Below are 57,671 nucleotides of genomic sequence, written 5' to 3'. Positions count from 1 at the left end.
AATGTTTCCCACTTTAATCCCGATAGATATCGGGAGAATCGAGAAGCGTTTTAAACTTCTCGATACGTTTTGACTTATCAAGATATGCTTTGAATACAACATTATTAAGTCAAAACACTCGAAGTGACGTTGAGAAGTATGTTAAAACTTCTCAATACAATTTTGGCAATCTACATTTTAGTATTGTTCCTACTCGTTTTGCCAATCCCGATTGCTATCGGGACGAAGTGACGAACGTGGATCGGGAAACCAATTTTAATAAACTAAAATTTCTTTTTTGCTAGATTGGGAAGTAAATCGTACTCTCCATTTATCAAAGCCTCCTTTTTTGCTTTAGACCATTTTTTTATTTGTTTCTCTTTTTCAATAGCAAAATTTATGTCTGTAAACTCTCCATAGAATACCAATTCAATTGGTCGTCGTGCAAAAGTGTAACAGTTACGGTAAAAACCTGTTTGATGCTGAAATACTCTTTGTTCTAGTTTACTAGTTACACCTGTATAATAAGTTCCGTCGGAGCATTTGAGAATATAAACATATGATACCTTCATTTTGCTAAAATAATATATTTTCCATTAGTAGAATGTTTAGTACTTTAAAAACTTCTCGATACAATTTTGGCGATACACATTTTTGTAATGTTCAAGATTATTGCGCCAAAATCACTCGAAGTGACGGCGTGTTACGAGAAGCGTTACCCCGCCGTCACTTCAAGTGGTTTTTAAACTTCTCGATACAATTTTGGCAATGTACTTTTACGTATTGTTCATATTCTTATCGCCAATCCCGATAGCTATCGGGACGAAGTGACGAGGTGGATCGGGAAGCGAAAGTTTGAAGTGACAAAAACTCGCCGTCACTTCGAGTGGTTTTTAAAGTTTATAATAATTACGAATTAATACAATGCTTCCAACTTTAAAAATTGTATCGAGAAGCGTGTTAAACTTCTCGATACAATTTTGGCAATGTACTTTCCTTTATTATTCGAGTTTGTCACGCCAAAATCACTCGAAGTGACGTCGTGGTTTGAGAAGCGTGTTAAAACTTCTCGATACATTTTGACTTATCATAATTTACTTTTAATTAAATATTACTAGGTCAAAACACTCAAAGTGACGATGTGCACAGACAAAAGATTTTAACTTGATTGAACTAAATATCCAATCAATAAATGTAAATTCATATCCTAATTCACATAAAAATTAATTATTAAAATAGTAACGAATTTAATAATTACAAAGCTCTCAGAAACAATTATTTAAAAGTCATCTATAAAAATAATGTCGTTTTTTAGGAATTTAAATCGTTTTTCAACAACAGAACTATTTTTAAAGGTAGTAATTTAGAATTATATTCTAACAAAGTAAATCATTTTAGCAAAGATGCAGTGCTAAAATTAAGCATTGTTAGTTATAAAATCGCAGTAGTTTTTAAATAGTTGTTTTTAAGTTTGTAAACCGCCCCAACTATTTGGGGTGGTTTTTTGATTATTCTTATTTTAGGATTTAACCTAAAAAGATTATATTTAAACCTGCAATTTGTATTACAAATATGTTATGAAAAATATTACAGTAGCTATTTTTATATTCTTAACTCATACTATCGTTTTTTCACAAAACGAAAGACAAATTGATAGTCTATTGGTAGAGTTAGGTAACCATCAAAGTTTTGTAGCCCAAATTAATACTTTAAATAATATATGTTTGGAGTATGATAAAAACAATGTAACAAAATTGGCGTTATACAACCAAAAAATTTTAGAATTGGCCCGAAAACACAATTATGAAATAGGCTTTGGTTTATATTATTTGAATTTTTCTGGTATAAATTTATATAATGAAAGGTATAATGTAGCATTGGAGTTTTCGAAAAAGGCAGCGGCTATTTTTATTAAAAATAAGGATATTAACAATTATCTTATTGCGGTTAAAGAAATTTCTAAAGATTATATTGCGCTTAGTGATAATCAAAAAAGCAAGTTAATAATCAATCAAAATTTAAAACTAGCTTTAAACCACAAAAACAATGATATTATAGTAGATTTTTACAGATTACTTGGCGATATTTATGGTTACCAAGATTCTATTGCGAAATCATTAATTTATTATAAAAAAGTACTTCCTTTCCTATCAGAAGATAAGTCGCTTGCAAAAAGTCATTTTTTTCAAAAAGTGTCAGACCAATACACTAATTTAAATCAAAATGACAAAGCAATCACCTATATAGACCTTTCCATCGAAAATAGGGAAACAAATTATCAATTTTTGGTACAAGCAAAAAAAGCTTTAATACTTAATAGATTGTCAAGGCACAATCGCGCTTTAGGCTTAAGTTTAGAAAATTATAAATCTATTCTAAAATACAAAATGACATCAGAATGGCAGTATAATTTAATTTTGTACAACATTGCAAATGCCTACTACAACTTAAAAAAATATAAATTGGCAATACAGTATATTGATAAAGTAATTGATTCAAAAAATACCATTCCAGAATATAAAATTGAATGTTTTGTCATATTGAGTAATATTTATTTTCAAGTAAACAAAAAAAAGGAAGCACGTTTTTATAGTGAAAAAGCTTTGATTTTTCATGATTCGCTTTATAAAAAATTTGAGAATTTTGAATTATATTCCAATATATCAAAAATAGAAGAAGATGCTGGAAATTTTGAAAAGGCACTTTATTTTTATCAAAAACAAGTAAATTACACCAGCAAAAAAAACGCCCAAATAAACAATGAAAACAACTTACTGCTCCAAACCGATTTTGATGTTACCTTAAAAGATTATAATATAAAAACATTGGAGGAGCAAAAAAAAATTAAAACTATTGAAAATAAAAAGCAAAAAGAACTTATAACCTTTATTGGAATTTTGCTATCAATTGCTTTGGTATCTGTATTTTTTTATGTAAAAACAAACAAGACAATTAAAAATAAAAACAAAGTAATTGAGAACGAAAAAATACGAACCCAGAAATCGCTTGTAGAAAAAGAAATATTGCTAAAAGAAATTCACCATAGGGTAAAAAACAACATGCAAATGGTTATAAGTTTACTAAAAATTCAATCGCTAGATGCAAAAGAACTTACCGTTGAAGATTTTATAAGCGTAAGCGAAGCGAGAATTAACTCGATGGTTTTGGTACACGAAAACTTGTATCAAAGTCAAAATTTAAGCAAAGTTGATTTTAAAGAATATATGAATAATTTAATAACATCCATTATAAGTTCTTACCAAGGTTTTAAAAAAATAGAATTGCGAATTGATGTAAATGAAATTTATTTTGATGTGCAAACCGCCATACCTATTGGTTTAATAATAAATGAATTGGTCAATAATGCTTACAAACACGCTTTTAAAAACAGAGAAAAAGGATTAATTTTAATTCAATTAGTTCAAAATGATGACAAATATATGCTTATGGTTTGTGATGATGGATTGGGAATAACAGACCATCAAATAAACGATAAAGGACTAGGGCTAGAACTAGTTAAACTTTTGGTTTCGCAAATAAAAGGCGTTTCACAAATAGATAATTCTAATGGCACACGATTTACAATGCAATTTCAAAATGTAATACTATAAAATTATGAAAACAAAAATAATAGTAGTTGAGGATGAATTGTTAATAGCATTACATATTAAAAAGGTACTGGAAAAACATGATTACGAAGTAGCTATAGATATAACTTCTGTTGAAGATGCTATATTACATATTGAAAAAACTCCTCCAGATCTCGTTCTTATAGATATTAATTTGAATAAAAAAAAAGAAGGTACCGAACTAGGTAACTATTTGCTGGAAAAAGATAGCATTCCCTACATATATATTACCTCTTACTCGGATAAAAGCACATTGGAAAAAGTGAATATGACCAGACCCAAAGGTTTTATCGTGAAACCATTTAAAGAGGAAGATTTGTTGGCCACCATTTCGGTAGTATTAAACAATTATTATCATAAAAAAATTGATACCAATCGTGTAAATGCGCCCGATAAAGATCCTATTCCTTTTAAAGTGAAAGAAATTGTGAATTATATAAATACCCATTTAGAGAAAAAACTAGATATAGATGAGTTAACCAAACTAACCAAGTGGAAAAAAGATCATTTTACCAGACTTTTTTCAAAATATTTGGGCGTTACACCTTATCAATATGTGCTTTCAAGAAAAATTGAAAAATCAAAAACAATGTTGTCAAATACTTTAATTCCTATTAATGAAATTGCTTATGAACTGGGTTTTGACAGCCACAGCAACTTTTATCATATTTTTAAAAAACTAGCAGACGATACGCCAGAAAATTATAGAAAAAGAAACCAAGTTTAAATCACTAAAATTCGCTCGATTGTCCAGTACAAAGCTACGCAACCAATGATAGTCGATATTGGATAAACAATGTTTTCCTTATACCAAATTTTACCAGAAAACCATTTGGCAATTAAAAAATAAGCCAGCAAGATTATCGTTATTTGACCAATTTCTACACCTAGATTAAACGATAAAAGCGACGAGAAAAATTGGTTTTTAGGAATTCCAATTTCTGATAATGCAGTGGCAAAACCAAAACCGTGAATTAATCCGAAACCAAAAATAATTAGTAATCGCCAAGAATTTACTTTCTGACTTACAATATTTTCTATAGCTGTATAAAGTATCGAAATAGCAATTAATGGCTCTACATAATTTGAGTTTGGAATTAGCAATCCAGCAGCTGCAAATCCCAAAGACAAACTATGTGCCACCGTAAAAACAGAACATTGGATAACAACCGATTTTAATTTAGAACTCAAGAAAAAAACACTCAAAATAAACAATATATGGTCGAAACCAAGCGGAATAACATGGGTAAAACCAAGCTGTAAATATTTTATAATATTTTCCAAAAACGCTAATCTATTGTTTGATTAATTTAATTTTGAACGCTGTTTCGCCATTAATTTCAAGGAAATAAATCCCTTTTATTAAATCTGAAAAATCCTGTTTTTCAATGTTTCTTCCAGAAAATAACTCTTGACCAACTTCATTGTATAATCTATAAACTTCATTTCCAGTTGCATTTTCTATATTTATTCTAGATGAAAACGGATTCGGAAAAACTTTGAGTTTGGGTTTAAAATCAAACTTATTTACAGCCAAAATTACTGGATTTCCTTTTACACAAATTACATAATTGGTATTTGTTTTTGGTGTATATGTTGTTATTCCAAATGCAGTATTCCAATACCAAGAACTGGTAACTTGATTGGGTAATGTAGTTGAACTCCAATAGTTTTTTATGCCAATTGCACCAAAAAAAGTTTGATTAACAGATGGATTTATTAAACTCTCATCGTTCAAAGATTGCAGTTCTTTAATATTTGGCAAACGCCAATCTGTGGCATTAGCAAAAGATAAACCTTCGGCATATCCAATAGCATTTTCCCAAGTTAAAAGATTTGCATTTGGTACTTTTTGCCAAGTTAATTGAGTCAAATTATCTGTAATTGTGCCATTATTATTATCTGTAAAATGATTTGCAATTACAGTTGGAGTTACAATATCTCTGACCGCGCGTGCATGGTATTTAAAAGTCCCACCTGCACTTATGGTTTCAGAAATTGGTTTGTTGCCAATGCCGCCGCCAGCATTGGTTACCCAAACTCTGGTTGTGGAGTTGAGTTCGAAAGTATTGGTCCACCAGTATCCAGCATTTGTATTGGTAAAATAAGTGGTGTTTAGCGCAGGATTACTATTTTGAAGATTCAAAATACTAAAACTTTCTCTTGGTGTTGGCAACCGCCAATCAGAATAACCGCCCAGAACCAAATTATTAGCATAAGTTATGGCATTTGGGTGTGTCATTTCTCCGCCATCAACTTGTTGCCACATTAAGTTGGTAACATTATCAGTTATGGTGCCGTTCGCATTATTTGTAAACAATGGAATATTAATATTATAATCATTGTCTTGACCAAAAGTTGCGGTATAACTTGTATTTTGTCCAGTATCTGGAAGCAAATTCATTGTTTTGGTTACACTTTGAGCAAATGAAAATGTGGTTATTAATAGAAAATATATATTTTTCATCCTATTCAACAATTAATTTTTTAGAAATTTCAAATTCAGATGCACAAATTTTCATAATATATATTCCAGACGCAAAATTTTGCAAGTCAATAGTTTGCATCAATCTATCTGAACTGAAAACCAGTTCACCAAGCAAATTATATATCTCAGTTTTCTGAATTTGATTTTGAATTGTTGCATCAATATCTAAATGAATTTCATTTTTTGCTGGATTTGGATATAATTTAATTTTACTTTCAATAAATTCATTTTTATTGGTTGTTAAGTTTGATAATACCTTTTTTCTAACAATTACTTCGTTGTCTAAAATCACATTTGTACTCCAAATAAACTCCGCATCATTCGAGGAATCATCAAAAATGTTAGTAAAATTTGTGTAAGATGGTTTATTGTTCACACCAATTACTGCATTGGAGTAGGTTGTTGCAATTGGCCAAGAAGAATCGTCGAAATTTGCAGCTGTCCAGCTGGCAGGTCTTGCCCAATGCAAACCATAATAGTTTGTTCCAGCATTGCTATCCACTGTACTGCAATTTGCAGAAAGTCGAGAAGTTCCGCTTTCTGATGGGCAAGTCAAGTTCATAATTGGAGCAGTATAAAATGTTTGGGCTTTCCAACTTGCATCTGTTTTGGCAATAATGTTGTTGCTTGCATCTTTAAAAACACCAACTATTCCGCCATCGCCACAATGATAACTAAATCCACCATTGGTTTCAGCACCAACACCCATTCTTTCTTCCCAATCCACCAAAAGCATAGCTATAGTAAACGGTCTGTTTACTTTGAATCTCACTATACTCGAATTAAATTCGGTAAATGGTACTTTATCTTTCCCAACGGCAATACCGTTTATGTACATTTCAAAATAATTATCGGCAAAAATATAAGCGGTTATTACTTCGCCGGTAGCATCGATTGTTACAATATCAGATCCGTTCAATGCTGATAATGCAGCCGTTGATGTTGCATAATTATTCCCATTGCAAGCATTATGTAAATCGGATGCAAAAGGAAAACTAGCATTAGTATAATTGGTCACTGCTGGAACTGTCCATGTTGTATTGTCTGTTGCTGTAATCGTTGCAACTTTAGAGACTCTACTTCCTACAGAACAAGTGCTATACAAATTTGCGGTTGTAATATTGGTTGCCAATCCTTGCGTAACAGATGCAGTTCCTGTATATTGTGCAAAACTATAAGTTGTGAACAATAAAAAAAGTATTATTTTTTTCATAACTATTCTATTTAAAAAAATGGGCAACTTTTGAAGGCTGCCCATTTTAATTTATAAATTTATTTTACTAATAATTTTTTAGTTACAACCGAATTCGAAAACTGAATTTTTACAAAATAGGTTCCTTTAGATAGATTTTTAATATCTAAACTAGACTCAAATTTTGTGGTTTTGGTTATTAAACTTCCTTTTATATCATAAATAGAAATCGCTTGAACTTCAGATTCTAGAAGGTTATTTCCTAGATTAATTTTAAGAATATCAGTCGCTGGATTAGGATATAATTTGATGTTTTGTTCAATAGCAATAAATTTTTCAGCGCCCAAATTTGGAACTGTACATTGTGCTGGACCAGTATAATTTGTAGATGTTGTTCCTGTTGGTGTCACATATTGAAAAGTGTATGCTCCAGCTGCTGTTGCCGTATAATTGGTGGCATAGCCAGCAGTTCCATTTAGCGTGTAAGCTGTATTATATCCATTGCTCGTATTAGCAACACATGAAGTAATTAAAGCACCTCCCAATGGACCCCAATTTTCGGTTCTAACTGGACTTCCTTGTGGTTGAGGGATAATTTGCAATGAAGCATCTTCAGTAACTGCTCCAACCATTTTTCCAATCATATAGGGCGCTGCAGGCGTTCCATGATAATGGTATACTCCATTGGAACCATTGTGTCCGTGGTTGGTGTCAAGTGTTGCCATTGCTGATCCGTCTGGCTCTAAACTTCCGTATACTGCGTAACCGTCAAGTCCAAATGCAATTGGTAAGTTTGATGTTGTTTGTCCTAAAGTAATTAAATGCAAAGGCGCAGTGTGATAATGATAATCGTCGCCACGACCACAATGTCCACCATAGTTGTCAAGTTGACCAGTCAAAAATGCATCTGCTCCAGTATTTGTATATGGATTAAAAATTGGAACGCCATTTGTTGCCATTGCAATGGCTCCTTTGGTGAAATGAGATGCCGAAACGGCAACTGGAGTTGTTGCTAGAACTGGATTTAAAGGAATAGTCCAATGACTGGTGTTGATATAACATTTAGAAATTGGAACTTGTTGTTGCCAACCATTGCTTGCAATTCCGACCATCATGGTGTGATTTGGAATTCCAGTTGAATTGACATAAAAAAAGTTTGCGTCGTAATTTGTACTTACCGTCGATGTGAATGGTGCAAAAGCAGCTGTCATAAATGCTGGATCAGTTGTGGAAAAAACTTTTTTACCGAAACCATACAAAGTCACAATTACGCCGCAAAACATGATTGGAACCAAATATTTTAGTTTTTTCCTATCAGAATATCTGAATAGTATCGATGTTGTAATCAATAAAAATAAAGCAATTAAACCTAATTTATAGCTTAATTTAAAATTGTTCTCCTCGATATTTTGACCAACGACATTAGTGTTAATTGCTTTAACAGTCGCTTCTTTTTGATTTGCAAAAACTTGGTCTGCTTTTGCAAATGAGCTTATAGGAAAATGCAATAAGTTGTTGTCTGCATCTTCAATATAAATTTCTCCATTTTTAATCATTGCAAAAGAGCCATCGATGAATTTATTTTCTTTTTCGATAAACCAATGTTTCAAAACTTGATTTTCGTAATTGATTGTGTGTGCAAAAATTGTATTGCAACATAGAAATAATAGTAATAGTTTTAAATTTTTCATAGTTTTGGGGTTTTATTTTTATATTTTTTGGGGTTGATTGTCGGGTCTAAAATAATCTCGAATTTCGAGTATTAAATCTCGAAATTTTTCTTGTTGTTCTGGTTTACAAACTGCTTTTAATTCTTTGGCTTGTTCAAATCGTAGCATTTCCATTTTATATTCGTTGTCCGAAATTCTCTTGGCAAATATTTCTATTTTAGCATTGTCTGTTTCTATATTAAACATCTCAATATTCATGGCATCTTTATCATCTCTAATAATTTTTTTTAAAACTGACTGTTTTTCGAAATTTCGTTTTCTAATTTCATCAAATTGTAAAACTTGTTTTTCTGATAAATCCAATTCTTTTTCTAAAATATTTGAAACATTTCTATAAGCTTCATTTTTTGGAAAAAGTAGAGGTTCGTGTTTTTGTTTTACTTCTTTCCAAATAAAAAATCCAATTGAAAATACATTTAGAACAACAAGAACAACTATAGTTCTAATTAATAATTTTTGTTGTGTGAAAATATCCATGCAATATTAATTTTGAGGAATTAATAATTCGTTTGAAATTGTTTCCAAATTAAAACCTCTATTTTCATTAACTTCTAACTTATCATTTGTAACTGTATTCCAGATGTAGGCAATATTTAAGGTTACCAAAATGAGCATTAATGTATTAATTTTTATTATGGTATTTGATTTCGACAATCTGGTAGCATGTAGTTTTTTTTGAAAAACCAAATCCCAACTTTCTGAAGGCGAAATATTTTCTAAAGCGTCAAACTCTTCCAAAATTTTATTTATGTGTTGTGATTTCATATTTGGATATTTTAAGTTTAGACGATTATTTAATTTATATCTGGCAGTTTTATTTAATTATTTTTTTAGAATGTGTTCTAAGTCGGCTGTAATTTTCTTTTTAGCTCTGTAAATAAGACTTTCGACAGCAATAGTTGTGGTTTTCATAATTTCAGAAATTTCGAGATTGTTAAAACCATCTATTTTGCTTAACGTAAATGCAATTCTTTGGTTTTCAGGTAATTTATTTAAGGCTTTATTAATTTGAGCCATATTGTCTGATGCAATTAAGTCTTCATCTGGCATTTTTCCACCAGAAATCCAGTGGGCAACATCGTCTAAATGGAGTGTTTGTGCAATTGAGGAAATTCGTTTTTTTCGATTTCGTTTTTTAATTTCGTCAAGACTTTTGGAAACTGCAATTCTAAAAATCCAAGTAGATAGTTTAGAATCGCCACGAAATGATTTAATAGATTGAAAAATTTCTATAAAAACTTCCTGAGAAACATCTTCAGCATCATTTTTATTTAGTAAAAAACGATAGCAAGTATTGATGACTCTATTTTTGTATAGAATGACCAATTCGTTGAAAACTTCGTTATCGTTGGATTTTAATTTTTTAATCAATGTTTAACTTTATTTCTATAAAGCTAAACATTTTATGATTTATATTGTAAGGAAGTTGCTGTTTTTTAATTAATGGCAACCACAATCGTTGCTACCACAATTTTTTTTAGATTTTTTAGCACCAAAAAATTTGTAATATAGAAAATAAACCGCTGCAGATAGTATTAAAAATGCTATGATTTCTTGTATTTCCATGGTTTTATTTGATAAAAATTTTATGATGCAATTCTTTCAAGAGCAATATAATTTATAAATTCTCCATTTTGATTAAACATAGGTTTTGCTTCAATTTCACACCAATATGTTTCTCCATTTTTTTTATAGTTCAAAATTACTTCTTTAAATGGTTTTAAATTATCTATCGCTTTTCTAATAGAAAGTACAGTTCGTTTGGAAGTTTTTAAACCTTGGAACATAGTTGGAGATTTCCCCAACATTTCTTGAGGTTGGTAACCATTCATTTTTGAAATGTTTTCTGAAGCAAATATAATTTTGAAATTTTTATCAGTAATAACCAATTGTCTTTTTTCTGATTTTGAAAGTTTCAAATAGTCAGTTGTTGTATTCCAAAATTGGTTGATATTTTTATATTGAATTTCCTCGGAGTAAAACTCTTTACTAAATCCCCATGAAACCAAAGGAAGAGAAAGAATATTTAATTTTTCTTGATATTTTGCCCAAGCATTGTCATATTCCTTTAACATTTTTCTTTATTTTAAAAATTGATACGCCAATAGTGCAACAATGTATGCAAATCCGCTCATAAAAACCAGTTGAATTAATGGCCATTTCCATGAGTTGGTTTCCTTTTTTGTAATAGCTAGTGTACTAGCACATTGCATTGCAAAGGCATAGAACAAAAGTAGTGAAATTCCCGTTGGAAAATCAAAAATTTTATTTCCAGTTTTTGGATGTACTTCAGATTGCATTTTATTTTTTATAGTATCTTGATTTTCTGTGTTTCCAACACTATATATGGTAGCCAAAGTGCCTACAAAAACTTCACGAGCTGCAAACGAACTTAATACTGCAATACCAATTTTCCAATCATAACCCAAAGGTGAAATTGCTGGTTCAATGGCTTTTCCCATAATTCCTATAAAAGAATTTTCAAGTTTGTAAGCAGCTATTTTATTATTTAAATCATTTTTAGATATATTTTGATTTTCTGATTTAGAAAGTAAAATTTGTTCTGCATTTTTGAATTTTTCACCTGGACCATATGATGCTAAAAACCAAAGAATTACAGAAATAGCCAAAATCATTTTTCCTGCTCCAAATACGAATGCTTTTGTTTTTTCGATCACATTTATAGCCACATTTTTAAACATAGGCAATTTGTAATTGGGCATTTCAATTACAAAATACGACTTAGATTTAAAATTCAAAATTTTATTCAAAATAGAAGCAGAAAGCAAAGCTGTAGCAAAACCTATTAAATACAGAAGCATTAATGTTAATCCTTGCAAATTAAAAACACCAAAAAGTCTTTTATTTGGTATCACTAATGAAATTATAATAGCATAAACTGGCAATCTTGCTGAACAAGTTGTAAAAGGTGTTACCAAAATGGTTATCAATCTTTCTTTCCAATTTTCAATATTTCGAGTAGCCATAATAGCTGGAATAGCACAGGCGGTTCCAGATATGAGTGGCACTACACTTTTGCCAGATAATCCAAATTTTCGCATAGATTTATCCATTAAAAAAACGACACGACTCATATAGCCGCTTTCTTCAAGAATGGAAATAAATAGGAATAATAAAGCAATTTGTGGAATAAAAATAACAATTCCACCCAATCCAGGAACAATACCTTGAACTATCAAATTTGTTAAAACTCCTGGTGGCAATATGCCTTCTAACCATGAACCCAAGGATACAAAAGTAGTGTCAATAAAATCCATAGGAACGCTAGACCAATCAAAAATAGATTGAAAAATGAGCATCAAAACAAGAAAGAAAATCACATATCCGTACACTTTGTGCATCAAAATTCTGTCCAAACGGCTTCGCAAACCTTTTGCATTTGCAATATCAATAGTTTGACCAACTTTTAAAACATCGTTTATAAACTGATATCTTTTGATGGTTTCTTTTTGCTGTAATTTTTTTAATTCTTGTTTAGATTTTGTAAAAGATGGATTGGGCAATTCTTTTCTATTCAAATTGACAAAATTCACATCTTGTGTAATAACCAACCATAATTTGTACAAAGATTGGTTAGGAAAAGCCCTACGTAAATTTCCAAAATAAACATCATCAATATTTGAAGCGTTTAAACAAGGTTCTGTTGTGATATTTTTATAATTGATGATTAGATTTTTTAAATCTTCAATTCCTTGATTTTTTCTTGAACTTATAAGTGCAATTTTGGTTTTTAGGTGATTTTCTAAATAAGGTATGTCTAATGTAATTCCTTTGTAAGCCATTCTGTCTGACATATTTATGACTAGAATTGTCGGAATTTCTAAATCCTTTATTTGAGTGAAAAGTAGAAGATTTCGTTTTAAATTTTCGACTTCTGTCACCACAATAGCAACATCTGGAAAATCTTTGTCATTTTTATTTAAAAGTAATTCGATAACTACATTTTCATCCAATGAAGTGGCGTTTAAACTATATGTTCCGGGCAAATCAAGAATGGTAGCTTTTAAATTGGAAGATAATTTGCAAACACCTTGTTTTTTTTCTACAGTGATTCCAGGATAATTTCCAACCTGCTGGTTCAAACCCGTAAGTTGATTAAAAACTGAAGTTTTTCCAGTATTAGGATTTCCGATTAAAGCAATATTTATATTTCCAACTTTCATAATATATTGCTTTATCTAATTATTTCAACTTCAATAACAGAAGCAGTTTCCTGACGAATAGCCAAATGACAATCGTTTATATTCAAATACAAAGGATCTCCGAACGGCGCAATTTGGACTACTTCGACAATATTTCCAGGCAGACAGCCCATTTCCAATAATTTCAGTGGAATATTATTGATATCGAAATCTTTAATAATTGCTTTTTGACCTTTGGTAAGATTGGAGATTGTAAAACTCAAGTTTATTTAGATTGAATTAATTTAAGCAAAATTAATCCTTTTTATTGGATTCACATAAAAAAAGTATGTCTTCCAATAGTTTTTCAACTTCTTTTCTTTTTGTACCATCATAAAAACCACGAACACGTTTTTTTTGGTCTATCAAAACAAAGTTTTCTGTATGAACCATATCGTATATTTCTGATGGATTTCCAGTTTTGACAGCCAAATAAGACTTTCTAGCAATAAAATAAATATCTTTTTTATTTCCAGTAACCAGATTCCATTTTGAATCAATTACGCCTTTTTTTAAAGCATATTTTTTTAAAACGGTAACATTGTCAATATCTGGTGTGACAGAATGAGAGAGCAACATTACTTTTGGATTATTTTTTATTTGTTCCTGTAACCAAACCATATTATCAGTCATTATAGGACAAATAGAGCCACAAGTTGTAAAAAAGAAATCTGCAACATAAATTTTGTCTTGATAATCTTTTTGAGTTATAATTTTACCATTTTGATTGGTAAAGGCAAAATCTGGTATAAAATGTTTATTGGCAATATATTGAACCGTAGAGTCTACCAGCTCTGGATTAACCATCGATGGTGTAAAGATAGTTAAGGATTTTGCTGGTTTAAGTGCAAAATAAAACAAACAAATAATAACTATTGATAAAACAAATAAAACAATTAATAACGTTTTAAATTTTCGTAAAAATGTAAACATAATTTTTTTTACAAAAGTAATCAATTGGAAACTTTCGGTTTTACAAATAATACAAAAAGGAATGTTAAAAAAAACAAAATTTAACAAAAACTTATTATTTTTGAGGAAACTATATAGAATCATGAAAAAATTATATTTTTTAGCAATTATTTTGTTTACAATTTGCGGTTATTCACAATTCAATCCAAATGCACCATGGAATCAAGAAAGCAAAATTTCTCAAAAAGGTAAAGAGCAATCTTTTGCTCAGCTTGTCACTTCTTTTAATGATTATTGGGAAAATAATAATCCAAATATAAAAGGATCTGGTTACAAGCCATTTAAGCGTTGGGAATACCATTGGCAGAATCAACTTGACAGTAAAGGTTACATAATTTCTCCTGAAGAAACTAGAAGTGCTTTTCAACAGAAAATGAAAGCCAAATCTACTATTGCGAACCGTTCATCATTATCATTGCCAGTAAGTAATTGGACATCCGTAGGTCCATTTTCTAATGCTACTACACAAAATAGTGCGAAAACAAGAGCTAGAGGAAGGGTAAATATAATTGTAGGAGATCCTTCTAATGTAAATACACTTTATTTTGGTACGCCTGCAGGTGGTATATGGAAATCGACAAATAGTGGAACATCTTGGATTCCTTTAGGAGATAATTTACCACAAATTGGTGTTTCGGGTATTGCTGTAGATTATTCAAATTCAAACACAATTTACATTGCAACTGGAGATAAAGATGCTAATGATACTTATTCTATTGGAGTTTTAAAATCAACTGATGGCGGTATTAATTGGTCGCCAACTGGTTTAACTTTCAGTAATACTTTTAGTTCCGCAGGAGATTTGTTAATACACCCAACCAACAATCAAATTTTATGGTGCGCTACAAGTGCAGGTCTATTCAGAACTATTGATGCAGGAAACACATGGTCTATTATTCAAACTGGAGATTTTTCTCAAGGTTCTATAAGACTTAAACCAGGAACTTCTTCTACTATATATGCTACATCACAGAATGCATTCTACACATCAACAGATTCTGGAGCTAGTTTTACTCAGATTACATCTGGGGGAACAGGACTGCCAACAACCTCAAGTAGAATGCTGATAGATGTATCTCCCGCAAATCCAGATTATGTATATGTCATGTCTGCTAAAACGGAAACAGGTTTAGGATTTCAAGGCATTTATAAATCTACAGACAGCGGTGTTAGCTTTGCAAGAAATTCTACAGTCAATCCTGTCCCAACAAATATATTTCAAAGTACACAGTCTTGGTATGATTTAGCTTTTGCGGTATCACCTACAAATAGTAACTCATTGTTTTCAGGATGCCTCAATGTATGGAAATCGACAGATGGGGGTGTTTTGAATGCAAATTGGAAGGTGCTAAATTCCTGGAGTACTTATAATGCTGCTTTTACACATGCGGATATTCATTTTTTAGGTTACATAAATGGTAAGTTATACTGCGGTAGCGATGGTGGGGCTTATGTATCTGAAGATAACGGTATAACATTTAGTGATATAACAGGATCTGCAGCAATTACTCAATTCTATAAAATTTCAGTTTCTAAACAAAGTGCTTCAAAAATTGCGGGAGGTACTCAAGACAATGGCGGGTATGCTTTTAACAATAATGCATGGCAAGGATATCATGGCGGCGACGGTATGGATTGTGCTGTGAACCCTACAAATAGCAATCAATATTTCGGTTTTTTGTATTATGGTCAAAATCTTTATGTAAGTGACAATGCAGGAAATTCGATATCCAATAGTGTTTCTGCTCCTGTAGCAGAATCAAGTGGAGATAACCCCGCGGATAGCGGTGGAAACTGGGTGACTCCAATGGCAATGAACAATGCCGGAGAACTTTTCTCAGGATTTAAAAAATTGTATAAACTAAATCAAACTTCAACAACTTGGAACTGGGTTGCTCAAAGTTTATCAACTGTTGGCAATGGTGATATAGATGAAATTGCTATTGATCCTAGCAACGATAATAATATGTATGTATCTAATCGATTCGAACTTTATAAAAGTACTGACAAGGGTGTAAATTTTACACTTGTTTATAATGCTTCCACTAACATTACATCCATAAATGTTAATTTCTCAAATAGTAATACGATTTACATAACTACAGCAGGATCTTCTGGAGATGTTATGAAGTCTATTGATGGTGGACTTTCATTTTTATCAATAAAAGATGGAATTCCAAATATCCCGAAAAATGTTATAAGACACCAAGGAAGAAATTCATTAAATCCATTATATGTAGGCACTAGTTTGGGTGTTTTTTATAGGGATGATTCTATGAGCCAGTTCGAACCATTTGATAATAATTTGCCAAACGTTGCTGTAAGAGATTTAGAAATAAATATTTATGATAATGTAATTACCGCTGGAACATATGGTAGAGGTATTTGGCAATCTCCTATACAGTATGAAGCTCCCGCAAATGAATTAAAATTTGTAAGCATTCAAAATCCAACTCTAAATCTTAACTGCAATTCTTCTTCAATAACACCAGAAATAACTGTTAAAAATTTAGGAGTAAACCCAGTTACATCTGTAAATATAAATTATGATTATAACGGAGTTCCACAAGATTATATTTGGACAGGCAATATTCTTTCAAATAATTCTCAAATTATAAATTTACCATCAATTTCGCCTTCTAGAGGTGCTTATAATTTGAATGTAAATTCAACTATTTCTGCCGATACCTATTTAGATAATAATCAAGGATCTGTTCCATTTTATGTAAATGATGCTGGGGTTGTAGGTGTAATTAATACATTTGAAACACCTTCATCAAGTTTACTTACTGCAAATGAAGCCTCATCAATTAGCCTATGGAAAAGAGGAATTAATACAAACGGGGTGCTAGCAACAACTAGCAGCGCCTACACAACAAACTTTTCTGGAAATTATCCTGACAATGTAAAATCTTATATTTATTCACAGTGCTATAATTTGAGTAACGCAGTCAATCCACAAATTAAGTTTGATTTGGCATTTGATTTAGAGCCAAATTGGGATATTGTTTATGTTGAGTATTCTACAAATATGGGAGCCACATGGACAGTGCTTGGTACTCAAGGTCCTAATTGGTATAATAGCAACAGAACAAATGCTTCTTCAGGAGCTGCAAATGACTGCCAAAACTGCCCTGGAGCACAATGGACGGGAACCAATACAGCTTTAACTAATTATTCTTACTCTTTAAATACCTTAGTTGGACAATCTAATGTTATTTTTAGAATAGTTTTTCATTCTGATGAATCAGCAAATCAGTTAGGTGTAGTTGTAGATAACTTCGGAATTGACGGAACGCTAGGAACTGATAATTTTGAATTAAAAAATATTGCTATTTATCCAAATCCATCTGCTGGAATATTCAATATTTCGACAGGAAGTAAAGCCATCGATTTGGTGGAAGTTTATGATGTAACAGGCAAAATAATCGTTATACAAAAAAACTTTACCCAAGCCAATACACAATCAAGTTTAGACTTACGTAATATTTCAGACGGTATATATTTTGTTAAAATATCTTCAGAAAATCAAAATACTGTTAAACGAATAATTAAAAATTAATATTATGAATATTCAAAAAAAGCATATTCTTTTTTTAGCTTCTGTTACATTATTAAGCTACGGAAAAGCCGAAGCCCAAACGGGATCAGAAAATAAAAAACCTGGGATTAATTTGGGTTTAATGGATAAGTCTGTAAAACCTGGAGACGATTTTTTCAGATATGTAAACGGAACTTGGGTTGATAAAACCGAAATTCCTGCCGATAAAACCCGTTGGGGAAGTTTTGATGAGTTGCGACAAAATACAGATAAAGATGCCCTTGCAATTTTAAAAGAAGCAGCAGCAAACAAAAATCTAGATCCAAAATCTGACCAAGCCAAAGCTGTCAATGTGTATCAAACTTACATGGATACTATTTCGAGAAATAAACTGGGTATTAAACCAATAAAACCTTATTTGACTAAAATTAATGCGGTTAAAACTATTCAAGATCTAAATAAATTAGTAATCGAAATGGAACCGCAAGGCGGCATTGGTTTTTACGGAATTGGTGTTGGAGCAGACTCAAAAAACAGCAACAAGAATACTGCAAATATAGGGTTGGGAAGTTTGGGTTTGCCAGATAGAGATTATTATGTTTCCGATGATAAAGATTCGAAAGAAAAACGAGAAAAATATGTGCTACATGTAGCGAAAATGTTAACCTTCATAGGGGAGAATAAAATCGAAGCCAAGCAAAATGCAGAAAAAATATTGGCCTTGGAAATTGCTATGGCAAAACCAAGATTGGACAGAGTGGAACGTCGCGATCGTAGAAAAACCTACAATCCAATGACTGTAGCTGATCTTCAAAAATTAACGCCTTCCGTAAATTGGACAAATTATATTCAAGGTGTAGGTATTTCAAAAATAGATACTATTATTGTATCCCAACCAAAATATATGGTGGCACTGGAAGAAATTTATAAAAATACCAATATAAACGATTTGAAAGCCTACATGCGTTGGACACTATTAAACAAATCAACTGGTGTATTAACCTCAGAAATTGAAACAGCCAGCTGGGAATTTTATAGCAAAACCCTTCAAGGTGCTATCAAACAAAGACCTCGTGAAGAACGGGCTTTGCAAGTGGTAAATGGAACGGTAGGTGAAGCTTTGGGAAAATTGTATGTAGAGAAAAAATTTCCTGCGGAAGCCAAAGTAAAAGCAAAATTAATGATTGACAATATTTTTATTGCCTTCGAAAATAGAATCAACAAATTGCCTTGGATGACGCCAGCCACAAGAAAAGGAGCCATCGAAAAACTGAAAAAATCGACTGTAAAAATTGGCTATCCAGACAAATGGAAAGATTATTCTAAATTAGAAGTCAAATCTTTAGCAACTGGAGGTACTTATTTTGAGAATATGAAAAATGTATCTCGTTGGGGTTTTGCAGAAAACATTGCAGATTTGCAAAAACCAGTAGATAAAACAGAATGGGGCATGTCGCCACAAACAGTAAATGCATATTTTAATCCATCGTACAATGAAATAGTTTTTCCAGCAGCCATTTTGCAACCACCATTCTATGATTATAAAGCAGACGAAGCCGTAAATTATGGTGGTATTGGAGCTGTTATTGGTCACGAAATTTCTCATGGATTCGATGATTCTGGTGCTAGATACAACGCAGATGGAAATCTAGTGGATTGGTGGACAGAAGACGATTTAAAACAATTTACAGGATTGGGTGGCGCACTTGCAGCACAATACAGCGCTTTGCAACCCTTGCCAGGCACATTTGTAGACGGAAAATTTACATTAGGCGAAAACATTGGTGATTTGGGCGGTATCAATGCAGCTTACGATGGTTTGCAAATTTTCTTAAAACAAAATGGCAATCCTGGACTTATTGATGGTTACACACCAGAACAAAGATTGTTTATTTCTTGGGCAACCATTTGGAGAGCAAAAATGAGAGACGAAGCCATAAAAAATCAAGTGAAAACAGACCCACACTCGCCAGCTATGTATCGGGCTTATGTTCCTTTGACCAATGTAGACGCTTTCTATAAAGCTTTCGACATCAAAGAAGGAGACAAATTGTTTGTAAAACCAGACGATAGAGTAAAAATTTGGTAGGATTAAAAATTGCAATAAAAAACCATTTGTGAAAGCAGATGGTTTTTTTGTATTTTGCATTCATAAACAATTAAAATCATAAAAAATCATGATAAAAAAAATTACCATTGCTCTTGTATTTTTAGTATTTCAATTTTCGTTTTCCCAAAACACTTTAACTGAAACCAATAAACTAGCCGCAACCTCCAAAGTCTGGGGATTTTTAAAATATTACCATCCAAAAGTAGCCAATGGCGAAAAAAATTGGGATCAGCAACTTTTTGATGTTCTTCCTAAAATTGAACATGCAAAAACCAAAGAAGAAATTTCATTGGTTCTGGAAAATTGGATAGATTCTTTAGGCGAAGTAAAAAAAATTGAACCGATTATTATATCTGACACTATAAAACATTTCGACAAAAATTTCGATTTATCTTGGATTGATAAAAATAAAATGTTTTCGAAAAAACTTTTAAAAAAATTAAAGTTTATTGAAAATAATAGATTTCAAGGCGAACAATATTATATTAAAATTGATAGTGAAAAAGGGAATGCATTAGAAATTATTAATGAAATTAAATACTCAGAGTTTAAATGGGATAATAGAAATTCACGTATTTTGACCCTATTTCGATATTGGAATTTAGTTGAATACTTTTTTCCATACAAATATATGACAGATCAAAATTGGAATGCTACACTAATTGAAATGCTACCAAGATTTATCAATACAGCGTCTGAACTTGATTTTCATCTTACAATAAAAGAACTTGTCGTAAAACTTGACGATTCACATGCTTCTTTTGGTACAAACAAATTATTTGAACGATTTGGAGACAAATTTATTCCTGCGAATATTAAAATCATTGAAGAAAAAGTGGTTATTACCAGTTTACAAAATGACTCATTAGCCAAAATAAGTGACTTAAGAGTTAACGATGTTATAACTAAAGTAGCAGGTAAAACAATAAAACAAATTATAAAAGAGAATCAAAAATATGTTGAAGGATCTAACCAATTTGCAAAGTTCAAAAATTTTTATTGGGCTATTTTCAATGGTAATAATGATTCTGTAGAAATAGAATTTATTAGAGATGGAAAAACAGCAACAAAAACAATAAAACGTTATTTGTACCAAGATTTAAAAATTAAATTTGAAGAAAAAGAAAAGTTTAAACTCTTAGAAAATAATATTGGATATGTTGACATGGGTTTTATTGAAGTAGATGATATTGCTACAATGATGAATAAGTTTAAAGATACTAAAGCTATAATATTTGATATCAGAAATTATCCTAACGAAACGCTATATGCAATTTCGGAATATTTAAATCCAGAGCCAAAAGAATATATCAAGTTTATATATCCTGATTTAAGTTATCCTAGTAAATATATTTGGACAGAAAGCGACAAATGCGGCAAAAAAAATAATGAATATTACAAAGGGAAAGTCATTATACTCATTGATGAAAATACTATGAGCCAAGCAGAACAAACAGCTATGTGTTTTCAAGTGGCTCCACAAGCTACAATAATAGGTAGTCAAACTGCTGGAGCCGACGGGAATAAATTTAAATTTGAAATAATCAAAGGATTTAGAACTTCATTTACTGGAATAGGAGTTTTTTATCCAAACAAGAAAGAGACACAACGAATCGGAATTATTCCTAATATTAAAGTAAAACCTACTATACTAGGGATAACACAAGGCAAAGATAAAGTTTTAGACAGAGCCATAAAATTTATAGAAACTGGGAAATAGTTAATATAATGAAAAATAAAAACATCAATTAATCTTAACTTTAAAAATTGAAAATGAAGAAAATATTTTTTTTGCTATTTATAATATCCATCCAAACAGGGTTTTGTCAAGTAAAAATTTCTGAAACCGATAAACTTTCTGCAACCTGCAAAGTTTGGGGCTTTTTAAAATATTACCATCCAAAAGTAGCCAATGGCGAAAAAAATTGGGATCAGCAACTGTTTGATGTTCTTCCCAAAATTGAACAAGCCAAAACCAAAGAAGAATTTTCATTAATTTTAGAAAATTGGATAGATTCTCTTGGAGAAATTCAAAAAATAGAGCCAATTATTCAACCCAAAGGAATTGAATATTTCGACAAAAATTTCGATTTGTCTTGGATTGATAAAAATAAAATGTTTTCAACAAAACTTTCCAAAAAATTAAAATTTATTGAGAATAATAGATTTCAAGGCGAACAATATTATGTGAGCCTACTTAATGCTGAAAACATTTTTGTAAAAAACGAAGATTTTTCAACATATGACTACAATAATAAATATGCTAGAATTTTAAGTTTATTTACGTATTGGAATATAATAGAGTATTATTTTCCATATAAGTATATTATGGATCAAAAATGGGATAATACTTTGGAGCAAATGTTGCCTCTTTTTATAGAAGCTAAAAATTTAGATGATTTTTATATAACAATGCAGAAATTAACAGTTAGGCTTAATGACTCTCATGCTGTTTTTTATAAATATGCTAGAAAAAAGCATTATTTACCTATTGTTTGTAAAATTATTGATGAAAAAATGATTGTTACAGAAATTTTAGATGATAATTTCGCAAAAACAGGTGAGGTAAAAATTGGAGATATAATTACTAAAATAAATGACAAAACTATTAAGCAAATTGTTTTTGAAAATAGAGAATTAATATCGGCTTCAAATGAAGTATCATATTTACACAACATAATTGAACCAGTTCTGTCTGGGTATTATGACAATATTAAATTGGAGTTTTTATCAGAAGGAAAAAATATCAAAAAAACAATTAATTGGGTAGATTATAACTCAAATAGATACGTCTTGAAAAATGAAACCAAACGAGAAATTAAAAAAGAAAAATTTAAAATTTTAGAAAACAATATTGGTTATGTAAATATGGGAGAAATCACGGTTAAAAATATTCCTGAAATGATTGAAAAATTAAAATTGACCAAAGCAATTGTTTTTGATATGAGAAATTATCCAAATGCAACTTGGGAAGAAATCTCTAAATTTTTAAATGCTAAAGAGAAAGTATTTGCAATTTATACAAAACCAGATTTGACATATCCAGGAAGATTCAAATGGAGCGAACCGCATCCTACCGGGTCGGAAAATAAAGATAACTATAAAGGCAAAGTTGTAATATTACTAAATGAAGAATCTGTAAGTCAATCAGAATGGACAGCCATGTGTTTTCAAACGGCTGGCAATACAACAATTATTGGTAGTCAAACCGCTGGTGCAGATGGAAATGTAAGCGATGTTGATTTCATTAAAAGCTTCTATTCTAGATTTTCTGGAATTGGGGTTTATTATCCTGACAAACGTGAAACCCAACGCATAGGTATCATTCCAGACATAGAAGTAAAACCAACTATTTTAGGCATCCAACAAGGAAAGGATGAGGTTTTGGACAGAGCCATAAAATTTATTGAAACTGGAAAATAATTGATTATGCGAATCAAGGGTTAAAAAAAAGCATAAAAAAGAAAGAAATATCTTTTAAATTATACACATAATTGGTATAATTTTCATAATTCATTATTGGAATTATATCAAAATGCTTTAACAAAAAACACGCTCAAAATGAAGCGTGTTTAAATCTATTTGTTATTCAAAAAATAAAAAATAATTGTAGAATGAAATTTATCATTCTTTATCAATTAGTTTTTCTAACCTAAGTTCGCAATTCTCATGTGTTTTTTATTTAACAATAAAAGCCTTTTTTTTAAGGAACAATATTTTTATTATTGGTTTTTAATGCAATATTTTGGTAATCAAATTTCCCATTAGTAATTTATTTATCCTAAACTTTACATTTTCATCAACCAATTCCGCATTGAAACTTCATTGTTAATAATACCTCTCAATTCAGAAATGGCAACTCGATCTTGTTTCATGGAATCTCTATGTCGAATAGTTACTGTTTGATCTTCGAGTGTTTGATGATCTACTGTAATACAAAAGGGCGTACCGAGAGCATCTTGTCTTCTATAACGGCGACCCACAGCATCTTTTTCATCGTATGCCACATTGAAATCCCATTTTAAATCTTCAATAATTTTGCGTGCTACATCTGGCAAACCATCTTTTTTGACCAATGGTAAAACGGCTGCTTTTGTTGGTGCTAGAACGCTAGGCAATTGCAAAACGGTTCTAATAGAGCCATCTTCCAAAGTTTCTTCTTTTAATGAATTAGAGAAAACTGCCAAAAACATTCTGTCCAATCCAACAGAAGTTTCTACAACATAAGGCGTGTAGTTTAAGTTGGTTTCCGTATCAAAATATTGCAATTTTTTGCCTGAATGTTTTTCGTGGGCTTTTAAATCAAAATCGGTACGAGAATGTATTCCTTCCAATTCTTTAAAACCAAATGGAAAATTAAACTCAATATCTGTAGCAGCATTTGCGTAGTGTGCTAATTTTTCGTGGTCATGAAATCGATAATTTTGTTTTCCTAAACCAAGAGACAAATGCCAGTTTAAACGGGTGGTTTTCCAATACTCGTAATACTGCATTTCTTCGCCTGGTTTCACAAAAAATTGCATTTCCATTTGTTCAAATTCGCGCATTCTGAATATAAATTGTCTTGCTACAATTTCATTTCTAAAGGCTTTTCCGGTTTGGGCAATTCCAAAAGGAATTTTCATTCTGCCCGATTTTTGTACATTTAAAAAATTTACAAAAATACCTTGGGCGGTTTCAGGACGTAAATACAAGTCCATGGCTGTATCGGCAGAAGCACCTATTTTTGTGCCAAACATTAAATTAAATTGCTTTACTTCCGTCCAATTTCTAGAGCCTGTTTCTGGATCTGCTATTTCAAGTTCTTCAATTAGTGCTTTTACATCGGCTAGATTTTCGGTTTCTAATGATCTTGCCATTCTTTCTAGAATAGATTTTTTCTTTGAAAGATATTCTACAACTCTAGCATTTGTAGTTATAAATTCTTGTTCATTAAATGCGTCTCCAAAACGTTCTTTTGCTTTATCAATTTCTTTTTGGGCTTTTTGATTTAATTTTTCGGCGTAATCCTCAATTAAAACATCGGCTCTGTATCGTTTTTTGGAATCTTTATTATCAATTAATGGGTCATTGAAAGCATCAACGTGTCCTGAAGCTTTCCAAGTAGTGGGATGCATTAAAATTGCAGCATCAATTCCAACTATATTTTCGTGCATCTGAACCATTGATTTCCACCAATAATCTCTTATATTTTTTTTGAGTTCTGCGCCGTTTTGTGCATAATCATAAACTGCACTTAAACCATCGTATATTTCGCTAGATTGGAAAATAAATCCATATTCTTTTGCGTGCGAAATCACGCTTTTAAATAAATCTTCTTGTTTTGCCATGGTGCAAAAATAGGAAAATGGAATTAAATGTGATGAAGAAAATTAAAATAATTATTTTAAAGAAAATACAGTATTTCCTATAATATTGGTACCCGAATAAATATTAATTTCATAATCACCTTTTACAATATCCGTTTTATTAGGATCAACAAAAACACATACATCTAATTCGTCATTGTCATAATAAATATTAGTTTTTGCACTGTAATACAACGATTTATCACCAATTTCTAAATATTCTCCATTCTTACAAACCACCTTGTTTTTAGGATTGATGATTTGAATGAAAATATCTTTTCCGCCCTTTAAAGTGGCTCTGTTTTCTAGCAATGTGAAACAAACTTTTATTTGTTCTGTTGCCATAAAACGTTTTGTCTCAATGATATTATTTGAGACAATTTTAATTCCGTTTGCATACACATTTGTGGCAGTTAAATTTTTTGAAACAGATATAATGTTTTCATTATAATCATTTTGTTTCTGCAAAGAAGAATTTTTAGCTATTAAAAAGCTGAGCTGATTCGAAATATTTTTATTTTCTTCAATTTGTATCTCAAGAATTTTTTTGAGAGAATCAATTTTTCTAATGTAATTTTCTACAATAATATTGGATGTTTTTTTGTTGTTGAAATTTGTTGTTTTTTTGGAATTCAAATTCTTAATTAAAACTTCTTCTTTAATCTGAGAATTTATAGACACAATAAGATTCTTATTTTTTATAATTTCTTTGTCATATCGATACAAAATTTCTTTTAACTCATTCACATAAGTGTTTTTGTCCAATAAGTTTGTGTCTTTTAATTTTTGATTGTGGTTTTCGCTATCGTAGTATTTTACTGCAAAAACTATTGATGCAGACAAAAAAACTATCGATGTAAGCTTAATCACAGCTAGTGAAGTTCTTACGGTCATATTTGGGGGAATATTAAATTTTTATTAAATTTATAGTTTTTATTTGGAATACGAAAAATATAATCGATAAAATGCTTAAAAAACTGTTAAAAATATTTTTTCCTCAAATTTGTTCAAGTTGTTCTTACATTATTTTAGAAAATGAAAATTTTATTTGTACACATTGCAGACATAATTTGCCACTTACCAATTTTCATTTATTGCAAGAAAATGAAGGTTTTAAAAAATTCTATGGAAGGCTTAATTTGAACCATGTTTCATCTATGTTGTTTTATAATAAAAAAGGTATTGTTCAAAAATTGATACACAATTTAAAATACAAAAACCATCAAGAAATAGGTACTATTTTAGGAAATTGGTATGTAGAAGATTTAAAAGAAATTGAAAGTTTGAAAAATATTGATTTTATAATTCCTGTTCCTCTTCATAATAAAAGACTCAAAGAACGCGGTTACAATCAAGTTAGTTCGTTTTGCGAAGCTATTGCAATGGGATTGGATAAAAAAATAGAGAAATCTATATTGTTTAGAGATGAATATAATATGTCGCAATCTAAAAAAAATTTAGTAAACAGAAATTTAATAAGTCATACAACATTTAATGCAAATTATTTGGAAATGCACCATAACAAACACTTTTTGCTCATTGATGATGTTCTGACCACTGGCGCAACACTAGAAGCATGCGGAAGCGAAATTTTAAAAATACCTGGTTCCAAATTGAGTATTGTGACCATTGCAATGTCTATGTCTTAAAAATAAATAAAAATTAAAGGTTAAACTATTTTAAAACATTTGTTTCGATAAAATATAGTCGTTATTTTGCAATTGTTAAAAAGCATTTATGAAAAAATTTAAAGTACTTTTTTTAATTTTATTTACAATATCTATTCTTTTTAGTTGTGCAAAAAGAGGTACAATTACTGGCGGCGATAAAGATATTTTACCTCCAAAAATTACTTCAAGTTCACCTAAAAATTTCACTACAAATTTTGATAAAAAAATTATTAAAATAAATTTTGACGAATACATTAAAGTAAAAGACATTCAGAAACAATTAATAATTTCGCCACCAATGAATATTGCGCCTACTGTTTTGCCACAAGGAACAGCTAGCAAGTTTATTTCCATTAAAATTAATGACACTTTAATTCCAAATACAACTTATAGCTTCAATTTTGGACAAAGCATCACAGATTTTAATGAAGGCAATGCCTATCCGCAATTAAAATATGTGTTTTCTACTGGAATTTTTATCGATTCCTTATCTATTGAAGGAACTATCAAAGATTCGTATGAGAAAAATACAGACAATTTTGTAAATATTTTACTTTATGAAGTAGACGATAAGTACAACGATTCTGTAATTTATAAAAAAACGCCAAGATATATTACCAATACTTTAGACAGTTTAAAAACTTTTAAAATAGAAAATATAAAAGCTGGAAAATACAAATTGATTGCTTTAAAAGAGCCTAATAACAATTATAAATTCGATTCAAATAAAGACAAAATTGCGTTTTACAATCAAACCATAACTATTCCAGATCAGTCAATTTATGAATTGGAATTGTTTAAAGAAAATCTTAAATTCAAGTCAAAAAAACCTGTTCAAGCTTCTGGAAACAGAATCATTATGGGTTATGAAGGCGATGCTAAAAATTTAAACATTACAGCCAAACAAAGAGGGAACATTTTAAAAACAAAAATTACTAAATTTCCTGAAAAAGATTCAGTTCAAGTTTGGTTCGAGCCTATGAAAAACGATTCGATACAAATTGGCGTAGAAAATCTTGATTATAAAAAAGACTATATGGTTAAAATTAAAAACCAGCGTCAAGACACCTTAAAATTAACTTCAAATGCAGCAGCCATATTGCGATTGAACGAAAAGTTTACCATAAAAGCATCCGTTCCATTAGAAAAATTTGATGTTCAAAAAATGAGTTTGACCAAAAAAGATTCTTCCAAAGTAGATTTCAAAACCAATTATGATGATTTTAATCAAAATTTAGAAATTTTATTTACAAGCGAACCTGATGAAAAATATACCTTCAAAATGGTTCCAAAAGCAGTTGAAGATTATTTGGGCAAAGTAAATGATAGCTTGAAATTTTCTTTTTCTACAAAAAGTTTGGCAGATTATGGAAATTTAAAAGTCAATCTTCAAAATGTAAAATCGTTTCCTGTTATTGTAGAACTTACAGATAGCAAAGGTAAAATTTTGGCTGCGCAATACTCTGAAAAACAAACGTCTGTAGAATTTCTACTTATAGAACCGCAAAAATATTCTATGCGTGTTATTTATGATACCAATAAAAATAAACTTCGAGATACGGGAAATTATTTAGAAAAGCTACAGCCCGAGGAAGTCATTCATTTTCCAACAGAAATTGATGTTCGAGCCAATTGGGATGTTGATCAAGCTTTTGATTTGACACTTATTCCAGTTGAACCACCAAAGGAAAAGAAGCCAAAAAAGTAAAATCAGATTAAGTGGACTTAAATTTTATTGCATTGTAAAAATATCCCCGTCGTTTAAAAAACCAAGTTTTTGTCTGGTTTCATTCATGGCATTTTTATCCAAAGTTGTAATAAAAACACCTTCGTTAGCTTCGGGTTTGAAAAGTACATTTCCCAAAAAATCAATGGCTTGTGAGTGTCCAGTGTATTCATTTTTGTTTTCATCAACTCCAATTCTGTTTGCTCCAATAACAAAACACATATTTTCAACAGCTCTGGCTTTTAGGAGAATATCCCAAGCATTAATTCTTGGTTTTGGCCAATTGGCTACGTAAATTATCAGATCATAATCTTCAATATTTCGGGCAAAAACCGGAAATCGCAAATCATAACATATTTGCAAACAAATTTTAAAATCCCGAAACTCAACTATCTTTTTTTGGTTTCCAGCCGTATAAACTTTGTTTTCTCCAGCTAGCGTAAACAAATGTTTTTTGTCGTAAAATTCAATATTTCTATCGGGGGAAACAAAAATCATCCGGTTGTAAAAATTGTTATTTTCTGCAATAACTAAACTGCCCGTTATGGCGCAATTTTTTGCTTTCGCTAATGATTCTAATAATTGAATGCTTTCGCCAGACATTGTTTCTGCAACAATCTCTGGATTCATGGTAAAACCCGAGGTGAACATTTCTGTCAAAACTATCAAATCTATATTTTCTGAAATCGAATTAATTTTTTGCTCGAAATGTTTTCGGTTTTCTGATGGATTTTCCCAAAATAATTGGGTTTGAATTATGGCGATTTTCATTTGATAAAAATAGTGAAAATCGCTTTAAAACATCTCTAAATCAGAATTATTAAATCTTCGAAAAAATAAGTTTGTGTTTTGAAATGAAAATTCTCCAGATAATGAAACCGACAAATCTGATAAATGCTTGTTCATCACTTTTATAGAATTTTTCAAAATATACTTTTGATTCTTTTTTTGATTTTCAACTTTTTTATGATTATTGTTAAATAGATTTTTCATAGTTATTCAATTTTAAAATTGTATTTAAAACCTAAATTTATCATGCTGTTGGTATTGTAAATAGAAGAGAAAAATAAACTTTTTGTTCTGCCTTTTATAACGCCTGAATATGATTCAACATTTAAAAAGACACCAATTTTTTTTGAAATAAAGTAATTGAATCCGTATCCAGCATTAAAACTTGCATACTGTTTTGAATTATACTTCGAATAATTTTCATTATCAGAATAAAAATATTTGCTTTTAGTTTCAAAATTATAGTTTATACCTAAGTTTAAATTTCCGCTAAAATTTTTCCAGATTCTAAATTCCCATTTAATATTTAAAGGCAATGTTATTACTGCGCCATCAAATTTTCCAAAATCTTCATTATAATCAAATAATCCAGTAAAGTCTGGTTCCATTCCGTGAGAAGTCGTATTGCTCTTGTACGATGGTAGAAAATAAGATAATCCTGTTCTAAAATATTTAATTCTTCCTGTCAAACTCCAATGTCTTCCTGTATAATATTCAGCGAGAATTCCTCCTTGAAAAGATTTATTTGGTTCTCCAAGTGTATAAGATGTTATTTTGTTTGATCCTATTTCCACACCAAAATACCAATTTCCACTTGCATTTACAATTTTTGAGGGTTCAATATCTTGACTGTTTACAAAAAATGGTGTTAATAAGAGTAAAAATAATTTTCTCATCGTTTTTCATTTTTGAAATTATATTTAACACCGAAGTTTAAAAGTGAATTTGAATTGGCAGCATCTTTTTGTCTTCTACTTATTCCTTGATAAGTTTCAAAATTAAAAAAAACACCTATTTTTTTTGAAATAAAATAATTTATACCATATCCTACATTTAGACTTGTATATTTTTTCTCAAATTCGGAATTAACAGATTGAGAATATTTATATTCAATTTTAGTCTCTATATTATAGTTAGCACCAATATTAAATTGACCACTTAAATTTTTCCAAAGTCTAAACTCCCATTTAATATTTAAAGGCAATGTTATTACTTCGCCTTTAAAATATCCATAACTAGATTCAATTTTATAACCTCCTCCAAAATAACTACTTCCTATTGAAGAACCACTCCCAAATCCTCCAATATATTCTTCTGGTTGATTATAAGATCCGCCAATTTTAAAATATTTGATTCTCCCAGTTAAACTCCAATGTTTTCCAATGTAATATTCTACAAGAATTCCTCCTTGCAAAAAAGTATTTCGCTCGCCTAGTGTATATGATTTTACTATATTTGGTCCAATTTCCGCACCAAAATACCATTCCCCACTTGGGTTTATTATTTCAGAGTTTTTCTTTTCCTGTGCGTTTAAAAAAAAAGGTATTAATATTAGTAATAATAATTTATTCATAATTTTCTTTTTTTAAATTAAATCTATATTGAATTCCAAATTTTAAAATAGGGCTAAAATAAAATTTATAAGTTTCCAAGGATGATTCTCCTCCCCAACTGTTTTTTTCGGTTTTTCTATCGCTGATTGTCCATAATGAACTTGAAAATCCTATTTGAGAAGTTAAAAGCAATTGTTTGTTTTTTAATAACTTATAGTTAAAATTTAATGTTGGATCTAACATAAAGGTTGACTTTCCCGTAAAATCATTTTTTAAATTTGAAAAATAAAGTTTGTCGTTTTTTGTTGAATAACTCGTAATTATGAAATAAGATAACTTCAATGAATATCCAAAATCAAAATTTGTTCTTGCTTTTGCAATATTAAATTGAGCAAAAATTTTAGAATAATTTTGTTCCAAAAAATCTTTTTCATCAGTATAGTTTGCTGAGTATTGACTAGTCCGAAATTTTTGCAACTCACACCCGAATAATAATTCTGTATTTTCAAACTTCCTTAATTTTGCAATCTTTTGTATTCCAAAACCAATACTGTATCCAAAATTTATAATATCAATTTTTTGCTCGTCACCAAATAGTACTTTGTAAGTTGAAGTAGAATTGTTATCATTATAAGTTCCAAATAAGAAATACTTATTTGTTAAATTGTAAATAACTTGTGTTTGTTTATTTCTAAGCTCGTAGCTAACGCCAATATCTAAAACATTAGATTTTTCATTTAGGTTAGTAATATTTGAAGTTGCTTTGTATGCATGTGAGGTTAATCCTAAGATGTCTTGCTGTCCATTCATTAAAAAAGGAATAAATAAAAACACTAATATCCTACTCATAATTTTAAGTTTTTATAACAACCCAAAATTAAAAATACCACAAAATAAAATGTCCCAATTTATACAAATGGTATAAATTAGGACAAGGTTGTATTATTCAGGACAAAAAAATTTACAAATTTTGTTTTTTGAATTCAGATGGTGTAGCGTCTGTAAATTTCTTGAAGGAAGTATAAAATGCTGATTTTGAATTGAAACCACATTCAAAACCGATGGCTTCAATATTATAATCGTTGTATTTTGGTTCCAGCAATAATAGTTTTGCCTTTTCAATTCGCAATTGATTAATATAATCTGAAAAGTTAAATTCGCTTTGATTATTGATAATATTGGACACTTTAGTGGTGCTCATTTTTGTTTCTGAAGCCAAAACATCCAAGCTAAAAGCTGGATCTAAAAATCGATTGTTGTTTTCAATATGTTCTTTAATAATTAAAAACTGATTTTCTTTTGCATCATTATGAATTGGAATCTCATTTTTTGGCAATACAACTACGTTTTCATTTTCCAACGCCATATCTTTTCTTATTTGTATGCGCTGTGTTAAAATTCTATAATTGAAAAACCCCTGATAACCAATCCAATACAAAATAATTGAACAGCTCAAACGCATTGGATAATATATGTAAATTTCTGGATTCAATACTTTACTAATATTTGATACAATGGCTGTGAGCCACAACAAAATGACTAAACTGCCCAAAGCCATAAATATTTTTAGCCATTTTACATTATCATAGCTCAATACATATTGGTATAAATTTGCATACCTGAACAACAATAAAAATGCTTTTGCATATAAAAAAATTGCAAAACCTGCATTCACAATTTCTTCAATTTGAGAATATTTTGCAACAATATAGCTGTTGTTTTCGTCAAAATACAGTGGAATAAAAGCCAATCGGATAGCAATTTCTGTCAAAAAAAGCCCAATAGTTATGGGAACAAACGAATAGATTTTCTGTTCAATTTTTAAATAATAGGTGAGAAATGTATAAAAGCAAGGAAAAATAAGCAAATACCACGGAATTAATAATTTTCTGAAGTAGAAATTGACTTCCAAAATTCCGCTGTCAACCACTACTATTTGGATGTTATTAAGCGTTAAAAACAAAATAACTAAAACCAAATAAACCACAGATTTATGTTTCCCACGCTTTGAGAATGTGGTAGAGAACACAAACGAAATGCCAAGAATAATTCCTGCAATCATCAGAAAATTGAAAATGGTTTTGGCTATTACTAGATTCATTTTAGGGGTAAAAATTCATTTCAAATATAAACCAAATGACTTTAATAAAAAAACGCATCTCAAATGAAGTACGTTTTAAATATTATTAGCCTTTAAAAATCAAAGTTTATTTTTAACTCGTTATTTACCAATCAATTATTGGTAACAAAAAGAGTTTTTAAATTAAAAACCATAATTAAAACCCAAACCAAAAATTTCTCTTACTTGAACTGCTTTTATTGCATTGTCATCATAAATGGCTTGCATTGATAAATTTGCAGAAATGTATTTATTAACGTTCATAACTAAATTCATTTGATAATCAACATCAACATTTTGTGGTTTTTCCAAATAGTTGGAATATAAATTTAAAATATTTTCCATTGAAATATTTTCCATTAAATTTAGTTTGTAGTAAGCATTTAATGCTGCACCAAATTCAAAACGTGAAGTTTTTCCTTGTTCCACACCAAATGAAGAACCAAATTGACTGAATTGATCATTCACAAAAATTAATCTAGAAGTGGATGGTGCAATATTTACTTTCAAATTATCGCTTCTTTTCCACAACATACCTGGACCAACTTGCAAATAAGCTGGTGAGAAAAAGTGTGAAATTTTTGTTTTTACGCCAGAATTAACAAGAAATCCTGAATCCATTTGGGTTTTAAAATTCAAGAAACCCGAATAATACCAGTAGCCTTGACCTGCTTTTTTCCCATAAAGTGAAGTAAATTCTATTCTATCGTCAGATTTAGTAGTAGGTTGGTCTTTAAGTTTGGTGATTCCATAAGCCAATATTATTTTGTTGTCCCAAACCGAAGTTGAAGTATTATAATTGAAATCATAATTGAGCCCAAAATTTCCAGCCATGTTTGATGTGCCACCACCCAACCATTCATTGTTAAACGAAGCTTGATTGAATAAAAATGTAAAATTTCCAGCTTTTTTCCAACCTAAAGCAGTTGTGTCTAAAGCTTTTTCGGATGCTTTCGCTGATTTTTCTAATAATTCCTTTTCGTTTGTTTGGGCTATCAAATTTAAACTTGAAAGTAAAATGGAAGCTCCTAAAATTAATTTTTTCATTTTGTTTGTTTTATTGTTGCTACAAAGCTAGAATAAAAAACAAAATATAAGAAAAATAGTAATATAAAAATCGTTAAACAGCAAATATTAACGCCAAAAGGTTGATAAAATGATTTTTTTGATGAATTTATTTCCTTTTAAAGAGCGGAACGGCTGAACAAGCTTCACCATACATAATGCTTTTTGCAAATGGTTGTAGTTTTTGCATAGCCATTATATAAGCACTTTCTGGTACTGGTTTTTTTGAACAACCTTTTATAATAACGGGTTTATTTTGATAGATAGAATAATCTAACATAAAAAGTTTTTCTTGAAAAAGTGCAGTTTCCAAATCAATGAAGTTGCCAACGACTACTTTTTTTGCAATTTCAAAAAGATAGCTTGTCACCAAAATAGTTGCCCAGGCTGGAATGATAGCCTCTGTTGAACAGGAAATAGCGACTAAATGATTTTGATAGTTTTGCCAACTATGATTTTTTAAAGCTTCTCGAAAATCTTTTTCTTTAAGAATGTAGCCTTCGTAAAGCCATTCGGAAATATCGATGTTGGTTCTAATACCAGCAACATAATAATCCTCAAGGTCAAAAACCTCCAAAACACTATTGGCTACTTTGTTGACAATTTCTTCCATGTAAAAAATTTAAAGCATTCCCAATTCCAGTTTGGCTTCTTCACTCATCAAATCTTTGCTCCATGGCGGATCAAAGGTAATTTCTACTTCAGCATCTTTTACATTTTCTAACGATTTTACCTTGTCTTCAACTTCCTTCGGAAGGCTTTCTGCAACCGGACAGTTGGGAGAAGTAAGTGTCATTAAAATTTTAACTTCATAGTCGGTATTAACCATTACATCATAAATTAAACCCAATTCATATATGTCTACTGGAATTTCTGGATCATAAATTGTTTTTAAAACTTTTACAATTTTTTCTCCTAATTCTGTAGTATCTATTTCTTGTTCCATTATATTAATTTTTTAAATTGAATGCTAGTGCATACATTTTTATGTTTTTAATCATTGATACCAAGCCGTTTGCACGAGTTGCTGATAAATGTTCTTTTAGTCCTATTTCATCAATAAAACCCATTTCGGCTTCTAAAATATCAGAGGCTTTTTGGTTGGAAAAAGTTCGGATTAAAATTGCTATTATTCCTTTTGTCAAAATTGCATCACTGTCCGCCGTAAAAACCACTTTATCTTCTTCCTGTTGTCCTTGTAGCCACACTTTTGACTGACAGCCTTTAATGATGTTTTCTTCGGTTTTAAATTCTTCTTTTATGAGCGGAAGATTTTTTCCCAAATCAATAATATATTCGTATCGTTGCATCCAATCATCAAACATTGAAAACTCGTCGACTATTTCTTCTTGAATTTCTTTTATTGTCATTTTTTTTCTGCGATTGAAACCAATTTATTTACTAATTTTTCTATTTCAGCAGGCGGGAAACCATGATCAAAACCACCTCCCACAAATGTTTCTCCATTTTGAATTATGGTTAAATTGGCATGTGCTGCACCGTCATAAAAACGTTTTTCTGTTGGCCATTTTAGGCTTGGCAGAGTTTGTGGTTTTACTGCTTTTAATAACTTGTTTATTTCTGAAGCTTCTGCAGCGGTAATTGAAATTGGGTCTCCTTTTTCTGTATTGTTCCTGTCTTTTGAAACCGATAATTTATCATTTTGAAAAACAATTTTGGCAAAATAACCCCTTGACATGGCTTCATATACTACCATAGTTCCTTTTTCTTGCGTTTCTGTTTTATCGTTTTTTATAATTTCTTCTGTTGGTTTTGTTTCCGAAACTTCAGCTGTTACGGTGTCATTTTTATCAACCATATCTTTTTTGGATTGACAAGATTTTGATACAAATAAACTTAAAAATACTATTGCAAATGTTTTCATATACTGATATTTATTGTTTCCTTTTTATTGTTTTTTAGCCCCGATAGCAGTGGAAATCCTGTCATTGCGATTGCGAAAATAATCATGAGATTGCTTCGTTCCTCGCAATGACAGATTGTAACGGATAGCAGGAATAGCTCCAAATAATTTTAAGACAACATGGTCTTGGCTTTTTTGACAGCTTCTACAAAGATATCAATTTCTTCTTTGGTATTGTAAAATGCAAAACTCGCACGAATGGTTCCTGGAATATTAAAAAAATTCATGATAGGTTGCGCGCAATGGTGACCAGTTCGAACCGCTATTCCGAGTTTATCTACAATCGTGCCAATATCGTAGGGATGAATTCCTTCAATATTAAACGAAATTACAGAAGTCTTTGCTTTTGATGTGCCAAAAATTTTCAATCCTTCGATTGCTAATAATTTTTCTGTTCCGTACGCGAGCAATTCGTTTTCGTAGTCTGCAATATTGTCAAAACCAATTTCATTTAAATAATCTATGGCAGTTCCGAGTACAATGCCGCCTTCAATATTGGGTGTGCCAGCTTCAAATTTGTGTGGCAAGGCTGCATAAGTTGTTTTCTCGAATGACACTTCTTTAATCATTTCGCCACCACCTTGATACGGAGGCAATTTATTGAGCCAATCTTCTTTTCCGTAAAGAATTCCAGTGCCTGTAGGTCCACAAATTTTGTGTCCAGAAAACACATAAAAATCACAATTCAAAGCTTGAACATCTGGTTTGAGATGTGGCGTGGCTTGCGCACCATCTATTAAAACCGCAGCACCAAATTCATGGGCTTGGTCAATCATATATTTAATGGGATTGATGGTTCCCAATGCATTTGAAATATGATTTACTGTTACTATTTTGGTTTTATTATTCAATAATTTATCATATTCGGTCATGATTAATTCGCCATTTTCATTCATGGGAATAACCACCAATTTTGCTCCTGTTTTTTCACATAGCATTTGCCAAGGCACAATATTACTGTGATGTTCCAGAGCAGAAACCAAAATTTCATCGTTTGGTTTTAGGATGGATGCGAATCCGTTGGCAACCAAATTAATGCCATGTGTGGTTCCAGAAGTGAACAATACTTCGTGAGGAAATTTCGCATTAATATGATTTTGAATTTTAGCGCGTGATTCTTCGTAAGCGTCAGTCGCTAATTGGCTCAAAGTATGCACACCTCTATGAATATTAGCGTTTATTTCTTGGTAATATTTGGCAATGGCCTCAATAACAATTTGAGGTTTTTGATTGGTTGCACCATTGTCGAAATAAACTAATGGTTTTCCGTTTACTTTTTGCGTAAGAATTGGAAAGTCGGCTCTTATTTTTTGGATATCTAACATAGTTATTTAGAAAAATTCTAAATACAAAAGTAATCAATATTGAATAGTTTTTATATAGAATTCACGAATTATTACATTTTGTTTAAGTAATTTACAATAGAAATTGATAAATAAAATTTTATAACTTGCCTAAAAATAATTTCAAATGAAAAAAGTATTTCAATTTATTGGTTTGGTAGTTTTGGCAGCTGTTATTTATTACGGATTTGAAACCTATCCAAAATTGGATTTGATTTCGGGATTTTCTGCAAAAAGTATAGCTTCAGGTCATTTTTTGGACAATAGATCTATTGATTTGATTGAAAAAACGGACAATGATATCGATATGATTGACTTGGCAAAGAATGAAGTTGACGATAATAAAAAGTTTGCCACAGCGTCTGTCTACGGATTAAAAAAAAGAAAAGCTATTTATCGAGAAGGTTTGGGCACAACTTTAATCAATGATGATTTTGATGAGGCCAAACCATACTTAACTCCAAAAAGAAATAAAACCAATAGTAATTTGCCTTTTCCCTATGGAAATGTTGAGCCAGAAAAATTTATTTTTGACAATATTGATTATGCAAAATTAAATGCTGCTGTGGCAAATGCTTTTGACAATAAAGGCGAAAAGAAAAAACGCACTCGTTCTGTACTTGTTATTTATAAAGATAAAATTATAGCCGAAAAATATGATAGGGGATTTTCTAAAAATTCCAAAATTTTAGGTTGGTCCATGACGAAAAGTTTGACTGCTACTTATTTTGGAATACTTCAAAAAGAAGGGAAATTTAATATAAATAAACCAGCACCTATTGCGGAATGGCAAAATAATGCTAGAAAAAAAATTACTACAAACGATTTATTACATATGAATTCTGGTTTAGAATGGGATGAAGATTATGGCAAAATATCTGACGCTACCAAAATGCTTTTTCTATCTGAAGATATGACAAAATCTCAAATCAATAAAAAGCAGGTTGGTAAGCCTAATTCTACTTGGAATTATTCGTCAGGTACAACCAATTTATTGTCTGGAATTTTGAGAAATCAGTTCAAAACACACCAAGAATATCTTGATTTTTGGTATGCTTCATTGATTGATAAAATTGGGATGGATTCCATGATTGTCGAAAGCGATATGGCTGGAAACTTTATTGGCTCGTCTTACGGTTGGGCAACGACTCGAGATTGGTCTAAATTTGGATTATTGTATTTGCACAAAGGCAACTGGAATGGCGAACAAATTTTTGACGAAAGCTGGGCAAAATATGTATCTACACCAACCAATGATTCAGAAGGGCAATATGGCGCACATTTTTGGCTGAATGCTGGCGGTAGATATCCAGATTCTCCAAAAGATTTATATTCTGCCAATGGTTTTCAAGGACAAAGAATTTTTATTTTTCCATCGAATGATTTAGTGATTGTGAGAATGGGTTTGAAAGAGGAGGAAGGTTTTGATTTTAATGGGTTTTTGAAGGAGGTTTTGGGGAGTTTTGGGAAATAAATCGTAAAATTTCAGATTAGTTTTTATTGAATAATTAGAATTATATTTACAGAAATAATTCAATTTGGAAATTAAACAAGAACAAATATGGTTGTATAGAATAATTCCGATTCAAAATCTTGAATGTATTTTACGTGATGGATTATATTGTAAAAATGCTAATAGAAAAGATAGTGGCTTTATTGATCTCAAATATAGTTAAAACTATGCACTTTAGTGCATTTCGCTTTAGCTTCTAAAAATATATTACCTTTGATTTATGAATTTTCAAAGGACAAATGGACATAGTGTTTCAAGATTAACAGTTCATATAGTTTGGGCAACAAAGTATAGATATTGTGTATTGGAAGGTGATATAAAGACAAGGTGCCGAACACTTTTGATCCAAATATGTGAATCTGAAGATGTTCAGATATTAAAAGGTGTTGTCTCAAAAGACCATATCCATATGCATATTGAGTATCGTCCATCTCAAGATGTGAGTACTTTGGTTAAATTGATGAAAGGTCGTTCTTCAAGGAAATTACAAATGGAATTTCCAGAATTGAAGAAACGATATTGGGGTCGTCATTTTTGGGCAATAGGATTTGGATGTTGGAGTACTGGAAATATAACAGATGAAATGGTAAATCAATATTTGGAGCATCACAGAAATCCGAACGCAAACGATAATGGAAATTTCATAATCGAGGACTAACGCACCTTGCAGACTTTCAGTCTGCAAAACCAAATCTATGGACTTCCAGTCCATAGTGGTTTATTAAACAAAGAAGCTCTAAAAAATTTGCTCAGTTTGCTCAAAAAGATAAAGATGATGGTTATTTAAAAGGAAAAACGTGCATTGGTGTATCTGCTTCAAAAGTTATTATTGCTATTCAAGAAGATGGTTTAAAAGGTTCGTCACTTGAGGGCATTCGAGATTACTTTTTAAAGCAAGATTGTCAATATGCTGCTTTTTTTGACGGTAGTGATTCTGCAATGCTTTTTGAGAATGGAAAATTTAAAATTAGTATGGGGGAGGATAAAAATGAGTTATGTACTGCAGGTATTGTATTAATAAAATACTACTAATATGAAAATCGTTAATAAATTATTATACCTCCTTTCTATTTCAGTAATACTTTTTTCATTAACAACTTTTGTGTATGATATAAATTGTATGGGAGAAAATCAAAAGGGATATGGTCATTTTTTTGTTTGGATAATTAAAGGTTACTCCTCTTTAAGTTATCAAATAGATGTTTTTAAATTAATTTTTGATTTTTTTATTTTCTCCATTATCATATTTCTTTTAATGTATTACATAAAAAATACTAGTAGATGGCTGAGTATAATATTATATTGCATTTCTTCATTAATAATTTTAATAATAACATTTTGTTTTTTTATATTAGAATTATATTTTGAAAAAATTAACTGTGAAACTATTTTTTCAAGTATTTCTTTTGTTTGGTAGTTTGGATCTGCAAACAAAAAGTGGAGGTTTAGTTAAGGGATAATTTATTATAAAGCCTGTTACAAAAAAATTATAAGTATCAATTATCCAATTGGCTTGCCCCAAATTGTAGCGGCAGCCCTGAGGCAATAAAAGCTATTTTTTCTAGCCATTGCAAAGCGACCAAAGGAAGCTCTTGCAGTGGCTTTGAAAAAAAGCTTTTATAACGAAGGCTAGAGCGAAAAGTTGGATTAGGCACAAAAAACTATTAAAAATTGAAGACCCAAGTGGCAATACTTGGATGATAGATAGTAAGGGAAATATAAATGTGAATGCGCCGAATGATTTCACCATAAATGCTGGAAAAAATGTAAGTATTACAGCTGGAATGAATATTTCAACTTCTGCTGGGTTGAACATATCTGAAAATGCTGGGGTCGATAAATCTTCTTCTATTCGTATGATGCACAATATGTTTATGGGTGGAAATAGTGTGATGAATGTGACTGGAAATGTAACAGAGTTTATAACTGGAAATGTTGAGTCACATACGGAGAAAGAACGAGTTGAAAATGCTAAAGAAGGGGTTTCAAACAGTTCCGAAGGTACTATAAGCAAACATTCAAAAAAAGAAGTACAAAACAGTAGCGCTGAAAAATCTAAACTTTTCTAATATGTCAAGAATATGAAATGTTGGTGGTACAATAACAAAATGCTCAACTCCATTCTTAAACAAAATATCCAATTAAATTAAGATAGTTTTTTTAGGTTTTTATGCCACATTTTTCAAGTAGTACATACTTGAGGGTGTTTTCTCCTAAACTATTTTGAAGTTGTTATCATAAAATCTTTTAAATAATAGGGTTCAAAATAAGCAACATCCACAAAATCATTATTCTGGTATTTTTGATAACCCAAAGTACTCATTTCTTTGGCTGAGGGATAAATAATTTCGTCCAAAAAAATAAAATTACTTTTAGTTAAAACTGTTTTAAGTTTTGGTTGACAATCGCCAACAACATAAATTTTTCCTTCAATAGCTGAAAATGAATTTTCATCGATAATTTGAGCTTCTACTGCACGTATTTTTTCTAATTTATGATTGAAAATTGCACTGTAAACTTCCATTCTTCTAGCATCAATCATAGGAATTATGATTCCATCATTAAACTTTACTTGACTAGCCAATGATTTCAAAGTATCAACCGCAATTAATGGAATATCCAACGAATAGGACAAGCCTTTTGCAGCAGAAACACCTATTCTGAGTCCAGTATACGAACCTGGACCTTGGCTAACGGCAATAGCGGATAAGTTTTTGAAAGCTATATTATTTTCTTTCAAAATATCTTCAAAAAAAATATGTAGTTTTTCTGCGTGCGAAAAACCTGCTTCCGAGATTTCTTTTACAGCTATATTTTCTCCGTTTAATGCTATGGAAACCGAGCAGTTTTTAGTTGAAGTTTCTATATTTAGAATGTATGCCATTATAATTGTATAAAAAATTTTAAATTTCAAAGATACAAAGTTGGGCTCAAATAAAAAGCCCCAATCGGAGCTTTTCAATAACTGTACTGGTGCGATATAAATTCGAATTATGCACTAAAGTGCATTTATCTCTCTAGTTCTAAAATATTAAACACAAATTTACACAGATTAATTAGTGAAAATTAGTGAAATTTGTGTCAAATTCTCGCTAGGCTGAATAGTTTAATTTATTATTTTGATGCTTTTTTCTTGTCTTTGGCAATTTCTTCCTTGGATTTTACAAATACTTCGTCATCAGGATTTAAATCTTTGGTTACTGTAGTGTACGGTCCAGTTACAATAGTTTCGCCACTTTTTAATCCAGAAAGCACTTCAATATATGTATCGTCTTGTATTCCAGTAGATATAATTCGCAATTTGACTTTGTTATCCACTTTTACAAACACACATTCATACCTTTTCTCATTTTTAATCACTGGAGCATCCGTAGTTTCATCATCACCATTTGATTTTTCGTCAATTAACTTTTTCCTTGACGATGTTGTATCTGTTCTCATGACTACCGCACTAATGGGTACAGCCACCACATTTTCTTTTCTAGTTGTAATAATATCAACGGTAGCTGTCATTCCTGGACGAAAAGGAGAATATTTTGCTGGTTTTCCAACTAATAAATCTGAGTATGATTCTTTCAATATTCTAACTTTCACTTTAAAATTTGTCACTTGGTCTGCAGAAAGTGTGGCACTGGCAGAATTTGAAATACTAGTGACAATGCCTTTGAATTCTTTTTTTAAATACGCATCCACTTCCACTTTGGCAGAATCACCAATAGCAATTTTTACAATGTCATTTTCATTGACATCTACTTCAACTTCCATGTTGCTTAAATCTGCAACACGCATCATTTCTGTACCAGCCATTTGTTGTGTTCCTAAAACTGTTTCGCCAAGTTCAACAGCTAGTTTAGAAATTGTACCATCAACTGGTGCATAAATTGAAGTTCTTCCTAAGTTGTCTTTGGCTTCTTTTACAGAAGCAGAAGCACTTTCTACATTATAATAGGCGGCTTGTTTTGCTGCTTGCGAACTTTCGAAAGTAGCAATGGCTCTGTCCCATTCGGATTTGGAAATAATACCTTTTTCAAACAATTTTTTATTCCTATCATAACTGGATTTTGCTTCTCTAAAAGTAGCATCGGCTTGACTCAAACCTGCTTTGGTGTTCGACAAACCCGCTTGAGTACGACTCAATCCTGAGGTATAAATTTTTGGATTTATTTTAATTAACAAATCTCCTTTTTTTACTGTTTGCCCTTCTTTAATTGGAAGTGAAATAATTTCTCCTGAAACCTCGGAAGATATTTTTACCTCAATTTCGGGTTGTATTTTACCAGTTCCAGAAACGGTTTCAACTACCGTTCTAGACTCTATTTTTGCAATTTCTACTTCAGTTCCTTTATCTTTTGAGCCGATACTGCCAGATTTTTTCAAGGCAATTAAGGCAATAATGGCTACTACTATTCCACCTATTACTAGATATTTAGTTTTTTTTGTCATGATAATTTACTTTTTTTGAATAATGGGAATCCCAAAATAAAATTCAAGAATTTTTGTTCTAAAAATATAATCGTATTTGGTTCTTACAACTTCGGATTGTGCGTTTACAAATAAGGTTTGGGCTTGATTAAAATCAAATGAATTCATAATACCCACTTCATATCTTTCTTTCGCATAATTAAACGATTGCTCTCTGGCTTCAAGTGCAGAAACCGCAGATTCATAGGATTTTAAAGCGCCATTTGTATCTGTGTAAGCTGTAAAAACGGTTCTTTCCAAATCTAATTCTTGTTGCTCCAACGCAATTTTTGAGCGTTCTAGTGCAACTTTTGATCGTGCCACATTGTTCTTTACTGAAAACCCGTTAAGAATAGGAATATTTAAATTGAGACCAAAATTTTGACCTTTATTATCATTGAATTGGGTGAAAACGCCGTCTGGATTACCCAATATTGGTTTGACATTAGGTTGCAAAACTGGATAAATTATTCCTCCAACATTCACTAAATTTCCTGATGGAGAAAAGGGATTGGCAGTATTTTGTTCTAGCCCAATAAATTTGTCTGAATAACCAGCTCTAGTATTAAAACTATAAAATCCATTTAAAGTGGGTGTGTACGCACCTTTTGCAATCTTAACATCGCTTCGAGCAATTTCCACATTGGCATTAGCAATTTTTAAATCGGTTCTGGTTTCTTTGGCTTTGGCCAAAATAGCTTCTGGTTTTTGCATCAAAATGCTACTTTCCTTCACGGCAAGATTATCATCGGCAATGTCAAACTCTTGAAAATTTTCTAATTGAAGTAATTGTGCCAAACTTAATTTTGATAAAAAAAGTGCATTTTCTGCCGCAATTAATCTTTGGTTGTCTGCTGCAACAGTCGCTTTCACATCTAGCAAATCTCCTCTTGGAATCACGCCAGCTTCAACCAATTCTGTAGTTCTTGTTAATTGTTTGCTATCAAAAGCCAATTGTTCCCTCTGAACTTTTAAATTTTCTTTATTAAAAAGTATTTGCAAATAAGCATTGACCACATTTAAAGAAACATCTTCCTGCATTTTAATGAGTTGATATTGTGAGCCAATTATGGAAAGATTGGCTTTGCGTAATCTATTTTGATTCTGCAATCCTTTGTAAATATCAACATTTACATTCAGTCCAGCCGATGTAAATTGGGTGGTTTGATTTTCTAATAAACCTGTAGTAATATTTTGATTTAATCCAATATTCCATGAATGTGAAGCCTGGGCATTTATGGTTGGTAAGAAATTTCCAAAAGCATCTTTTTTAGAAATAGTAGACACTTGGTTGTCTAGAGCCGATTGTTTGATCGAAATATTATTTTCTAAAGCATAATTAACACATTCTTCCAATGTCCATTTCTTTGATTGACCAAAAGAAAATGAAAATATACAAAGTATAATTAATAAGCAAAAATTAAATTTTTGTTTCATGATATTGACTTCTACAAAAAATTTATTGTCTTTAAATTTAAATTATTTTAAGTAAGACTAATGCTTTGTGAAAATGTTACAGTTTCATTATATTATTTTTTTAGAAAATAATTTTACATTTGCTAGTAATATTTCAATCAATCAAATGAAAAATACACTTCAAGCTTTTCGTTTTGCCTTTTTTATACTTTTATTATACAGTTGTTCCACAATTCAAAAAATTGAAATTATGAAACCAGAACCTGACGAAGCACTTCCAATTTCATATAAGATAACATCTTCTTACATCAGTTTTCCTTTAAAATTAACCGTTAAAGATATTGAAAGTCAGACCAATAAATCATTAAACGGATTAATTTATGAAGATAAAATTATTGATGATGATAAAACTGAAATGAAAATCTGGAAAAATGGTTTGATAAATATTACCGAAGAAAATGAAAAACTAAAAATTATTCTACCACTCAAAATTTGGGCAAAAGTAAAATATGGAACTTCAGCTCTCGGAATTAGTATATATGATACCCGTGAGTTTAATCTTAATGGAACGGTTACTTTGCTTAGCGATGTAAAAATGAGCAACTGGAAAATTACTACATCAACCGAACTTGAAAATATTGATTGGGTCGAAAGTCCTACCATAAATATTGCTGGAAAAAGTATTGCTATTACTTATTTAATAAATCCTACCATCAAAATTTTTGAGTCAAAAATTGAAAGAAGCATTGATGAATCGCTTTCCAAAACCCTAGATTTTAAATCAAACATGTTGGATTTAATGCAAAAAGTGAGTACACCAGTGGAGTTAAGTCCAACGTATCAAACTTGGTTAAAAATTACACCACAAGAGCTTTTTGCTACCGAAGCTGTTTTGCAAAAAAAATCTATAAATATGAATGTAGGTTTAAAATGCTTGATGGAATCGAGTATTGGTTTGCAACCAAAATCAAACTTCGTGAGAGAAAAAGTGCTTTTGAAACCAAGTTCAAATTTACCAGATCGTGTCTTGATTAATGTGGCTGCCGTTTCTACCTATGAAGATGCGTCTCGAGTAATGAATGATAATTTTAAAGGCAAAGAATTTTCATCAGGCAAACGAAAAGTAACCATTCAAAATGTTGCCATTTGGCACAAAAAAGGCAAAATGATAATTGCGTTGGATATGTTGGGAAGTTTGAATGGGAAAATATATTTATCAGGATTTCCACAATACAATGCGGAAACCAAAGAATTGTTTTTTGACGATTTAGATTATGCTATTGAAACCAAAAGCAAACTCATGAAAACTGCCAATTGGCTTGCCCAAGGGATGATTTTGAACAAAATTAGAGAAAATTGCAGGTATTCAATTCAGCCAAATCTAGAAGAAGGAAAACAAAATATTTTAAAATATTTGAACAATTATTCTCCCACTCCTGGTGTTTTTGTAAATGGTAAAATGAACGATATTGTTTTTGAAAGAGTGCAACTTACAAACACGGCTATTGTTGCTTTTTTGAATATTAGCGGCAATATCAAGGTTGATGTAAATGGAATGTAATTTTTCGATGGAACTTTTTTAATCAAATGATGCAAATTACGCCTTTATGTGTTAATCAAATACAAACGAAAGTCTAAATCTGTTTAATAAAACTATATTTGTATAAATTCTTCTAAACATTAAATGATTTTAAAAAAGCATTCATTTATTTTATTAATTCTTTTTTTGCTTTTTGCAAAATCAAATTGTTTCTCGCAACAAGAAATAAGTTTTGCTGACAGTATTATAAAAAAATCAATACTTCAAAACACTATAAATAAACCTCGAAATTTTCAGTTTTCAGCTTATGAAAAATTGATAGTTACCGCCAATCCAGATTCAATCGAGGGTCGAATTGATTCTATTTTTAAAATTAAAAGGAAAAAGAAAACATTCTTGAAAATAGATTCTTCAGATTATGTTTTTAAAAAATTAATAGAGAAACAACATCTTTACCAAACCGAGAAAATATCTGAATACAAAGTTTTTAATAATAATGTTAAGGAAACTATTTTCACCACGAGAATGGCTGGCTTCAAAGTGCCTTTTTTCGAATATTTTTCATTGCAACTACAACCATTTTCTGTTTACGATGCCAAATATTCTTTGGTTGAAAAAGACTATTTCAGTCCTATTTCCAAAAAAGGATTTAAAAAATACAATTACACTTTTATAGAAGATATTTTTATCGAAAACAGAAAAGTCCATAAAATTTATTTTCAAACCAAAGACAGAATTAAAAATAATAATTTAGTGGGTTATATTTATATTGATTCAGAAAAATTGAGCGTTGCCAAAGCAGAATTGAATGTTTTTGGCATTTTAAATATCAAATCCAATCATGAATTTACATTTAATAAAGAACTCGATAATTGGTTGCCGGTAAAAAAAATACTTTCTATAAAAAAAGGAACCAATAAATCACCAATTAAAATATTTGGAGAAACCATCACTTTTGAAAATATAAATGGTATTTCAAATGATAATGATGAAAAAAACGCTTCAGACTTTATAGAAGTAAAATCGATTACAAACTATTATGACCCCAAATTTAATATTCTTGAAAAAGTAAAAAAACCCCACATTTCCATTGAAATAAAGAAAAATGCCATTGCAAAAAAAGAAGACATTTGGTATGCAAAATTCAACGATTCGCTAGATATTCGGAGCAATCCAACCTACGTTTCGTTGGACAGTATGGCACAAAAAAGAAAAATTGAAAATAAAATAAGAATAGGTCGGAAAGTTATAAAAGGGTATTATCCACTTGGATTTTTTGATGTCGATTTGCGGTACATTATTCGTTACAACAATTATGAAGGATTCAGATTGGGCGTTGGTGGCGTTACCAACGAAAAATTATCAAAAATTTATAAATTGGAAGGCTATTACGTTTACGGTACAAAAGATGGTATTTTTAAAGGATTTTTATCAAATTCATTGCGTTTCGGAAATAATTCAGAAAGTTGGATTGGCGCTTCTTACCAAGATGATTTGAAGGAAATTGGAAGCACTTCTTTTGAAGTTGACAAGCGTGTGTTTAAAATTTACGATCCAAGACCTTTTAATATTAGTACCTTTTATAATCACGTCACATGGCGAGGGTTTATTGAAACCAAAATCATTCCCAAAACCGAAAGTATTTGGCAAATTTCACAAAGCAATGTTACGCCCAAATTTGATTATCAGTTTTTGAATAATAACGTAGTTTATTCGAATTTTAAAACTACTTTGCTTACCGCATCGTTGCAATGGAATCCTTTAAGCAAATACATGCAAACTCCAAATGGTAGTATTGAAATTGATAAAAAGTTTCCAAAATTTACTTTTCAGTTTTCCAAAACAATTTCTGAACTAGGAAAAAACGATTTTGATTTTGGAAAAATTGATTTCCGATTTGATTATCAGAAAAAATTTAATTCCAACCACAAACTCATGTTTCTATTTGAAGCTGGTTATGCTTTTGGCGATATTCCATTGACGCATTTGTATAATCATTCGCCCAATAGTATTACCAAACCTAGAATTTTGCAGCGAATAACTTTTGGTGCAAAAGACAGTTTTGAAACCATGTATTTCAATGAATTTTTTTCGGACAAATATGTTTTTTTACAACTCGAATATCAATTTCCAAAATGGAAAATGGCAAAAAAAATTAAGCCTATATTTTCTTTGGTTTCCAGATTTGGTTGGGGTAATTTAGAGAATAAAGAAAAACACCAAAAAATTGATTTCAAAACATTAGAATCTGGATATTTAGAATCTGGGTTTGAAATAAATAATATTTTCAAAGGTTTAGGTTTAAGCACTTTTTACAGATATGGCCCAAATAGTTTGCCCAACATCGAAGATAATATTGCTATAAAACTAAGCTTTCAACTTGATTTAGGGTTTAATAATTAAAACTGAAGGCAAGTTGCTCAACCAAACGCTTTGCGATTCAACTAGTTTCTTCCAGCTATCTAGACTTATAATCATTAAATCCTGCTTTACTAAAAATGGTTTCATTATTTGATTTTCAGAAACCATGGCAATATTATCAGGATACTCTTGTTTAATAGTTTGAATGGCATTTTTAATCAAAAAGTTGTTTTCAATTTGATTGTTTATGTCTACTATGTTTATTTTGGAATTGTTATTGAAAATAAATTTCTGAATGTAATCAATTAAAAATCCATCATCTTTACTGAAAAAAGCGGCAAAAACTTTATCAGTATTTTGCAAATCATTATCTATAAGAATGCCTAATGGTGTTTTATTTTTCGCAATAATTTGACGTGTTCTGTCATCAAAAATAGAATTTTCAAACAAGCCTTCTTTTCCCGTAATTTTGTCAAGCAGTCGGTCTGGATTTATAATTCTGGTAGTAAATCCCAATACTTTGCCTAGTAAAGTTCCTTCGAATATAGATTTTCCCAAACCAACCAATAATAAATCATATTCTCCATTATTAGCTACTTCTGCAATATCATTTTCGATATCTGTAGTTGCTTTGAAAATAGTTTTTATTTCTTGATCCAGCAATTTGGATTCTTCCAACAATGGTTTGAAAGTTTCGTTTTCATATTCTTCCAAGTTAAAACCATGCATTTCGTCGCTAATAGACAAGTGCATGGCTGTTATTGTAGCATTTTCTTTTTGTTTTTTAATCAGACTATTAGCCAATTTAAGCAACGATTTGCCTTTTTCAAAATTCCCAAACGATACAAGGATTTTAAATTTATTTATCTGGAATTCATCGTCAACATGTTTTACAGCTTTTGATTTAAAAGCAAAATTGATTAAATCCAAAGCTGGACCGGTCATAAATGTAGTAACGAGAGCCATAATAACCATCATTGTAAAAATTTCGGATGTTAAAACACCCAAATCATAACCAATATTCAAAACCACCAATTCCATTAAACCACGGGTATTCATTAACGCTCCAATAGTCAAACTGTCTTTCCAACTTTGCCCAACAAATTTTGCTGCAAGTGCGCTTCCCACAAATTTTCCAACTACGGCCACGAGAATAATAAATCCTGTAATTTTCCATAAATATGGATCGTTTATTAATCCAATTTGAGTTCTTAAACCTGTAAAAACAAAGAATAAAGGCAAAAGTAAAATGACAGCTACATCTTCTACTTTTTCGATAAAAATATTTCTAAATTTAATAATATCTGGCATAATGGCACCAGTCATAAAAGCACCAAAAAGTGCATGAATACCAATAACTTCAGTTGCATAAGAAGACATAATTAGCGTAAGAAAAAATATAGCAACAACAGGTTTGCTTAGATTTTCGTTTTTTGAATATAAATCTCCAATCTTTTTAAGGAAAGGTTTTACAATAAATAGCATTGCCATTACATATACTGCTGCCAATGCAATAACATAAAGAGAACTGGTAAATGTTCCAGCTTTCACAATGGCAATTACTGCGGCAAGCAAACACCAAGCCGTGATATCATCAGCTGCAGCGCAAGTAATGACTATAGTTCCCAAACGTGTTTTATGAATACCTCGTTCTTGTACAATTCTAGCTAGAACAGGAAACGCCGTAATACTCATGGCAATTCCCATAAATAAACTAAAAGATAAGAATTCGATACCTTCGGGGGCAAATTTATAGTATACAAAATAAGCCAATCCAATTCCCAGCGCAAATGGAAAAACAATACTAGCATGGCTGATGACTACCGCTTCATTCGCTTTGTTTTTCAAGACTTTCAAATCCAACTCCATACCTATAACATACATGAAAAGTATCAATCCAATTTGGCTTAAAAATTGAAGATTTCCTAATGATTCAGCTGGAAATAGTGAGGCTGAAAATTCTGGAAAGTAATATCCTACCACTGATGGACCAAGAAAAATACCAGCAATAATTTCGCCAATAACTGATGGTTGACCAATTTTTCTAAAAATCCATCCAAAAAAACGAGCAATGATAATTATGGTAATAATTTGAGCCAATAAAATAGCCAACGGATGCTTTAAATTATGAACCATGGAATCTAAAAATTGATTCCATTGTGAATTACTATTGGCTTTGGCAATCACATTTCTTCCTGCTTCAAGGTTTTTTCCAAGTCCAACCACCCAATACATTATGGCTATAAATCCTCCAGTAACGGTAAAGTAAAACAAAGTGTTTTTTAAATTTTTCATAAAGTAAAACGAATTTTAATAACCTATCGGTTTACAAAGATGGCAATTTAAGAATAGAAATAAAAGAATAACATAAATAATACTCAAAATTTCTTATAAGTTAATTTAGATTTAAAATTTAAATTAAAATGTATTTTTTATAGGTTTTAATTACCTTTGTAGGCCATCTTTTTTGATATGAATAAAACTTTAGGTATTGGTTTTTGGGAATACGTTGCCCGAGTAATTTTAAGAAATAGAATAATTTTTTTATCTGGAATACTACTTGTCACGGTATTGCTTGCCTTACAGTGGAAAAATATAAAATTTACACAAACGGAAGCCAATTTAATTCCAGCAGACGATCAAATTAACGTTGACTACAATAAATTTCTAAAAAACTTTGGAGAGGAAGGCAATTTAATTGTAATAGCTACCAAAGATCCAAAACTTTTTACACCAAAAGTATATACAGCTTGGCGTGTTTTAATGGAAAATATACAGTCGAATGAGGCTGTCGATTTGGTTATTTCGATAAATAATTTGAAGAAACTAACCAAAAATGACTCTTTAGAAAAATTTGATTTAATTCCGTTAATTAACCCAAATAAAGTTCAAAATCAAGCCTATTTGACCAAAACGAAAAACGAATTATTAAATAATTTGCCTTTTTATGAAGGGCTACTTTTTAATAAAAAATCTGGCGCCATTCGTTCCGCGATATATTTGGATAAAAAAATTGTAAATACAAAAGCAAGAAAGATTTTTGTACTCAATGTACTTATTCCAGAAATCGAAAAATTTGAATTGGAAACCAAAGTTGACCTTCGAACCTCTGGCATGCCCTATATAAGAACACTAAATGCTAAAACCATTATTGATGAAATTGGCATTTTTATTGTAGCAGCACTATCAATAACCTCACTGATTTTCTTTTTCTTTTTTAGATCATTTAGAGCAACACTCGTATCATTGATTATTGTTATTATTGGCGTCATGTGGTCTTTTGGATTATTGGGATTGCTAGGATATGAAATCACAGTTTTAACCGCATTGGTTCCTACTTTAATTATTGTAATTGGTATTCCAAATTGTATTTTCTTAACAAATAAATACCATCAGGAATATAGAATTCATGGTAACAAAGCAAAAGCATTGCAACGTGTTATTACAAAAACGGGTACAGCTACGCTCATGACCAATTTAACTACTGCGCTTGGTTTTGCTACTTTTATTGCCACCAATAATGTACTCTTGACAGAATTTGGAGTTGTTACTTCCATAAATATTATTGCACTGTATTTATTATGTTTAATTGTAATCCCTATTTTTTTTAGTTATATACCGGCACCAATCCCTAGACATTTAGGACATTTGGATCGTGAATATTTGACAGCTTTTATGAATTGGATGTTAAGAACTGTAAAATACAACAGATTTGGCATTTATATTACTTCCATTTCTTTACTAATTCTGGGTATTATTGGTGTTTTTCAAATAAAAATATCTGGAAGTATTATTGAAGATATGCCAAAAAAAACTGCTTTCTTCGATGATATTCGGTTTTTTGAAAAAGAATTTAATGGTGTCATGCCACTTGAAATTATGATTGACACCAAACAGAAAAAAGGCGTCATGAAACTTTCGACCTTGAAACGTATGGAAGAACTTGAAGAAACTATCCAAGAAATTCCAGATCTTTCAAAACCACTTTCAATTGTAAATCTGGTTAAATATTCAAAACAAGCCTATTACAACGGAAATCCGGAATATTATGAACTGCCAACTTCTCAAGAGCAAGCATTCATTCTTTCGTATGCAAAAAATGCAACAAAAAATTCCAAAGAAAACATAATGAAAAGTTATGTAGATTCAACTGGGCAATATGCTAGAATTACTACTTTTATAAAAGATGAAAATGGCGAAAAAATGGAAGCTATTGAAACTCAAATTCGAAACAAAGCCGAAAAGCTTTTCCCAAAATCAAAATACAATATAATAATTACTGGAAAAGCATCTGTTTTTCAAAAAGGAACCAAATATTTATTGGATAATTTGTTATCATCATTAGTATTTGCCTTTTTTATAACCTCTTTGCTAGTAGCATTTATGTTTCGTTCTTTCAAAATGGTATTGGTATCATTAATTCCAAATTTACTTCCTTTGCTTTTAACGGCAGGTTTAATGGGCTATTTAGGAATTCCATTAAAACCTTCAACAATTTTAGTTTTCGGAATTGCTTTTGGACTTTCAGTCGATGATACGCTTCGTTTTTTGGCACAATACCGTCTAGAATTGGCTAGAAATGAATGGAAAATAAAAAAGTCAGTTTATGCTACGTTTAATGATTCAGGAATAAGTATGTTTTATACCTCAATAGTTTTATTTTTCGGATTTTCAGTATTTATGTTGTCTAGTTTTGGAGGAACGGTGGCGCTTGGTGGATTGGTTTCTATAACCTTATTTTTTGGAATGTTATCCAATTTAATGTTGCTACCTGCTTTGGTTTTATCATTGAATAAAACCCTGTCAAACGAACAAGAATTTATAAAACCAACTATAGATATTTTGGAACCAACTGATGAAGATGTTGATAAGATAGAAAGGAAAAAATAATTTTACTTTTATAAAAATGAAAATATTAGTAACAGGAGGATTAGGATTTATTGGTTCTCACACCATAGTTGAATTGCAAAATCAAGGTTTTGATGTTATTGCTATTGATAATCTATCGAATTCATCTTTATCTGTTTTGGAAGGAATTGAAAAAATTACTGGTAAAAAACCAATTTTCGAACAATTGGATTTGCGTGATAAATTGGCTGTCCAAAATTTTTTTAAATTGAACGATGATATTTCTGGTGTAATTCATTTTGCAGCATCAAAAGCGGTAGGAGAGAGTGTCGAAAATCCTTTACTTTATTACGAGAACAACATCAATACATTGGTTTATGTTTTGCAAGAATTGCAGAAAAAAGAAAGTGCTAATTTTATTTTCAGTTCGTCTTGTACTGTTTATGGTCAAGCCGAAAAAATGCCAATTACTGAAAATGCTCCTATTCAACCCGCGATTTCTCCATACGGAAACACAAAACAAATTGGAGAAGAAATAATTGCTGAAGTTTGCAAAGTAAGCAATATCAATTCCATATTATTGCGTTATTTTAATCCTATTGGATCGCATCCAAGTGCAGAAATTGGGGAATTGCCCATTGGTGTTCCGCAAAATTTGGTTCCTTTTATTACCCAAACCGGAATCGGACTTAGAAAAGAACTTTCTGTTTACGGAAATGATTATCCAACGCCTGATGGCACTTGCATTCGTGATTACATTCATGTAGTTGACCTCGCCAAAGCCCATGTAATTGCCTTGAAGCGTTTATTGAATAAAAACAATTTGGAAAAAGTTGAAATTTTTAATTTAGGAACTGGAACTGGAAGTTCGGTTTTGGAAGTCATAGCGGCTTTCGAAAAAGTTTCAGAACAAAAATTGCAATATAAAATTGTAGATCGACGAGAAGGAGATATAATTTCTGCTTATGCAAATACTGATAAAGCCAATACTATTTTAGGATGGAAGGCGGAATCGACATTAGAAAATGCATTGGAAAGTGCTTGGAAATGGGAAAAAAAGATTAGAGGTAAATAAATTAAAAAAGGCTTTTATACAAAAAGCCTTTTAGTGGAGAATATCGGATTCGAACCGACCACCTCTTGCCTGCCAGGCAAGCGCTCTAGCCAAATGAGCTAATCCCCCAAATTCTGTGGCAAATGTAATATAATTTTTTTTAAATTTTGAATAAAATAAAGTCTCAATATCTATATTTTTGTAAAAATTAATTTATGGACGTTTCTATAAAAATCACCGACCGCAATGGTCAATCTCATCAAGTGCTTGCACCAACTGATATGAATATGAATTTGATGGAAGTAGTACGTATGTATGAACTTGCTGAAGAAGGAACTATTGGAATTTGCGGCGGAATGGCCATGTGCGCTTCATGTCAATTCTATGTTTTGAATGACTTTTCACTTCCAGAAAAATCTGATGAGGAAGATGCCATGCTTTGGGAAGCTTTCAATGTTAAAGAAAACAGTCGATTGGGTTGTCAAATTCAAATAACTTCAGAAATTAATGGTTTGGAAGTTGAATTGGCACCAGAATAGTTTTTACAAATCAATCGATTTATAATCAGAAATGTTTTCAGGATTTTCAACATATTCTTTTACTATCTGCAAAATACCATCATCTTTGGTGTCAATAAACCATTTAATTAATGCAATTTTACCATCTTCAATTTCTATTCCAGTAATGCTTCTGGGATGTACACAACTGCCATCATTAAAAAAATTAAGTTCATTTTTTAATGGTTTTGGAAAATGTGGTCGGTGTGTGTGACCTACTATTGTTATTTTATTGCCATTGTCTGAAATCCATTTTTTAATTTTTCGTTCTACTTTTAGAAGCTCCAAATAGTTCTTTGCGGGACTTGTAGGATCTTTAATTCCCCAAATTTGCAATGGCTTCCAAAGTATTCTAACAAAAAACCGATTGAATTTCCAACCTACATAATTCATAAAATCGGCTTGATGACCGTGGGTCAGGAAAATTTCTTGTTTGGTTTCTGAGTTTTCTAAAACGATGCCTTCATGAAATTTTAGATTGGGCATCAACGGCAACTTCTTTGCTTCTTTAATATCAAAATATTCAGAAAAATTCTTTTTTACAATGTCTTGATTTCTGTACACCATATCATGATTACCATAAATCATTTCTAGTCTATTTTCCAAATAAAATTTTTGAAGTTGCAAATACACACTTTTATTGGCTTCCAAAATATCTTTAAAAAACAAATTTTCCCAAAGTTCATCGCCATCACCCAATTCTATATAAGTAAAATTATTCTCAAAATAATACCTTAAAGCGTGTTGGTACACATTTCTATTATTGGCAAAATCATCCGCAAAACTCCCATCTCCACGATGACAATCAGAAAAAAATATAAATTTTGATTGGTCATTAAAAGGAATTCTTTTTGCTTCTTTGAAAGCTTTTGTCAATCTGTCTTGTGATGAAAACATAGATTAAATTTGGAATAAAAGTACAATTATTTTTAAAGAAAAAAGCTTCTCGTTTCCAAGAAGCCTTATTTATTTTAGAATTTTTATCTTATTTAAAAGCTGGAATTCCAGTAATATCGGCACCAGTAATCAATAAATGAATGTCATGTGTGCCTTCATAAGTCAGTACACTTTCTAAATTCATCATGTGTCTCATAATAGAATATTCGCCAGTAATTCCCATTCCGCCTAGAATTTGTCTGGCTTCACGAGCAATATGAACTGCCATATCCACATTGTTTCTTTTGGCCATTGAAATTTGAGCCGTTGTTGCACGACCTTCATTTCTCAAAACGCCAAGTCTCCAAGTTAGCAATTGTGCTTTGGTAATTTCGGTAATCATTTCGGCAAGTTTCTTCTGTTGCAACTGCGTTCCAGCAATAGGTTTGTCAAACTGAACACGTTCTTTTGCATATCGCAAAGCCGTGTCATAACAATCCATTGCAGCACCAATAGCACCCCAAGCAATTCCGTATCGAGCAGAATCTAAACAACCAAGTGGCGCACCAAGACCAGATTTATTTGGCAATAAATTTGTTTTAGGAACTTTCACATTGTCAAAAATAAGTTCACCTGTAGATGAAGCGCGAAGCGACCATTTGTTGTGCGTTTCAGGAGTTGTAAAACCTTCCATGCCACGTTCTACAATCAATCCGTGAATTCTACCTTCTTCGTTTTTTGCCCAAACAATAGCAATATCAGCAAAAGGAGCATTCGAAATCCACATTTTGGCACCGTTTAAAAGGTAATGGTCGCCCATATCTTTAAAATTGGTAATCATACTTCCTGGATCTGAACCATAATTTGGCTCTGTCAAACCAAAACAACCAATAAATTCTCCAGTGGACAATTTTGGTAAAAATCGCATGCGTTGTTCCTCGTTTCCGTACTTCCAAATTGGGTACATTACCAATGATGATTGTACCGATGAGGTCGACCGAACTCCAGAATCGCCACGCTCAATTTCCTGCATGATCAATCCGTAAGAAATTTGGTCTAGTCCGGCACCGCCATATTCCACAGGAATATAAGGACCAAAACCACCAATTTCGCCCAAACCCTTAACGATTTGTTTCGGAAACTCAGCACGCTGAGCATATTCTTCAATAATTGGAGAAACTTCTTTTTTAACCCAAGCACGAGCGGCCTCGCGAACCAATTTGTGTTCGTCAGTCAATAAATCGTCTAGTAGGTAGTAATCAGGAGATTGAAATAAATCTGGTTTCATATATTGTAAATTGTATAAAATATTTTTTGTTACGCAATCGTTCGCAAATTTACACAAAGTAATTTATAATTTGTCTCAACAATTGTTATAATTTTCATTGTTTTTTGGAGCTACTTCCTGCTGTGCGTTGCAATCTTTTTTGTGGTTTTGTCCTTCGACAAGCTCAGGATGACAAAACCACAAAAAAGGATTTCCACTTCCATCAGGGCTAGAGTATAAAGTATAAATTAGAATCGTTCTAAATACACTTAAATATACTGATAATTAATGTTTTATATATTTTAATGTTTATTTCAGTTTATCAAAATACATACAAATTCGCATTTCGTTGACTATTTGTTGTCTATGTAAAACTTATTTATTTACCTTTGTTCGAG

48 protein-coding genes and 1 tRNA gene are annotated in these 57,671 nt (G+C 30.9%); 16 read left to right on the top strand and 33 right to left on the bottom strand.

Annotated elements, in window-relative coordinates:
* Window positions 1–263: 263 nt before the first annotated feature.
* A complete protein-coding gene (locus RMN92_RS01110) occupies window positions 264–551 on the bottom strand; it encodes a GIY-YIG nuclease family protein (RefSeq protein WP_309607620.1) in 288 nt (95 codons plus the stop codon).
* Window positions 552–1,556: 1,005 nt separating this feature from the next.
* Here RMN92_RS01110 and RMN92_RS01105 point away from each other — a divergent pair.
* Both RMN92_RS01105 and RMN92_RS01100 read left to right on the top strand, forming a co-directional pair.
* The gene (locus RMN92_RS01105) at window positions 1,557–3,590 is read left to right on the top strand and encodes a histidine kinase dimerization/phosphoacceptor domain -containing protein (RefSeq protein ID WP_309607619.1); all 2,034 of its coding nucleotides are present in this window, start codon (window positions 1,557–1,559) and stop codon (window positions 3,588–3,590) included.
* Window positions 3,591–3,594: 4 nt separating this feature from the next.
* On the top strand, window positions 3,595–4,335 hold the full coding sequence (locus RMN92_RS01100; protein WP_309607618.1) for a response regulator transcription factor: 741 nt from the start codon (window positions 3,595–3,597) through the stop codon (window positions 4,333–4,335).
* Here RMN92_RS01100 and RMN92_RS01095 read toward each other — a convergent pair.
* The 11 genes from RMN92_RS01095 to RMN92_RS01045 form a co-directional block, all read right to left on the bottom strand.
* Entirely contained in the window at window positions 4,332–4,892 is a 561-nt protein-coding gene (locus RMN92_RS01095) for a HupE/UreJ family protein (RefSeq protein ID WP_309607617.1), read from the bottom strand. The genes RMN92_RS01100 and RMN92_RS01095 overlap by 4 nt on opposite strands.
* A 10-nt stretch (window positions 4,893–4,902) precedes the next feature.
* A complete protein-coding gene (locus RMN92_RS01090) occupies window positions 4,903–6,075 on the bottom strand; it encodes a DUF1566 domain-containing protein (RefSeq protein ID WP_309607616.1) in 1,173 nt (390 codons plus the stop codon).
* 1 nt (window position 6,076) lies between these two features.
* Window positions 6,077–7,309, bottom strand: a complete 1,233-nt coding sequence (locus RMN92_RS01085; RefSeq protein ID WP_309607615.1) for a T9SS type A sorting domain-containing protein — start codon at window positions 7,307–7,309, stop codon at window positions 6,077–6,079.
* A 59-nt stretch (window positions 7,310–7,368) separates the two neighbouring features.
* Window positions 7,369–8,979: a T9SS type A sorting domain-containing protein gene (locus RMN92_RS01080; protein WP_309607614.1), complete on the bottom strand. Its 1,611-nt coding sequence runs from the start codon at window positions 8,977–8,979 to the stop codon at window positions 7,369–7,371.
* A gap of 18 nt (window positions 8,980–8,997) precedes the next feature.
* Window positions 8,998–9,495: a Spy/CpxP family protein refolding chaperone gene (locus tag RMN92_RS01075; protein ID WP_309607613.1), complete on the bottom strand. Its 498-nt coding sequence runs from the start codon at window positions 9,493–9,495 to the stop codon at window positions 8,998–9,000.
* A gap of 6 nt (window positions 9,496–9,501) precedes the next feature.
* Window positions 9,502–9,783 carry a hypothetical protein gene (locus tag RMN92_RS01070; protein WP_309607612.1) on the bottom strand — a complete coding sequence of 94 codons (282 nt, stop codon included), beginning with the start codon at window positions 9,781–9,783 and terminating at the stop codon, window positions 9,502–9,504.
* Window positions 9,784–9,840: 57 nt separating this feature from the next.
* Window positions 9,841–10,389 carry an RNA polymerase sigma factor gene (locus RMN92_RS01065; protein WP_309607611.1) on the bottom strand — a complete coding sequence of 183 codons (549 nt, stop codon included), beginning with the start codon at window positions 10,387–10,389 and terminating at the stop codon, window positions 9,841–9,843.
* Window positions 10,390–10,604: 215 nt separating this feature from the next.
* On the bottom strand, window positions 10,605–11,093 hold the full coding sequence (locus tag RMN92_RS01060; protein ID WP_309607610.1) for a PAS domain-containing protein: 489 nt from the start codon (window positions 11,091–11,093) through the stop codon (window positions 10,605–10,607).
* A gap of 6 nt (window positions 11,094–11,099) precedes the next feature.
* Window positions 11,100–13,202: a ferrous iron transport protein B gene (gene feoB, locus RMN92_RS01055; RefSeq protein ID WP_309607609.1), complete on the bottom strand. Its 2,103-nt coding sequence runs from the start codon at window positions 13,200–13,202 to the stop codon at window positions 11,100–11,102.
* Window positions 13,203–13,213: 11 nt separating this feature from the next.
* Window positions 13,214–13,444 carry a FeoA family protein gene (locus RMN92_RS01050; RefSeq protein WP_309607608.1) on the bottom strand — a complete coding sequence of 77 codons (231 nt, stop codon included), beginning with the start codon at window positions 13,442–13,444 and terminating at the stop codon, window positions 13,214–13,216.
* A 31-nt stretch (window positions 13,445–13,475) separates the two neighbouring features.
* Window positions 13,476–14,153 (bottom strand): SCO family protein, encoded by a 678-nt coding sequence (locus RMN92_RS01045; RefSeq protein WP_309607607.1) that lies wholly within the window; start codon window positions 14,151–14,153, stop codon window positions 13,476–13,478.
* A gap of 121 nt (window positions 14,154–14,274) precedes the next feature.
* Between RMN92_RS01045 and RMN92_RS01040 the strand changes: the two genes are divergently transcribed.
* The 4 genes from RMN92_RS01040 to RMN92_RS01025 all read left to right on the top strand — a co-directional run bounded on the left by RMN92_RS01040 (window position 14,275) and on the right by RMN92_RS01025 (window position 23,266).
* Window positions 14,275–17,754 (top strand): T9SS type A sorting domain-containing protein, encoded by a 3,480-nt coding sequence (locus RMN92_RS01040; protein WP_309607606.1) that lies wholly within the window; start codon window positions 14,275–14,277, stop codon window positions 17,752–17,754.
* 4 nt (window positions 17,755–17,758) lie between these two features.
* Entirely contained in the window at window positions 17,759–19,822 is a 2,064-nt protein-coding gene (locus tag RMN92_RS01035; protein WP_309607605.1) for a M13 family metallopeptidase, read from the top strand.
* 88 nt (window positions 19,823–19,910) lie between these two features.
* A complete protein-coding gene (locus tag RMN92_RS01030) occupies window positions 19,911–21,563 on the top strand; it encodes a S41 family peptidase (protein WP_309607604.1) in 1,653 nt (550 codons plus the stop codon).
* A gap of 53 nt (window positions 21,564–21,616) precedes the next feature.
* A complete protein-coding gene (locus tag RMN92_RS01025) occupies window positions 21,617–23,266 on the top strand; it encodes a S41 family peptidase (protein ID WP_309607603.1) in 1,650 nt (549 codons plus the stop codon).
* A gap of 365 nt (window positions 23,267–23,631) precedes the next feature.
* Here RMN92_RS01025 and RMN92_RS01020 read toward each other — a convergent pair whose 3' ends face one another.
* Window positions 23,632–25,173, bottom strand: coding sequence for a glycine--tRNA ligase (locus RMN92_RS01020; RefSeq protein WP_309607602.1), 1,542 nt, complete (start codon window positions 25,171–25,173; stop codon window positions 23,632–23,634).
* Window positions 25,174–25,224: 51 nt separating this feature from the next.
* Window positions 25,225–26,085, bottom strand: coding sequence for a hypothetical protein (locus RMN92_RS01015; protein ID WP_309607601.1), 861 nt, complete (start codon window positions 26,083–26,085; stop codon window positions 25,225–25,227).
* A 71-nt stretch (window positions 26,086–26,156) separates the two neighbouring features.
* On the opposite strand from RMN92_RS01015, the gene RMN92_RS01010 reads away from it, so the two are divergent.
* Both RMN92_RS01010 and RMN92_RS01005 read left to right on the top strand, forming a co-directional pair.
* The gene (locus RMN92_RS01010) at window positions 26,157–26,840 is read left to right on the top strand and encodes a ComF family protein (protein ID WP_309607600.1); all 684 of its coding nucleotides are present in this window, start codon (window positions 26,157–26,159) and stop codon (window positions 26,838–26,840) included.
* Window positions 26,841–26,928: 88 nt separating this feature from the next.
* Complete coding sequence (locus RMN92_RS01005) at window positions 26,929–28,569, top strand: Ig-like domain-containing protein (RefSeq protein WP_309607599.1); 1,641 nt, start codon at window positions 26,929–26,931, stop codon at window positions 28,567–28,569.
* Window positions 28,570–28,593: 24 nt separating this feature from the next.
* On the opposite strand, the gene RMN92_RS01000 is transcribed toward RMN92_RS01005, so the two are convergent.
* The 12 genes from RMN92_RS01000 to RMN92_RS00945 form a co-directional block, all read right to left on the bottom strand.
* Window positions 28,594–29,358: a nitrilase family protein gene (locus RMN92_RS01000; RefSeq protein ID WP_309607598.1), complete on the bottom strand. Its 765-nt coding sequence runs from the start codon at window positions 29,356–29,358 to the stop codon at window positions 28,594–28,596.
* A gap of 24 nt (window positions 29,359–29,382) precedes the next feature.
* A complete protein-coding gene (locus RMN92_RS00995) occupies window positions 29,383–29,580 on the bottom strand; it encodes a hypothetical protein (RefSeq protein ID WP_309607597.1) in 198 nt (65 codons plus the stop codon).
* A 2-nt stretch (window positions 29,581–29,582) separates the two neighbouring features.
* Window positions 29,583–30,272: an outer membrane beta-barrel protein gene (locus RMN92_RS00990; RefSeq protein ID WP_309607596.1), complete on the bottom strand. Its 690-nt coding sequence runs from the start codon at window positions 30,270–30,272 to the stop codon at window positions 29,583–29,585.
* The gene (locus RMN92_RS00985) at window positions 30,269–30,949 is read right to left on the bottom strand and encodes an outer membrane beta-barrel protein (RefSeq protein WP_309607595.1); all 681 of its coding nucleotides are present in this window, start codon (window positions 30,947–30,949) and stop codon (window positions 30,269–30,271) included. The genes RMN92_RS00990 and RMN92_RS00985 overlap by 4 nt, the downstream gene beginning before the upstream one ends.
* Window positions 30,942–31,778: a hypothetical protein gene (locus tag RMN92_RS00980; RefSeq protein ID WP_309607594.1), complete on the bottom strand. Its 837-nt coding sequence runs from the start codon at window positions 31,776–31,778 to the stop codon at window positions 30,942–30,944. The genes RMN92_RS00985 and RMN92_RS00980 overlap by 8 nt, the downstream gene beginning before the upstream one ends.
* Before the next feature lie 112 nt (window positions 31,779–31,890).
* Window positions 31,891–33,030 (bottom strand): AraC family transcriptional regulator, encoded by a 1,140-nt coding sequence (locus RMN92_RS00975; RefSeq protein ID WP_309607593.1) that lies wholly within the window; start codon window positions 33,028–33,030, stop codon window positions 31,891–31,893.
* Window positions 33,031–33,192: 162 nt separating this feature from the next.
* Window positions 33,193–34,095 carry a DUF3078 domain-containing protein gene (locus RMN92_RS00970; protein WP_309607592.1) on the bottom strand — a complete coding sequence of 301 codons (903 nt, stop codon included), beginning with the start codon at window positions 34,093–34,095 and terminating at the stop codon, window positions 33,193–33,195.
* A gap of 127 nt (window positions 34,096–34,222) precedes the next feature.
* Window positions 34,223–34,726, bottom strand: coding sequence for a DUF2480 family protein (locus RMN92_RS00965; protein ID WP_309607591.1), 504 nt, complete (start codon window positions 34,724–34,726; stop codon window positions 34,223–34,225).
* Window positions 34,727–34,735: 9 nt separating this feature from the next.
* On the bottom strand, window positions 34,736–35,059 hold the full coding sequence (locus RMN92_RS00960; RefSeq protein ID WP_309607590.1) for an SUF system Fe-S cluster assembly protein: 324 nt from the start codon (window positions 35,057–35,059) through the stop codon (window positions 34,736–34,738).
* Window positions 35,060–35,063: 4 nt separating this feature from the next.
* Window positions 35,064–35,483, bottom strand: coding sequence for a SufE family protein (locus RMN92_RS00955; RefSeq protein WP_309607589.1), 420 nt, complete (start codon window positions 35,481–35,483; stop codon window positions 35,064–35,066).
* On the bottom strand, window positions 35,480–35,998 hold the full coding sequence (locus RMN92_RS00950) for a hypothetical protein (protein ID WP_309607588.1): 519 nt from the start codon (window positions 35,996–35,998) through the stop codon (window positions 35,480–35,482). The genes RMN92_RS00955 and RMN92_RS00950 overlap by 4 nt, the downstream gene beginning before the upstream one ends.
* A gap of 149 nt (window positions 35,999–36,147) precedes the next feature.
* Complete coding sequence (locus RMN92_RS00945; RefSeq protein WP_309607587.1) at window positions 36,148–37,362, bottom strand: cysteine desulfurase; 1,215 nt, start codon at window positions 37,360–37,362, stop codon at window positions 36,148–36,150.
* Between the two features lie 145 nt (window positions 37,363–37,507).
* Here RMN92_RS00945 and RMN92_RS00940 point away from each other — a divergent pair, with 145 nt between their 5' ends.
* The 3 genes from RMN92_RS00940 to RMN92_RS00930 all read left to right on the top strand — a co-directional run bounded on the left by RMN92_RS00940 (window position 37,508) and on the right by RMN92_RS00930 (window position 40,962).
* Complete coding sequence (locus RMN92_RS00940) at window positions 37,508–38,854, top strand: serine hydrolase (RefSeq protein ID WP_309607586.1); 1,347 nt, start codon at window positions 37,508–37,510, stop codon at window positions 38,852–38,854.
* Between the two features lie 259 nt (window positions 38,855–39,113).
* Window positions 39,114–39,551 carry an IS200/IS605 family transposase gene (gene tnpA / locus RMN92_RS00935; RefSeq protein ID WP_309607585.1) on the top strand — a complete coding sequence of 146 codons (438 nt, stop codon included), beginning with the start codon at window positions 39,114–39,116 and terminating at the stop codon, window positions 39,549–39,551.
* A 1,039-nt stretch (window positions 39,552–40,590) separates the two neighbouring features.
* Window positions 40,591–40,962: a hypothetical protein gene (locus RMN92_RS00930; protein ID WP_309607584.1), complete on the top strand. Its 372-nt coding sequence runs from the start codon at window positions 40,591–40,593 to the stop codon at window positions 40,960–40,962.
* A 149-nt stretch (window positions 40,963–41,111) separates the two neighbouring features.
* On the opposite strand, the gene tsaB is transcribed toward RMN92_RS00930, so the two are convergent.
* The 3 genes from tsaB to RMN92_RS00915 all read right to left on the bottom strand — a co-directional run bounded on the left by tsaB (window position 41,112) and on the right by RMN92_RS00915 (window position 44,791).
* The gene (gene tsaB, locus RMN92_RS00925) at window positions 41,112–41,777 is read right to left on the bottom strand and encodes a tRNA (adenosine(37)-N6)-threonylcarbamoyltransferase complex dimerization subunit type 1 TsaB (RefSeq protein WP_309607583.1); all 666 of its coding nucleotides are present in this window, start codon (window positions 41,775–41,777) and stop codon (window positions 41,112–41,114) included.
* Between the two features lie 230 nt (window positions 41,778–42,007).
* On the bottom strand, window positions 42,008–43,336 hold the full coding sequence (locus RMN92_RS00920; RefSeq protein ID WP_309607582.1) for an efflux RND transporter periplasmic adaptor subunit: 1,329 nt from the start codon (window positions 43,334–43,336) through the stop codon (window positions 42,008–42,010).
* Window positions 43,337–43,342: 6 nt separating this feature from the next.
* Window positions 43,343–44,791 carry a TolC family protein gene (locus tag RMN92_RS00915; RefSeq protein ID WP_309607581.1) on the bottom strand — a complete coding sequence of 483 codons (1,449 nt, stop codon included), beginning with the start codon at window positions 44,789–44,791 and terminating at the stop codon, window positions 43,343–43,345.
* A gap of 145 nt (window positions 44,792–44,936) precedes the next feature.
* Between RMN92_RS00915 and RMN92_RS00910 the strand changes: the two genes are divergently transcribed.
* Together RMN92_RS00910 and RMN92_RS00905 are read left to right on the top strand one after the other, a co-directional pair.
* Window positions 44,937–46,331 (top strand): DUF4403 family protein, encoded by a 1,395-nt coding sequence (locus tag RMN92_RS00910; protein WP_309607580.1) that lies wholly within the window; start codon window positions 44,937–44,939, stop codon window positions 46,329–46,331.
* A gap of 123 nt (window positions 46,332–46,454) precedes the next feature.
* Complete coding sequence (locus RMN92_RS00905; protein ID WP_309607579.1) at window positions 46,455–48,713, top strand: DUF5686 family protein; 2,259 nt, start codon at window positions 46,455–46,457, stop codon at window positions 48,711–48,713.
* On the opposite strand, the gene RMN92_RS00900 is transcribed toward RMN92_RS00905, so the two are convergent.
* Complete coding sequence (locus RMN92_RS00900) at window positions 48,696–50,966, bottom strand: cation:proton antiporter (protein WP_309607578.1); 2,271 nt, start codon at window positions 50,964–50,966, stop codon at window positions 48,696–48,698. The genes RMN92_RS00905 and RMN92_RS00900 overlap by 18 nt on opposite strands.
* Window positions 50,967–51,143: 177 nt before the next feature.
* Between RMN92_RS00900 and RMN92_RS00895 the strand changes: the two genes are divergently transcribed.
* Both RMN92_RS00895 and galE read left to right on the top strand, forming a co-directional pair.
* Window positions 51,144–53,561, top strand: a complete 2,418-nt coding sequence (locus RMN92_RS00895; protein WP_309607577.1) for an MMPL family transporter — start codon at window positions 51,144–51,146, stop codon at window positions 53,559–53,561.
* A gap of 16 nt (window positions 53,562–53,577) precedes the next feature.
* Window positions 53,578–54,594, top strand: a complete 1,017-nt coding sequence (gene galE / locus RMN92_RS00890; protein ID WP_309607576.1) for a UDP-glucose 4-epimerase GalE — start codon at window positions 53,578–53,580, stop codon at window positions 54,592–54,594.
* Window positions 54,595–54,628: 34 nt separating this feature from the next.
* On the opposite strand, the gene RMN92_RS00885 is transcribed toward galE, so the two are convergent.
* Window positions 54,629–54,702: transfer RNA gene (locus tag RMN92_RS00885), tRNA-Ala, on the bottom strand.
* Between the two features lie 86 nt (window positions 54,703–54,788).
* On the opposite strand from RMN92_RS00885, the gene RMN92_RS00880 reads away from it, so the two are divergent.
* Entirely contained in the window at window positions 54,789–55,112 is a 324-nt protein-coding gene (locus tag RMN92_RS00880) for a 2Fe-2S iron-sulfur cluster-binding protein (protein WP_309607575.1), read from the top strand.
* 3 nt (window positions 55,113–55,115) lie between these two features.
* Here RMN92_RS00880 and RMN92_RS00875 read toward each other — a convergent pair whose 3' ends face one another.
* The gene (locus RMN92_RS00875) at window positions 55,116–56,027 is read right to left on the bottom strand and encodes a metallophosphoesterase (RefSeq protein ID WP_309607574.1); all 912 of its coding nucleotides are present in this window, start codon (window positions 56,025–56,027) and stop codon (window positions 55,116–55,118) included.
* Window positions 56,028–56,115: 88 nt separating this feature from the next.
* Window positions 56,116–57,294: an acyl-CoA dehydrogenase family protein gene (locus tag RMN92_RS00870; RefSeq protein WP_309607573.1), complete on the bottom strand. Its 1,179-nt coding sequence runs from the start codon at window positions 57,292–57,294 to the stop codon at window positions 56,116–56,118.
* Window positions 57,295–57,671 lie beyond the last annotated feature (377 nt).

Source organism: Flavobacterium sp. (genome assembly GCF_031363805.1).
Classification (GTDB): Bacteria; Bacteroidota; Bacteroidia; order Flavobacteriales; family Flavobacteriaceae; genus Flavobacterium.
This window is presented reverse-complemented; position numbering and strand designations above follow the sequence as displayed.

What these genes read in the sequence shown, in the direction of transcription:
- RMN92_RS01110 (WP_309607620.1), bottom strand. Translation starts at nt 551, where the DNA reads ATGAAGGTATCATATGTTTATATTCTCAAATGCTCCGACGGAACTTAT.
- RMN92_RS01105 (WP_309607619.1), top strand. Translation starts at nt 1,557, where the DNA reads ATGAAAAATATTACAGTAGCTATTTTTATATTCTTAACTCATACTATC.
- RMN92_RS01100 (WP_309607618.1), top strand. Translation starts at nt 3,595, where the DNA reads ATGAAAACAAAAATAATAGTAGTTGAGGATGAATTGTTAATAGCATTA.
- RMN92_RS01090 (WP_309607616.1), bottom strand. Translation starts at nt 6,075, where the DNA reads ATGAAAAATATATATTTTCTATTAATAACCACATTTTCATTTGCTCAA.
- RMN92_RS01085 (WP_309607615.1), bottom strand. Translation starts at nt 7,309, where the DNA reads ATGAAAAAAATAATACTTTTTTTATTGTTCACAACTTATAGTTTTGCA.
- RMN92_RS01080 (WP_309607614.1), bottom strand. Translation starts at nt 8,979, where the DNA reads ATGAAAAATTTAAAACTATTACTATTATTTCTATGTTGCAATACAATT.
- RMN92_RS01075 (WP_309607613.1), bottom strand. Translation starts at nt 9,495, where the DNA reads ATGGATATTTTCACACAACAAAAATTATTAATTAGAACTATAGTTGTT.
- RMN92_RS01070 (WP_309607612.1), bottom strand. Translation starts at nt 9,783, where the DNA reads ATGAAATCACAACACATAAATAAAATTTTGGAAGAGTTTGACGCTTTA.
- RMN92_RS01060 (WP_309607610.1), bottom strand. Translation starts at nt 11,093, where the DNA reads ATGTTAAAGGAATATGACAATGCTTGGGCAAAATATCAAGAAAAATTA.
- feoB (WP_309607609.1), bottom strand. Translation starts at nt 13,202, where the DNA reads ATGAAAGTTGGAAATATAAATATTGCTTTAATCGGAAATCCTAATACT.
- RMN92_RS01045 (WP_309607607.1), bottom strand. Translation starts at nt 14,153, where the DNA reads ATGTTTACATTTTTACGAAAATTTAAAACGTTATTAATTGTTTTATTT.
- RMN92_RS01040 (WP_309607606.1), top strand. Translation starts at nt 14,275, where the DNA reads ATGAAAAAATTATATTTTTTAGCAATTATTTTGTTTACAATTTGCGGT.
- RMN92_RS01035 (WP_309607605.1), top strand. Translation starts at nt 17,759, where the DNA reads ATGAATATTCAAAAAAAGCATATTCTTTTTTTAGCTTCTGTTACATTA.
- RMN92_RS01030 (WP_309607604.1), top strand. Translation starts at nt 19,911, where the DNA reads ATGATAAAAAAAATTACCATTGCTCTTGTATTTTTAGTATTTCAATTT.
- RMN92_RS01025 (WP_309607603.1), top strand. Translation starts at nt 21,617, where the DNA reads ATGAAGAAAATATTTTTTTTGCTATTTATAATATCCATCCAAACAGGG.
- RMN92_RS01020 (WP_309607602.1), bottom strand. Translation starts at nt 25,173, where the DNA reads ATGGCAAAACAAGAAGATTTATTTAAAAGCGTGATTTCGCACGCAAAA.
- RMN92_RS01015 (WP_309607601.1), bottom strand. Translation starts at nt 26,085, where the DNA reads ATGACCGTAAGAACTTCACTAGCTGTGATTAAGCTTACATCGATAGTT.
- RMN92_RS01010 (WP_309607600.1), top strand. Translation starts at nt 26,157, where the DNA reads ATGCTTAAAAAACTGTTAAAAATATTTTTTCCTCAAATTTGTTCAAGT.
- RMN92_RS01005 (WP_309607599.1), top strand. Translation starts at nt 26,929, where the DNA reads ATGAAAAAATTTAAAGTACTTTTTTTAATTTTATTTACAATATCTATT.
- RMN92_RS01000 (WP_309607598.1), bottom strand. Translation starts at nt 29,358, where the DNA reads ATGAAAATCGCCATAATTCAAACCCAATTATTTTGGGAAAATCCATCA.
- RMN92_RS00995 (WP_309607597.1), bottom strand. Translation starts at nt 29,580, where the DNA reads ATGAAAAATCTATTTAACAATAATCATAAAAAAGTTGAAAATCAAAAA.
- RMN92_RS00990 (WP_309607596.1), bottom strand. Translation starts at nt 30,272, where the DNA reads ATGAGAAAATTATTTTTACTCTTATTAACACCATTTTTTGTAAACAGT.
- RMN92_RS00985 (WP_309607595.1), bottom strand. Translation starts at nt 30,949, where the DNA reads ATGAATAAATTATTATTACTAATATTAATACCTTTTTTTTTAAACGCA.
- RMN92_RS00980 (WP_309607594.1), bottom strand. Translation starts at nt 31,778, where the DNA reads ATGAGTAGGATATTAGTGTTTTTATTTATTCCTTTTTTAATGAATGGA.
- RMN92_RS00975 (WP_309607593.1), bottom strand. Translation starts at nt 33,030, where the DNA reads ATGAATCTAGTAATAGCCAAAACCATTTTCAATTTTCTGATGATTGCA.
- RMN92_RS00970 (WP_309607592.1), bottom strand. Translation starts at nt 34,095, where the DNA reads ATGAAAAAATTAATTTTAGGAGCTTCCATTTTACTTTCAAGTTTAAAT.
- RMN92_RS00965 (WP_309607591.1), bottom strand. Translation starts at nt 34,726, where the DNA reads ATGGAAGAAATTGTCAACAAAGTAGCCAATAGTGTTTTGGAGGTTTTT.
- RMN92_RS00960 (WP_309607590.1), bottom strand. Translation starts at nt 35,059, where the DNA reads ATGGAACAAGAAATAGATACTACAGAATTAGGAGAAAAAATTGTAAAA.
- RMN92_RS00955 (WP_309607589.1), bottom strand. Translation starts at nt 35,483, where the DNA reads ATGACAATAAAAGAAATTCAAGAAGAAATAGTCGACGAGTTTTCAATG.
- RMN92_RS00950 (WP_309607588.1), bottom strand. Translation starts at nt 35,998, where the DNA reads ATGAAAACATTTGCAATAGTATTTTTAAGTTTATTTGTATCAAAATCT.
- RMN92_RS00945 (WP_309607587.1), bottom strand. Translation starts at nt 37,362, where the DNA reads ATGTTAGATATCCAAAAAATAAGAGCCGACTTTCCAATTCTTACGCAA.
- RMN92_RS00940 (WP_309607586.1), top strand. Translation starts at nt 37,508, where the DNA reads ATGAAAAAAGTATTTCAATTTATTGGTTTGGTAGTTTTGGCAGCTGTT.
- tnpA (WP_309607585.1), top strand. Translation starts at nt 39,114, where the DNA reads ATGAATTTTCAAAGGACAAATGGACATAGTGTTTCAAGATTAACAGTT.
- RMN92_RS00930 (WP_309607584.1), top strand. Translation starts at nt 40,591, where the DNA reads ATGATAGATAGTAAGGGAAATATAAATGTGAATGCGCCGAATGATTTC.
- tsaB (WP_309607583.1), bottom strand. Translation starts at nt 41,777, where the DNA reads ATGGCATACATTCTAAATATAGAAACTTCAACTAAAAACTGCTCGGTT.
- RMN92_RS00920 (WP_309607582.1), bottom strand. Translation starts at nt 43,336, where the DNA reads ATGACAAAAAAAACTAAATATCTAGTAATAGGTGGAATAGTAGTAGCC.
- RMN92_RS00915 (WP_309607581.1), bottom strand. Translation starts at nt 44,791, where the DNA reads ATGAAACAAAAATTTAATTTTTGCTTATTAATTATACTTTGTATATTT.
- RMN92_RS00910 (WP_309607580.1), top strand. Translation starts at nt 44,937, where the DNA reads ATGAAAAATACACTTCAAGCTTTTCGTTTTGCCTTTTTTATACTTTTA.
- RMN92_RS00905 (WP_309607579.1), top strand. Translation starts at nt 46,455, where the DNA reads ATGATTTTAAAAAAGCATTCATTTATTTTATTAATTCTTTTTTTGCTT.
- RMN92_RS00900 (WP_309607578.1), bottom strand. Translation starts at nt 50,966, where the DNA reads ATGAAAAATTTAAAAAACACTTTGTTTTACTTTACCGTTACTGGAGGA.
- RMN92_RS00895 (WP_309607577.1), top strand. Translation starts at nt 51,144, where the DNA reads ATGAATAAAACTTTAGGTATTGGTTTTTGGGAATACGTTGCCCGAGTA.
- galE (WP_309607576.1), top strand. Translation starts at nt 53,578, where the DNA reads ATGAAAATATTAGTAACAGGAGGATTAGGATTTATTGGTTCTCACACC.
- RMN92_RS00880 (WP_309607575.1), top strand. Translation starts at nt 54,789, where the DNA reads ATGGACGTTTCTATAAAAATCACCGACCGCAATGGTCAATCTCATCAA.
- RMN92_RS00875 (WP_309607574.1), bottom strand. Translation starts at nt 56,027, where the DNA reads ATGTTTTCATCACAAGACAGATTGACAAAAGCTTTCAAAGAAGCAAAA.
- RMN92_RS00870 (WP_309607573.1), bottom strand. Translation starts at nt 57,294, where the DNA reads ATGAAACCAGATTTATTTCAATCTCCTGATTACTACCTACTAGACGAT.